General features: G+C 71.6%; 55 protein-coding genes, 3 tRNA genes and 2 pseudogenes. 28 read left to right on the top strand and 32 right to left on the bottom strand.

The annotated features are described in order from the left end of the window. From ACTZWW_RS11970 to ACTZWW_RS11960, 3 genes and pseudogenes are all read right to left on the bottom strand, one after another. A pseudogene (locus ACTZWW_RS11970) lies at positions 1–476 on the bottom strand (hypothetical protein); the annotation flags it as partial. A gap of 225 nt (positions 477–701) precedes the next feature. Then, a complete protein-coding gene (locus ACTZWW_RS11965; protein WP_444781180.1) occupies positions 702–1,760 on the bottom strand; it encodes a LacI family DNA-binding transcriptional regulator in 1,059 nt (352 codons plus the stop codon). Positions 1,761–1,845: 85 nt separating this feature from the next. Next, a complete protein-coding gene (locus ACTZWW_RS11960) occupies positions 1,846–2,784 on the bottom strand; it encodes a DMT family transporter (RefSeq protein WP_444781179.1) in 939 nt (312 codons plus the stop codon). Between the two features lie 160 nt (positions 2,785–2,944). Between ACTZWW_RS11960 and ACTZWW_RS11955 the strand changes: the two genes are divergently transcribed. Next, complete coding sequence (locus tag ACTZWW_RS11955) at positions 2,945–6,574, top strand: class I SAM-dependent DNA methyltransferase (RefSeq protein WP_444781178.1); 3,630 nt, start codon at positions 2,945–2,947, stop codon at positions 6,572–6,574. A gap of 147 nt (positions 6,575–6,721) precedes the next feature. Here the strand turns inward: ACTZWW_RS11955 and ACTZWW_RS11950 are convergent, their stop codons facing one another. The 3 genes from ACTZWW_RS11950 to secB form a co-directional block, all read right to left on the bottom strand. After that, the gene (locus tag ACTZWW_RS11950; protein WP_444781177.1) at positions 6,722–7,870 is read right to left on the bottom strand and encodes a type III PLP-dependent enzyme; all 1,149 of its coding nucleotides are present in this window, start codon (positions 7,868–7,870) and stop codon (positions 6,722–6,724) included. Between the two features lie 468 nt (positions 7,871–8,338). Continuing rightward, positions 8,339–8,809, bottom strand: a complete 471-nt coding sequence (mscL, locus tag ACTZWW_RS11945) for a large conductance mechanosensitive channel protein MscL (RefSeq protein WP_444781181.1) — start codon at positions 8,807–8,809, stop codon at positions 8,339–8,341. Positions 8,810–8,969: 160 nt separating this feature from the next. Next, positions 8,970–9,515, bottom strand: a complete 546-nt coding sequence (gene secB, locus ACTZWW_RS11940) for a protein-export chaperone SecB (protein WP_444781176.1) — start codon at positions 9,513–9,515, stop codon at positions 8,970–8,972. A 367-nt stretch (positions 9,516–9,882) separates the two neighbouring features. On the opposite strand from secB, the gene ACTZWW_RS11935 reads away from it, so the two are divergent. From ACTZWW_RS11935 to ACTZWW_RS11910, 6 genes are all read left to right on the top strand, one after another. Further along, the gene (locus ACTZWW_RS11935; RefSeq protein WP_444781175.1) at positions 9,883–10,584 is read left to right on the top strand and encodes a Tim44/TimA family putative adaptor protein; all 702 of its coding nucleotides are present in this window, start codon (positions 9,883–9,885) and stop codon (positions 10,582–10,584) included. Continuing rightward, complete coding sequence (mltA, locus tag ACTZWW_RS11930; protein WP_444781174.1) at positions 10,581–11,795, top strand: murein transglycosylase A; 1,215 nt, start codon at positions 10,581–10,583, stop codon at positions 11,793–11,795. Before ACTZWW_RS11935 ends, mltA begins: the two co-directional genes overlap by 4 nt. Then, the gene (locus ACTZWW_RS11925; protein ID WP_444781173.1) at positions 11,792–12,424 is read left to right on the top strand and encodes a Smr/MutS family protein; all 633 of its coding nucleotides are present in this window, start codon (positions 11,792–11,794) and stop codon (positions 12,422–12,424) included. The genes mltA and ACTZWW_RS11925 overlap by 4 nt, the downstream gene beginning before the upstream one ends. An 11-nt stretch (positions 12,425–12,435) precedes the next feature. Further along, the gene (locus ACTZWW_RS11920) at positions 12,436–12,996 is read left to right on the top strand and encodes a helix-turn-helix domain-containing protein (protein WP_444781172.1); all 561 of its coding nucleotides are present in this window, start codon (positions 12,436–12,438) and stop codon (positions 12,994–12,996) included. A gap of 8 nt (positions 12,997–13,004) precedes the next feature. Continuing rightward, a complete protein-coding gene (locus tag ACTZWW_RS11915; protein WP_444781171.1) occupies positions 13,005–14,018 on the top strand; it encodes an adenosine kinase in 1,014 nt (337 codons plus the stop codon). A 67-nt stretch (positions 14,019–14,085) separates the two neighbouring features. Next, positions 14,086–14,664: a peroxiredoxin gene (locus tag ACTZWW_RS11910; RefSeq protein ID WP_444781170.1), complete on the top strand. Its 579-nt coding sequence runs from the start codon at positions 14,086–14,088 to the stop codon at positions 14,662–14,664. Positions 14,665–14,771: 107 nt separating this feature from the next. Here ACTZWW_RS11910 and ACTZWW_RS11905 read toward each other — a convergent pair whose 3' ends face one another. The 3 genes from ACTZWW_RS11905 to rpmI all read right to left on the bottom strand — a co-directional run bounded on the left by ACTZWW_RS11905 (position 14,772) and on the right by rpmI (position 15,742). Next, positions 14,772–15,005: a hypothetical protein gene (locus tag ACTZWW_RS11905; protein ID WP_444781169.1), complete on the bottom strand. Its 234-nt coding sequence runs from the start codon at positions 15,003–15,005 to the stop codon at positions 14,772–14,774. A 115-nt stretch (positions 15,006–15,120) separates the two neighbouring features. After that, positions 15,121–15,498: a 50S ribosomal protein L20 gene (gene rplT / locus ACTZWW_RS11900; protein ID WP_444781168.1), complete on the bottom strand. Its 378-nt coding sequence runs from the start codon at positions 15,496–15,498 to the stop codon at positions 15,121–15,123. Between the two features lie 43 nt (positions 15,499–15,541). Continuing rightward, the gene (gene rpmI, locus ACTZWW_RS11895; protein WP_029030311.1) at positions 15,542–15,742 is read right to left on the bottom strand and encodes a 50S ribosomal protein L35; all 201 of its coding nucleotides are present in this window, start codon (positions 15,740–15,742) and stop codon (positions 15,542–15,544) included. A gap of 276 nt (positions 15,743–16,018) precedes the next feature. Between rpmI and ACTZWW_RS11890 the strand changes: the two genes are divergently transcribed. Continuing rightward, entirely contained in the window at positions 16,019–16,231 is a 213-nt protein-coding gene (locus ACTZWW_RS11890) for a hypothetical protein (RefSeq protein ID WP_444781167.1), read from the top strand. 19 nt (positions 16,232–16,250) lie between these two features. On the opposite strand, the gene ACTZWW_RS11885 is transcribed toward ACTZWW_RS11890, so the two are convergent. After that, on the bottom strand, positions 16,251–17,774 hold the full coding sequence (locus tag ACTZWW_RS11885) for an NAD(P)H-hydrate dehydratase (protein WP_444781166.1): 1,524 nt from the start codon (positions 17,772–17,774) through the stop codon (positions 16,251–16,253). A 223-nt stretch (positions 17,775–17,997) separates the two neighbouring features. Here ACTZWW_RS11885 and ACTZWW_RS11880 point away from each other — a divergent pair, with 223 nt between their 5' ends. From ACTZWW_RS11880 to ACTZWW_RS11855, 6 genes are all read left to right on the top strand, one after another. Further along, positions 17,998–18,336: a P-II family nitrogen regulator gene (locus ACTZWW_RS11880; RefSeq protein ID WP_444781165.1), complete on the top strand. Its 339-nt coding sequence runs from the start codon at positions 17,998–18,000 to the stop codon at positions 18,334–18,336. 93 nt (positions 18,337–18,429) lie between these two features. Continuing rightward, positions 18,430–19,839 (top strand): type I glutamate--ammonia ligase, encoded by a 1,410-nt coding sequence (gene glnA, locus ACTZWW_RS11875; protein ID WP_444781164.1) that lies wholly within the window; start codon positions 18,430–18,432, stop codon positions 19,837–19,839. Positions 19,840–20,202: 363 nt separating this feature from the next. Next, positions 20,203–22,626 carry an endopeptidase La gene (gene lon / locus ACTZWW_RS11870; RefSeq protein ID WP_444781163.1) on the top strand — a complete coding sequence of 808 codons (2,424 nt, stop codon included), beginning with the start codon at positions 20,203–20,205 and terminating at the stop codon, positions 22,624–22,626. Between the two features lie 167 nt (positions 22,627–22,793). Then, on the top strand, positions 22,794–23,138 hold the full coding sequence (locus tag ACTZWW_RS11865; protein WP_444781162.1) for an HU family DNA-binding protein: 345 nt from the start codon (positions 22,794–22,796) through the stop codon (positions 23,136–23,138). A gap of 121 nt (positions 23,139–23,259) precedes the next feature. Then, a tRNA-Val gene (locus ACTZWW_RS11860) sits at positions 23,260–23,335 on the top strand. A 160-nt stretch (positions 23,336–23,495) separates the two neighbouring features. After that, a tRNA-Asp gene (locus ACTZWW_RS11855) sits at positions 23,496–23,572 on the top strand. Between the two features lie 110 nt (positions 23,573–23,682). On the opposite strand, the gene ACTZWW_RS11850 is transcribed toward ACTZWW_RS11855, so the two are convergent. Continuing rightward, positions 23,683–24,666, bottom strand: a complete 984-nt coding sequence (locus ACTZWW_RS11850; protein WP_444781161.1) for a bifunctional riboflavin kinase/FAD synthetase — start codon at positions 24,664–24,666, stop codon at positions 23,683–23,685. Positions 24,667–24,736: 70 nt separating this feature from the next. Next, positions 24,737–25,207 (bottom strand): MaoC family dehydratase, encoded by a 471-nt coding sequence (locus ACTZWW_RS11845; protein ID WP_444781160.1) that lies wholly within the window; start codon positions 25,205–25,207, stop codon positions 24,737–24,739. A 242-nt stretch (positions 25,208–25,449) separates the two neighbouring features. Here ACTZWW_RS11845 and ACTZWW_RS11840 point away from each other — a divergent pair, with 242 nt between their 5' ends. After that, on the top strand, positions 25,450–25,833 hold the full coding sequence (locus ACTZWW_RS11840) for a response regulator (RefSeq protein WP_029030313.1): 384 nt from the start codon (positions 25,450–25,452) through the stop codon (positions 25,831–25,833). 82 nt (positions 25,834–25,915) lie between these two features. Further along, positions 25,916–26,491 (top strand): protein phosphatase CheZ, encoded by a 576-nt coding sequence (locus ACTZWW_RS11835; RefSeq protein WP_444781159.1) that lies wholly within the window; start codon positions 25,916–25,918, stop codon positions 26,489–26,491. A gap of 21 nt (positions 26,492–26,512) precedes the next feature. Here ACTZWW_RS11835 and ACTZWW_RS11830 read toward each other — a convergent pair whose 3' ends face one another. After that, complete coding sequence (locus ACTZWW_RS11830) at positions 26,513–27,322, bottom strand: Crp/Fnr family transcriptional regulator (protein ID WP_444781158.1); 810 nt, start codon at positions 27,320–27,322, stop codon at positions 26,513–26,515. A 193-nt stretch (positions 27,323–27,515) separates the two neighbouring features. Between ACTZWW_RS11830 and ACTZWW_RS11825 the strand changes: the two genes are divergently transcribed. Next, on the top strand, positions 27,516–28,550 hold the full coding sequence (locus ACTZWW_RS11825) for a sensor histidine kinase (RefSeq protein WP_444781157.1): 1,035 nt from the start codon (positions 27,516–27,518) through the stop codon (positions 28,548–28,550). Between the two features lie 135 nt (positions 28,551–28,685). On the opposite strand, the gene ACTZWW_RS11820 is transcribed toward ACTZWW_RS11825, so the two are convergent. Continuing rightward, positions 28,686–29,222, bottom strand: a complete 537-nt coding sequence (locus ACTZWW_RS11820; protein ID WP_444781156.1) for an I78 family peptidase inhibitor — start codon at positions 29,220–29,222, stop codon at positions 28,686–28,688. 183 nt (positions 29,223–29,405) lie between these two features. Between ACTZWW_RS11820 and upp the strand changes: the two genes are divergently transcribed. Beyond that, entirely contained in the window at positions 29,406–30,035 is a 630-nt protein-coding gene (gene upp / locus ACTZWW_RS11815) for a uracil phosphoribosyltransferase (RefSeq protein ID WP_444781155.1), read from the top strand. Between the two features lie 30 nt (positions 30,036–30,065). Here the strand turns inward: upp and ACTZWW_RS11810 are convergent, their stop codons facing one another. From ACTZWW_RS11810 to hydA, 11 genes and pseudogenes are all read right to left on the bottom strand, one after another. After that, the gene (locus ACTZWW_RS11810; protein ID WP_444781154.1) at positions 30,066–30,659 is read right to left on the bottom strand and encodes a TadE/TadG family type IV pilus assembly protein; all 594 of its coding nucleotides are present in this window, start codon (positions 30,657–30,659) and stop codon (positions 30,066–30,068) included. 14 nt (positions 30,660–30,673) lie between these two features. After that, positions 30,674–31,258 carry a TadE/TadG family type IV pilus assembly protein gene (locus tag ACTZWW_RS11805; RefSeq protein WP_444781153.1) on the bottom strand — a complete coding sequence of 195 codons (585 nt, stop codon included), beginning with the start codon at positions 31,256–31,258 and terminating at the stop codon, positions 30,674–30,676. Positions 31,259–31,402: 144 nt separating this feature from the next. Next, the gene (locus tag ACTZWW_RS11800) at positions 31,403–32,449 is read right to left on the bottom strand and encodes a MaoC family dehydratase (protein ID WP_444781152.1); all 1,047 of its coding nucleotides are present in this window, start codon (positions 32,447–32,449) and stop codon (positions 31,403–31,405) included. 110 nt (positions 32,450–32,559) lie between these two features. Then, on the bottom strand, positions 32,560–33,717 hold the full coding sequence (gene proB / locus ACTZWW_RS11795) for a glutamate 5-kinase (RefSeq protein WP_444781151.1): 1,158 nt from the start codon (positions 33,715–33,717) through the stop codon (positions 32,560–32,562). After that, the gene (locus tag ACTZWW_RS11790) at positions 33,714–34,139 is read right to left on the bottom strand and encodes a type II toxin-antitoxin system VapC family toxin (RefSeq protein ID WP_444781150.1); all 426 of its coding nucleotides are present in this window, start codon (positions 34,137–34,139) and stop codon (positions 33,714–33,716) included. The genes proB and ACTZWW_RS11790 overlap by 4 nt, the downstream gene beginning before the upstream one ends. After that, positions 34,136–34,429 carry a hypothetical protein gene (locus ACTZWW_RS11785; protein WP_444781149.1) on the bottom strand — a complete coding sequence of 98 codons (294 nt, stop codon included), beginning with the start codon at positions 34,427–34,429 and terminating at the stop codon, positions 34,136–34,138. Before ACTZWW_RS11785 ends, ACTZWW_RS11790 begins: the two co-directional genes overlap by 4 nt. An 83-nt stretch (positions 34,430–34,512) precedes the next feature. Next, positions 34,513–35,550, bottom strand: a complete 1,038-nt coding sequence (gene obgE, locus ACTZWW_RS11780; RefSeq protein ID WP_444781148.1) for a GTPase ObgE — start codon at positions 35,548–35,550, stop codon at positions 34,513–34,515. 38 nt (positions 35,551–35,588) lie between these two features. Next, positions 35,589–36,317 (bottom strand): GNAT family N-acetyltransferase, encoded by a 729-nt coding sequence (locus ACTZWW_RS11775; RefSeq protein ID WP_444781147.1) that lies wholly within the window; start codon positions 36,315–36,317, stop codon positions 35,589–35,591. A 211-nt stretch (positions 36,318–36,528) separates the two neighbouring features. Beyond that, positions 36,529–36,795, bottom strand: a complete 267-nt coding sequence (gene rpmA, locus ACTZWW_RS11770; protein ID WP_372423860.1) for a 50S ribosomal protein L27 — start codon at positions 36,793–36,795, stop codon at positions 36,529–36,531. 87 nt (positions 36,796–36,882) lie between these two features. Continuing rightward, positions 36,883–37,321, bottom strand: a pseudogene (gene rplU / locus ACTZWW_RS11765) (50S ribosomal protein L21); the annotation flags it as partial. 200 nt (positions 37,322–37,521) lie between these two features. Then, positions 37,522–38,952 carry a dihydropyrimidinase gene (gene hydA, locus ACTZWW_RS11760; RefSeq protein ID WP_444781146.1) on the bottom strand — a complete coding sequence of 477 codons (1,431 nt, stop codon included), beginning with the start codon at positions 38,950–38,952 and terminating at the stop codon, positions 37,522–37,524. 123 nt (positions 38,953–39,075) lie between these two features. Here hydA and ACTZWW_RS11755 point away from each other — a divergent pair, with 123 nt between their 5' ends. The 9 genes from ACTZWW_RS11755 to ACTZWW_RS11715 all read left to right on the top strand — a co-directional run bounded on the left by ACTZWW_RS11755 (position 39,076) and on the right by ACTZWW_RS11715 (position 48,914). After that, positions 39,076–39,789, top strand: coding sequence for a GntR family transcriptional regulator (locus ACTZWW_RS11755; RefSeq protein WP_444781145.1), 714 nt, complete (start codon positions 39,076–39,078; stop codon positions 39,787–39,789). A gap of 101 nt (positions 39,790–39,890) precedes the next feature. After that, positions 39,891–40,304, top strand: coding sequence for a VOC family protein (locus ACTZWW_RS11750; protein WP_444781144.1), 414 nt, complete (start codon positions 39,891–39,893; stop codon positions 40,302–40,304). 98 nt (positions 40,305–40,402) lie between these two features. Beyond that, positions 40,403–41,968, top strand: coding sequence for an ABC transporter substrate-binding protein (locus tag ACTZWW_RS11745; protein WP_444781143.1), 1,566 nt, complete (start codon positions 40,403–40,405; stop codon positions 41,966–41,968). Positions 41,969–42,041: 73 nt separating this feature from the next. Next, the gene (locus ACTZWW_RS11740; protein ID WP_444781142.1) at positions 42,042–43,007 is read left to right on the top strand and encodes an ABC transporter permease; all 966 of its coding nucleotides are present in this window, start codon (positions 42,042–42,044) and stop codon (positions 43,005–43,007) included. Positions 43,008–43,020: 13 nt separating this feature from the next. Then, positions 43,021–43,893 (top strand): ABC transporter permease, encoded by an 873-nt coding sequence (locus ACTZWW_RS11735; protein WP_444781141.1) that lies wholly within the window; start codon positions 43,021–43,023, stop codon positions 43,891–43,893. An 8-nt stretch (positions 43,894–43,901) separates the two neighbouring features. After that, positions 43,902–44,918, top strand: coding sequence for an ABC transporter ATP-binding protein (locus ACTZWW_RS11730; RefSeq protein ID WP_444781140.1), 1,017 nt, complete (start codon positions 43,902–43,904; stop codon positions 44,916–44,918). After that, a complete protein-coding gene (locus ACTZWW_RS11725; RefSeq protein ID WP_444781139.1) occupies positions 44,915–45,991 on the top strand; it encodes an ABC transporter ATP-binding protein in 1,077 nt (358 codons plus the stop codon). The genes ACTZWW_RS11730 and ACTZWW_RS11725 overlap by 4 nt, the downstream gene beginning before the upstream one ends. Next, positions 45,988–47,478 (top strand): ABC transporter substrate-binding protein, encoded by a 1,491-nt coding sequence (locus ACTZWW_RS11720; protein ID WP_444781138.1) that lies wholly within the window; start codon positions 45,988–45,990, stop codon positions 47,476–47,478. The genes ACTZWW_RS11725 and ACTZWW_RS11720 overlap by 4 nt, the downstream gene beginning before the upstream one ends. Then, positions 47,475–48,914 carry an amidohydrolase family protein gene (locus ACTZWW_RS11715; RefSeq protein ID WP_444781137.1) on the top strand — a complete coding sequence of 480 codons (1,440 nt, stop codon included), beginning with the start codon at positions 47,475–47,477 and terminating at the stop codon, positions 48,912–48,914. Before ACTZWW_RS11720 ends, ACTZWW_RS11715 begins: the two co-directional genes overlap by 4 nt. A 19-nt stretch (positions 48,915–48,933) precedes the next feature. On the opposite strand, the gene ACTZWW_RS11710 is transcribed toward ACTZWW_RS11715, so the two are convergent. The 7 genes from ACTZWW_RS11710 to ACTZWW_RS11680 all read right to left on the bottom strand — a co-directional run bounded on the left by ACTZWW_RS11710 (position 48,934) and on the right by ACTZWW_RS11680 (position 53,811). Next, entirely contained in the window at positions 48,934–49,677 is a 744-nt protein-coding gene (locus ACTZWW_RS11710) for an ABC transporter permease (protein ID WP_444781136.1), read from the bottom strand. 3 nt (positions 49,678–49,680) lie between these two features. Beyond that, on the bottom strand, positions 49,681–50,664 hold the full coding sequence (locus tag ACTZWW_RS11705) for an ABC transporter substrate-binding protein (protein WP_444781135.1): 984 nt from the start codon (positions 50,662–50,664) through the stop codon (positions 49,681–49,683). Then, positions 50,661–51,440, bottom strand: coding sequence for a nucleoside phosphorylase (locus ACTZWW_RS11700; protein WP_444781134.1), 780 nt, complete (start codon positions 51,438–51,440; stop codon positions 50,661–50,663). Before ACTZWW_RS11700 ends, ACTZWW_RS11705 begins: the two co-directional genes overlap by 4 nt. Further along, positions 51,430–52,194, bottom strand: a complete 765-nt coding sequence (locus ACTZWW_RS11695; RefSeq protein WP_444781133.1) for an ABC transporter permease — start codon at positions 52,192–52,194, stop codon at positions 51,430–51,432. The genes ACTZWW_RS11700 and ACTZWW_RS11695 overlap by 11 nt, the downstream gene beginning before the upstream one ends. Beyond that, on the bottom strand, positions 52,191–52,943 hold the full coding sequence (locus tag ACTZWW_RS11690; protein WP_444781132.1) for an ABC transporter ATP-binding protein: 753 nt from the start codon (positions 52,941–52,943) through the stop codon (positions 52,191–52,193). Before ACTZWW_RS11690 ends, ACTZWW_RS11695 begins: the two co-directional genes overlap by 4 nt. A gap of 290 nt (positions 52,944–53,233) precedes the next feature. Further along, positions 53,234–53,309, bottom strand: a tRNA-Ala gene (locus tag ACTZWW_RS11685). A gap of 118 nt (positions 53,310–53,427) precedes the next feature. Further along, the gene (locus tag ACTZWW_RS11680) at positions 53,428–53,811 is read right to left on the bottom strand and encodes a TIGR02300 family protein (protein ID WP_444781131.1); all 384 of its coding nucleotides are present in this window, start codon (positions 53,809–53,811) and stop codon (positions 53,428–53,430) included. A 191-nt stretch (positions 53,812–54,002) separates the two neighbouring features. Here ACTZWW_RS11680 and ACTZWW_RS11675 point away from each other — a divergent pair. Further along, positions 54,003–55,063, top strand: a 1,061-nt coding sequence (locus ACTZWW_RS11675; RefSeq protein ID WP_444781130.1) for a hypothetical protein, incomplete at its 3' end; no start/stop codon positions are given.

Genomic DNA, 55,063 nt, shown 5'->3' with positions numbered 1-55,063 from the left:
GCGCAGGCCAGGGCGAAGCCGTGCGCCGCACCGAGATCCCCCGCCTCCCCGGCGAGGATCTCGTGGATCGTGCCCCGCGCGAGCCCGCCGCCCAGCGCGACGTCGAGCGCGGTCGCGCCCGCCCCCGCGCCGAACGGCGCGGGGGGGCGTCGCGTCCGGCGGGGGAGGGCGGGCTCCGCCGCAGACGGCTCCGTGCGGAAGGGCTGCTGCGGCAACATCCGCGTCCGCCGCGGCCGAACGGCGCGGCCCGCCGCCCATCCCGCCGAGCCGCCCGCCGAATACCCCGCCTGCGCGGCCTCGCCGAACCCGTCCGGGGCCCCCTTCCGTGCCGTCCCCCGTGCCGTCCCCTCCCCCGCCGTCCCCTCCCCCGCCTGCGCGGCGGCGAGCGCGGCGCGCGCGCGGGCGAGCCGCTCGGCCGGGGCCTCCCCCGTGCCGAACGCGTCTTTCGGCACGCCTGCGAGGATGTCTCCCGGCATCTCGCCGCGCATCCCCCCAGGCACGGCGGCAGCGTCCGCCGACGCCGGGGCGCCGTCGCGAGGCTCGTGACGAGCCATGGTTCGATCCCTGTATGTTCCTAATCCGTTCGCTCATGGATTCCATCGCGACGGATGGGAGTCAAGCGGGGAATCGGGCGGATCGGGATCGGCGCCGGAATCGGACGTCGCGCGCGACGGAGGCGCAGGGGGAACGAGAGGCCGCCCTCAGGCGGCCGCGCGGTCCAGCCGCGCGCAGCTGTCGCGCACCACGAGCTCGGGCGGGATCAGGTGGCGCTCGCGCGGGGCGTCCGGCTCCGCGATCCGGCGCAGCAGCACCTCCGCCGCACGCCGGCCGATCGCCCCGTGATGGGCGCGCACGGTGGACAGACGTGGCTCGGAGACGGCGGCCTCCGGCGCATCTCCGCAGCCGACGATCGAGAGATCGCGTCCGGGCCGCCGCTCGGCACGGGCGAGCCCGGTCATGGCGCCGAGCGCGGTGAGATCGTCGACGCACACCACCGCGGTCGGCGCGTCCGGCAGCGCCACGAGGCGCCCGACACCCTCGATCCCGGTCTCGCGGCTGCCGTAGCCGTCGATCAGCCAGTCGCAGTCGATCGGCACGCCCGCGCGCTGGAGCGCCTCGCAGAAGGCGCGCCGGCGCGCGCGGTGGCTGGAGAGCCCGTTCGCCCCGCCGATCATGCCGATGCGCCGGTGGCCGAGCGCGAGCAGGTGCTCCACCGCGAGGCAGGCGGCCATCGTGTCGTCGCTGCCCACGTAGTCGAAGGCGAGCCCCTCGACCTCCCGCGAGACCTGCACGACGGGGATGCCCGCCACCAGGAGCTGGTAGAGCGCCGCGGCGGTGGTGCCGCCGGCGGGGACGATCAGCAGGCCGTCGGGGCGGAACTCGCCGAGCATGGCCAGCACCCGCTCCTGCCGGCCGAGGTCCTCCGCCGTCGTGCCGAGCAGGATCGTGCGCCCGGCCTCGCGCGCGGTGTCCTCCACCGCACCGAGGATGGCGGCGTGATCGGGCAGCGCCACGTCGGAGAGCGCGACGGCGAGCATGTCCGAGCGCGCGGTGCGCAGCGCGGCGGCACCGCGATTGTAGGTGTAGCCGAGATCGCGCGCCGCCTGCTGCACGCGCAGCCGCGTCGCCTCCGCGACGACGGGGGCGTTGCGCAGCGCGAGCGAGACGGTCGCCGTCGAGACGTCGAGCACGTCCGCGATGATCTGCAGCGTGACGCGGCCGCGCGCTCCCCGAGCCGGCCCCGACGATGACGATTCCATGCAGCCCAGCCCCCGCCTCACCTAACGCACGATAGCCGCACGGAATTTTCGGTCCATCGGGGAACCTACTTAGGCGGAAACCAAATCAGGCCTCGCGCGTTCGCGCGCGCTCTCGCGCGAGCAGGTAGAGCCCCGAGGCGACGACGACCGCCGCGCCGACGAGCGTCCAGGCGTCCGGCAAATCGCCGAAGACGAGCCAGCCGAGCGCCAGCATCCAGACGATCTGCGTGTAGAAGAAGGGCGAGAGCGCCGCCGCCGGGGCGCGGGCGTGGGCGAGGATGAGGAGCCAGTGCCCCACCGCGCCCAAGGCGCCGAGCCCGGCCAGCAGCAGCCAGGACAGCGCCGAGGGCGGCGCCTCCCAGACGAAGGGCGCGATCGGCGCCGTCACCGCGACGCCGACGAGGCCGGAATAGACGAGCGTCGTGCGCGAGCTGTCGTGGCCGGCGAGCATGCGCGTGGTCACGCCGTAGAGGGCGTTGCACACGGCCGCCCCGATCGACAGGAGCGCGGCGGGATGGAAGCCCTCGAGCCCCGGGCGCACCACGACGAGCACGCCGACGAAGCCGACCGCGATGGCCGCGAGCCGGCGCGGCCCGACCCGCTCGCCGAGCAGCGGCCCGGCGACCAGCGCCACGATGAAGGGCGTCGAGAACATGATCGCCATGGTCTCGGCGAGCTGGAGCCAGCGCAGCGCCGTGAAGTTGAGGAGCGTGCCGCCCATCAGGAAGAGCGAGCGCAGCACCTGCAGCCCGGGCCGCGCCGAGCGCGTCACGCCGGGCGTGGTCAGCCCGTTGACGACGAACGAGATCAGCACGATGGAGACGAGATACCGGATGAAGACGACCTGCAGCATCGGCAGGCCCGCCTCGCCGAGCCACTTGGCGCTCGTGTCGAGGCCGGAGAAGCAGATCAGCGCCGCGCACATCAGCCCGATCGCCACGAGCCGCTCGCGGCTGGCGGCGGCGTCGAGCGGGGCGTCGAGATCGGTCTGCGGCGGCTTGCCGGATGGCGCGGGGGAGGTCATGCGCGCGGGAGACTAGCCGCACCGGCGCCCGGTGGGCAGAGGCGCGCGACGCATGCCCGGTGTGCGCGGGTGCGTGCCGGCGGGACCGGCTCTCGGACGGTGCCTCCCCGGGTTCCAGGATCGCATGGACAGCGCGGGAGCGGGGCCATAATGTCCCGCCATGTCGCGTCCGTCCGCCACTCCCGACATCGAACGTTTCATCGCGCGGGTGAAGGCCGCGGGCGGCCCCGAACGCGCGAACCTGCAGATCTTCGTTCAGGACCTGTGCGCCGTCCTCGGCATCGAGGAGAGGCCGCACCTCTCCATGGGCGAGAACCACCTCAACGACTACGTGTTCGAGCGCCGCGTCGACTTCCGCCACCCCGACGGCTCGACCTCTCCCGGCTGGATCGACCTCTACAAGCGCGATTGCTTCGTGCTCGAGGCGAAGCAGTCGAAGAAGCGCGGGCGCGCCGAGGCGGACGCGCCGGACGTCGACCTCCTCGGCCCGCGCAGGTCCGGCTCGGCCGGGCCGGGCCGCGGCTGGGACAAGGTGATGATCGAGGCGCGCAGGCAGGCGGAGAACTACGCCCGCGCGCTGCCCGTCGACCACGGCTATCCGCCCTTCGTCCTCGTCGTCGACATCGGCCACGTCATCGAGGTGTTCGCGGACTTCTCCGGCCAGGGCAAGAACTACGCGCATTTCCCGGATCGCACGTCCTACCGCATCCGCATGGACGACCTGCGTGACGACGACGTCCGCGCGCGGCTGAAAGCGATCTTCGAGGACCCGCGCTCCCTCGATCCGGCGCGCATCTCGGCGGAGGTCACCCGCGACGTCGCCGAGCGGCTCGCGCGCATCGCCAAGAGGCTCGAAGGCAAGCACGACCCCAAGGACGTCGCCGAATTCCTGATGCGCTGCCTCTTCACCATGTTCGCCGAGGACGTGGGGCTCCTGCCGGACGAGGCGTTCTGCACGTTGGTCGGCGAGCTGAAGGACAACGAGGCCGCCTTCGTTCCGGCGCTGGAGAGCCTCTGGCGCTCGATGGACCAGGGGCTCTACGAGCCGCGCGCGATGAAGACGCTGCGCAAGTTCAACGGCTCGCTGTTCAAGGACTGCCGCGCGCTTCCCCTCGCCCGCGAGGACATCCACGAGCTGCACGTCGCCGCGCAGCGGGACTGGCGCGACGTCGAGCCTGCGATCTTCGGCACGCTGCTGGAGCGCGCGCTCGACCCGCGCGAGCGCGCCAAGCTCGGCGCGCACTACACGCCCCGCGCCTATGTCGAGCGGCTCGTCGTGCCCACCATCGTCGAGCCTTTGCGCGAGCAGTGGAACGAGGTCTCCGCCCGCTCGAAGGAGCTGGTCGAGGCGGGGCGCACGGACCAGGCGCTCGCCCTGGTCAAGGCGTTCCACCACGAGCTGTGCACGATCCGCATCCTCGATCCCGCCTGCGGCACCGGCAACTTCCTCTACGTCGCGCTCGAGCTGACGAAGCGGCTCGAGGGCGACGTGCTGGAGGCGCTCGACGCGCTCGGCGAGGACCAGGCGCGCCTCGCGCTCGAGGGCGAGACGGTCTCGCCCAAGCAGTTCTGGGGCCTCGAGATCAACCCGCGCGCCGTGCCGATCGCCGAGCTGGTGCTCTGGATCGGCTACATCAAATGGCAGCTGCGCACCGGCGGCCCGGGTTCCATCACCGATCCGGTGCTGCACGCCTACGGCACGATCGTGCAGCAGGACGCGCTGATCGCCTACGACCGGCAGGAGCTGCTGCGGGGGGAGGACGGCAAGCCGCTCTCGCGCTGGGACGGGGTGACGATGAAGCGTCACCCGATCACGGGCGATGAGATCCCCGACCCGGACGCGCGGGTGGAGCTGCATTCCTACGTCGACCCGCGCCGGGCGCCGTGGCCCGAGGCGGATTTCGTCGTCGGCAACCCGCCCTTCATCGGCGGCAAGGACATGCGCGCCGAATTGGGTGACGGCTACGCCGAGGCCTGCTGGAAGGCCCGCCCGCACATTCCCGGCGGGGCGGATTTCGTGATGCATTTCTGGGACGAGGCGGCGACGCGGCTCCTCGCCGAGCCGGTGAAGGGGAAGAAGGGCGCGAAGGGGGCGGCGGGCGATTCACCGCGGCGGCTGCGCCGCTTCGGCTTCATCACCACGAACTCGATCGTGCAGACCTTCTCGCGCCGCGTCGTCGAGCGCCACCTCGCCGCCAAGACCCCGCTCTCCCTCGTCTTCGCCGTGCCGGACCACCCCTGGCTCAAGGCGTCCGACAAGGCCGCCGTGCGCATCGCGATGACGGTCTGCGAGAAGGGCGAGCGGGAGGGCGTCCTGGCGGAGGTGGTGTCGGAGGCGGGGCTGAATACGGACACGCCGGTGGTGGAGCTGGAGACGCGGGAGGGGAAGGTCAGAGGGAATCTGCGACTGGGGGTGGATCTCGCGGAGCTGACGCCGCTCCTCGCCAACGAGGCGATCGGAGTGAAGGGATACGAACTCGGAACTCAAGGTTTTATTCTCGATCCGCTAGCGCTCCAATCTCTCCTGCGACGCGAACCAGGCGCGAAGCTACATATTCATCCGTACATGAACGGGCGCGACCTGAAAGACGGAAGATATACGAGATATGTGATCGATCTTTTTCCAATGAATTGGGAAGAGCTTGGCGAATTTCCTGTCCTACAGGCTCTTCTGATCGATAGAGTCAAGAATGCGATCAACCCGAATACAGATGCACATGTCCTTCGGAATTGGTGGCACTTCAGACGATCGGGAGAGGTTATCAGGGACGCTACAAAAGACCTGCCTCGCTTCATTGCGACGACGCGCACAGCAAAACACAGGTGTTTCTCATTCCTAAGTGTAGACATACGCGCTGAGAGCAAGATTGTCTCTGTAGCGCACTCTATAGCTGAGATTCTATCCGTCCTTACGTCGAGGATTCATGTTGAGTTTGCGAACGAAGCTGGTGGCTGGCAGGGGGTCGGAAACGACCCCGTCTACCAGCACACCGAGACGTTTGACCCCTACCCCTTCCCCGCCTGCATCACCGACCCCACCCACCCGCTCACCCTCCGCCTCCGAGACCTCGGCGAGCGGCTCGATGCGCATCGCAAGGCGCGGCTCGCGGAGCACGGCGATCTCACCATGACCGGGCTCTACAACGTGCTGGAGCGGGTGCGGGCGCTCGAGGCCGGGGCGGACGTGCCGCCGCTGAGCGAGGCCGAGCGCTCCGTCTACGAGCGCGGGCTCGTCGCGGTGCTCAAGGCGATCCACGACGACATCGATCGCACGACGCTCGAGGCCTACGGCTGGGAGGACCTCGCCCCGGCCCTCGTCGGCAAGCCCGGCGCCACCACGCCCTCGCCGCACAAGTCGAAGGAGCAGGAGGCGGCGGAGGAGGAGCTGATCGCCCGCCTCGTCGCCCTCAACAAGGAGCGCGCGGCGGAGGAGAAGCGCGGCATCGTGCGCTGGCTGCGGCCGGACTACCAGGTCCCGAAGCTGCGCCACAAGCTGCCGGAGGCGGCCGAGCAGCTCGACATCGGCGTCGCCGCGGCCCCGGTCGTCGCCGAGCGGCCGGCCTGGCCGACGGACGGGCTCGAGCAGATCCGCGTCGTGCGCGACGTCCTCTCCCGCGCGCCGGCGCCGGCCCCCCTCGACGCCGTCGTCGCGAGCTTCGCCGGGCGGGCGACACCGGCTCGCCGCGCCCGCGTCGAGGCGGTGCTGTCGACGCTCGTCGAGCACGGCCTCGCCCGCAGGGCCGAGGGAACGGGCGAGAGCGCTCCGACCCGCTGGTTCACCCCGCGCTGACCCTTCTCCTTCCCCTACAGGGAAGGAAAAGGGCGTCCCCCGTCGCCGCCAGCGCCCCCCCGCTCCACGAAAAAGCCCCTCCCGTCGCCGGAAGGGGCTCCCTCGTCTCGTGCGCGGTCCGCGGCAGGCGCCGGGGCGCGCCGCGCCTCAGATCACGTAGCTCTTCAGCGGGGGAAACCCGTTGAAGGCCACGGCCGAGTAGGTCGTGGTGTAGGCGCCCGTCCCCTCGATCAGCACCTTGTCGCCGATGGAGAGCGACACGGGCAGCGGGTAGGGGGTCTTCTCGTACATCACGTCGGCCGAATCGCAGGTCGGGCCGGCGAGCACGCAGGGCGCGACCGTGTCGTCGTCCCGGTCCGTGCGGATCGGGTAGCGGATCGACTCGTCCATCGTCTCGGCGAGGCCGCCGAACTTGCCGATGTCGAGATAGACCCAGCGGATCTCGTCCGCGTCGCGGCTCTTCTTCGAGACGAGCACGACCTCGGCCTCGATCACGCCGGCGTTGCCGACCATGCCGCGGCCCGGCTCGATGATCGTCGACGGAATGCGGTTGCCGAAGTGGCGCGACAGGGCCTGGAAGATGGACTGGCCGTAGGCCTCCACCGCCGGGATGTCCTTGAGGTACTTCGTCGGGAAGCCGCCGCCGAGATTGACCATCGACAGGTGGATGCCCTTGTCCGCGCAGGCGCGGAAGATCGCGGCGGCGGAGCCGAGCGCCTGGTCCCAGGCCTCGGTGTTGCCCTGCTGCGAGCCGACGTGGAAGGACACGCCGTAGGCCTCGAGCCCGACGCGATGGGCGTGCTCCAGCACGTCGACGGCGAGCGAGGGCTCGCAGCCGAACTTGCGCGAGAGCGGCCACTCGGCGCCGGCGCCGTCGCAGAGGATGCGGCAGAACACCTGCACGTCCTCGGCGCCGGTCGCGGCCTTGGCGCGGGCGATCTTCTCGACCTCGTCCTCGCAGTCGACCGCGAACAGGCGCACGCCGAGCTCGAGGGCGCGCACGACGTCGCGCTCCTTCTTGATCGTGTTGCCGAAGGAGATGCGGTCGGGCGTCGCGCCGGCGTCGAGCGCGAGCTCGATCTCGACGACGGAGGCGGTGTCGAAGCACGAGCCGAGATCGGCGAGCAGCGCCAGCAGCGCGGGCTCGGGATTCGCCTTCACGGCGTAGAACACGCGCGTGTCGGGCAGGGCACGAGAGAACTTGGAATAGTTGTCGCGCACGACCTCGAGGTCGACGACGAGGCAGGGCCCGTCCTCGCGGCGGCGGCGCAGGAACTCACGGATGCGCTCGGTCATGGCGCTCTCCCCCATAGGCTCGCGGGCAGCCGAACGGTGCGGCCGCCGATGAATCACGATCGCGACCTCGCCCGAGGTCGCGCAAGCTCGATGGGACGCCTCTTCGACGGGCGAGCGCGCTTTGGAGACGCGAACGCACGATCGACGGAGCGACCCGACGTGCTGCCATGGATTGGAGCGGGATGACCCGTCCGCACGCCCGGCAATGATGAGACAAGCCTCTTCGGTGACCGACCTTTGGAGGGCCGATCGAGACCAAAAAAGCCCGTGTCGTCGTTGCTTTAAGTCGCGTTCCCCGCTGAGGGCGGAGTGCGCCGGTTTCGCCTCCGGCTGCCGGTCAGGGGTGTCGGGGGAAGTCTCCCCCGGGCGGCTGTCCGGTCTCTTGCCCGGATGCCCACCGACCGGCACGCGACCACAGGCACGTGCGAAATTGGGCAAGGACGTAGGTAATCCCGATTCTCCCCGGGATCAATGGGTTTCGGGGCCGGTTCGCGAATTTTTCTCGGCGCCGCCGGCGAGGAGGTCGCGGATCTCGGCGAGCAGCTTCACGTCGGCGGGGATCGCGGGCTCGCTGGCCGCCTCGGACGGGGCGGCGACCTCCGCGTCCTGCTTCGCCCGCAGCCGGTTGATGGCGCGGATGACGAAGAACAGCACCCACGCGACGATGAGGAAGTTGATCGTCGCCGTGACGAAGGACCCGTAGGCGATCACCGCCCCCTGCTCGCGGGCCGCCGCCAGGGTGGTGGCGGTCACCTCGGACGACAGCGGCAGGAAGTAGTTGGTGAAGTCGAGCCCGCCGGTGACGACGCCGATCAGCGGCGTGAACACGTCCTCGACCAGCGAGGAGACGATCCGCGAGAAGGCGGCGCCGATGATGACGCCCACCGCCAGATCCACCACGTTGCCCTTGAGCGCGAAGGTCTTGAACTCGTCGATGATGGCCATGGTCGCCTCCCCGAGGTGCGTCGCCTCTCCGGGCCACAGCAATACGCGGCTCGGCCGCGCTTCGTAAAGCGGCCAGGCGATGCGCGTGCGCGACGTGCGAACGCCCCCGGACGGGGCGCATCCGGGGGCGTTCGCGACCGAGACGACGATGCGATCAGGCCGTCTGCGGGCCCTCGCCGCCGGATGCGCCGCCGGGAGCGGCCGCCTGCGCCTGCTGGGCGGCGGCCACGCGCTGGCGGTAGAGGGCGACGAAGTCGATCGGGTCGATGTAGAGCGGCGGGAAGCCGCCGTTGCGCACGGCGTCAGCCACGATCTGCCGGGCGAAGGGGAAGAGCAGGCGCGGGCACTCGATCATGACGACCGGATGGAGCTGCTCCTTGGGAACGTTCTTCACCCGGAAGACGCCGGCGTAGTTGAGCTCGAACTTGAACATCACCACGTCGTCGGTCTTGGCGTCGCCCTCGAGCTTGAGGTCGACCTCGTAGTCGGTCTCGCTCATCTGCTTGGCGTTGACGTTGACCTGGATGCCGATCTTCGGCTGGGCCTGCTGCGGGGCGAGCGAGCGCGGCGCGGACGGGTTCTCGAAGGAGAAGTCCTTGGTGTACTGAGCGAGCGCGTTCAGCGAGGGGGCGGCGTTCGCGCCGCCGCCGTTCGGGGCGCCGCCGTTCTGGGCGCCGTTGGTCGCCGGGGTGTCGGCCATCGGGAGGTCTCCGAATTCCTGCGTGAGCGCCCGGCCGGGCGCGGGAAGGCCGAGCGGGATCCCCGCCGGCCTCGATGGCAGGCGCGCTAACACGCTTCGCGCGAGGGAACAAGCGCGGGCGGCGTGCGGACGCCGGCACGGCCCGCCACACCCGCGCCATCGCTGACCGCGATGGTCGGCGGGTGGGCCGACCCGTCGCACGAGAAAAAGCCGCGTTCCGCCGCTCCTTGTCGCGACGGTGGGTGGATGTTACGACGCTCGTTGCCCATATGCGGACGAGGGCGCGGCGCGGCGGCGGATGACCATCGCCGCCGCAGGCGCTCTCGGGCAGACGCCCGCTTCCCGGGAACTCCAGGCCGGACCGACGATGCAAGAGTCATTCGACCTCACGACGCTCATCTTCCTCGCGCTCGCCGTCTTCGTGATCTGGCGGCTGCGCTCGGTGCTCGGGACCAAGACCGGGAACGAGAAGCCGCCGCAGGACCCGTTCCGGCGCGAGACGTCGGGCCCGCGCGGCGGGCGCCCCGGCGCCGACAACGTGGTGCGCCTGCCCAACGGCGCGGCCGGCGCCCCCGCCTCGCCCGACCGCTGGAAGAGCATCTCCGCGCCCGGCGCCGACGTGACCCCGGGCCTCGACGAGATCGCCCGCCAGGAGCCCGCCTTCAACGGCCGGGAGTTCCTCGAGGGCGCCAAGATGGCCTACGAGATGATCGTCACGGCCTTCGCGGCGGGCGACCGCAAGACGCTCAAGGATCTCCTCTCGAAGGAGGTCTACGAGGGCTTCGAGGCGGCGATCGCCGACCGCGAGACCCGCGGTGAGAAGGCGGAGACCACGTTCGTCGCCATCGACAAGGCCGAGGTGACCGCGGCCGAGGTGAAGGGCAAGACCGCGCAGATCACCGTGCGGATCGTCTCCGAGCTGATCTCGGTGACGCGCTCTTCCGCGGGCGACGTCGTCGAGGGCTCGGCCGACCAGGTGGTCGACGTCACCGACGTGTGGACGTTCGCCCGCCAGCTCGGCGCGCGCGACCCGAACTGGCAGCTCGTCGCGACCGAAGCGGGGCAATGAGGGGGGCGCCGAGCGCGCTCCTCCTCGCGCTGGGTGCGGCCATGGCGCTCGGCCCTCTCTCCTCCGCCTCCGCCGCGACGATCCCGGACGTCGGCGGCGCCCGGCTCGAGCGGGTGGCCTTCGCCGATCTCCCCGGCTGGGAGGCGGACGACCACGCCGCAGCGCTCGCGGCCTTCCAGGTCTCCTGCGGCCCGATCCTCGAGGGCCGCGCCGCGCTCCGTCCCGCCGCCGCGGCCGGCGTCGATCTGCTCGCGGCCTGCCGTGCGGCGCTTCCCGTCGCGCCCGCCGACGCCCGCGCCTTCTTCGAGCGCGTCTTCGTCCCCCATCGCGTGATCCCGCCATCCGGCCGCGGCTTCCTCACCGGCTACTACGAGCCGGAGCTCGCGGGGGCGCTCGCCCCGACCGCCCGCTTCGCGACGCCGCTTCGGGCGCGGCCCGCCGGTCTCGTCAGCCTCGCCGAGGGCGAGACCCGCCCCGGCGTCGACGCCGCCCTGCGCGCCGCTCTGAGGGACGGCGCCGGCGGCTTCCGGCCGGTGCCGACGCGCGCCGAGATCGAGGAGGGCGCGCTCGGGGACGCCGCACCAGCGATCGTCTGGCTGGAGGAGCCCGGCGAGGCCTTCATCGTCCACGTCCAGGGCTCGGCGCGCATCCGCCTCGACGACGGGCGGGTGTTGCGGGTCGGCTACGCGGGGCGCAATGGCCACCCCTACACCTCGATCGGGCGCCTCCTGGTCGAGCGCGGTGCCATCGACCGCGACGCGATGAGCCTCGAGCGCCTGCTCGGCTGGCTGCGCGAGAACCCAGACGAGGCCCGCGCGCTGATGCGCGAGAACGCCTCCTACATCTTCTTCACGCTCCTCGACTCACACGACGACGCGCTCGGCCCGATCGGCGGCGCCGGGGTGCCGCTGACGCCGGGGCGCTCGCTCGCGGTGGATCGGGGGCTTTGGCCCTACGGCCTGCCGTTCTGGCTCTCCGGCGCGCTGCCGGACGCGGACGGGGTCGTGCATCCGCTGGCGCGGCTGATGGTTGCGCAGGATACCGGCTCGGCCATCCTCGGCCCGGCGAGGGGCGACTGGTTCGTCGGCTCCGGCGCCCGGGCGGGGACGCGCGCGGGGCTGATCCGGCACGCGACCGACTTCGTCGTCCTGCTGCCGCGCTCCGAGACGGAGCGTCACCAAGGGGCGCTCGGAGGGGAGAGCCGCCGATGACCCGGCGGCGCCGGCGCGAGCTGACCGAGGAGGAGCGGCTCCTGTGGCGCCACGTGGTACGCCACGTCGAGCCCCTCCCCGGCAAGGCGATTCCCTCCGACCCTGCTCCAACGCCGGCGGTCCCCGAGACGGCGACGGCGCCTCCCCCGAAGGTGGCGCGCACGAGGCCCGCGCCGGAGCGCGCGCCCGGCGTCCCCCCGAAGCCGCGCGCCCCGACCGCGGCTCCCTACCGCCCGACGCCGCCGGCACCGCCGCCCATCCCCCCGCTCGCGAAGCTCCCACGCAAGGAGCGCACGGCGCTCTCCCGACGCGCGCGCCGTCCCGACGCCACGCTCGACCTGCACGGCATGCGTCAGGGCGAGGCGCATCTCGCGCTGCACGGCTTCCTGCACCGCGCCGCCGCGCAGGGCCATGCGATCGTGCTCGTCATCACGGGCAAGGGAGCGCCGGGCCGCGACGGGGGGATGGCCGCGCTGTTCGAGGAGCGCGGCGTGCTGCGCCGGCTCGTGCCGCACTGGCTCGCCGAGCCCGCCATTCGTGGCCTCGTCGTCGGCTTCGAGCCGGCGGCGCACCATCACGGCGGGGAGGGCGCGCTCTACGTGCGGCTTCGCCGCCGCGACGGTCGCTGAGGGAGGGGGGCGTGGCACGCCGATCCCGCGATCCGCAGGCGCAGGCCCGTGCGCTGACGCCCTTCGGCCGGCGCGTGCGCCGGCTGCGCGCCGCGCGCGGGCTCCAGCTCAAGGACATGGCGGCGCATCTCGGCGTCTCCAGCGCCTATCTCTCGGCGCTCGAGCGCGGCGAGCGCGGGCGCCCGACCTTCACGCTGGTCCAGGGCACGATCCATTACTTCGGCGTGATCTGGGACGAGGCCGACGAGCTCCAGCGCCTCGCCGAGCTCTCCGACCCGGCCCCGCGCATTCCCGCCGCCGGCGCCGGGCCGGACGCGGTGCTGCTCGCCAACCGCCTGGCGCGGGAGATCGGGGCGCTCGACGCGGACCGGATCGAGGCGATGATCGCGATCCTGGATGGCATTCCTGCAACGCCGGATGCGGCGGCGGAGCTTGACGGGACGGACGCGAGGGGGTCTAACCCTGCGCGGTCCCGCTCACCCGCCGGCACCGGCGACGCGTCCCCGAGCGAGCCGGAAAGCCCGCCCCGAAGCCCGTCCGGCGACGCCCCACCCGACCGAGACAGCACCTGAGGATATTCATGCCCGAGCTCGACGTCCTGACCCTCGGCAACGCCATCGTCGACGTGATCGCCCACACGGACGACGCCTTCCTCGTGTCCGAGAAGCTCCACAAGGGCTCGATGAACCTCATCGACGAGGCGCGTGCCGAGGATCTCTATGCCCGCATGGGGCAGGCGGCGATCATCTCCGGGGGCTCGGGCGCGAACACCGCCGTGGGTGCGGCCTCGCTCGGCGCGCGCGCCGGCTTCATCGGCAAGGTGCGCGAGGACGAGCTCGGCCGCATCTACCGCCACGACATGAACGCCACGGGCGTGCGCTTCGAGACCGCTTATGCCGCCCCCGACGGGCCGGCGACCGCGCGCTCGTTCATCCTGGTGACGCCCGACGGCGAGCGCACCATGAACACCTATCTCGGTGCCTGCCAGAACCTGACGCCGGACGACATCGACGCGCCGACCGTGCAGGGCGCGGCCATCACCTATCTCGAGGGCTATCTCTGGGATCCGCCGGCGGCGAAGGAGGCCTTCCGCAAGGCGGTCGACATCGCCCACGGCGCCGGCAACAAGGTGGCGCTGACGCTCTCGGATTCCTTCTGCGTCGACCGCTACCGCGCCGAGTTCCTCGACCTCGCCCGCACCGGCGCCCTCGACATCCTGTTCGCCAACATCCACGAGCTCAAGGCGCTCTACGAGACCGCCGACGAGGACACGGCGGTCGCCGCCCTGCGCCGGGAGGGCCACCCCGACCGCGACTTCCTCGCCGTGGTGACCCGCTCCGAGCGCGGCTCGCTGATCGTGACCCGCGCGGGGACGCGCGCGGTCGACGCCTACCCGCCCGACGCGATCGTCGACCTCACCGGCGCTGGCGACCTCTTCGCCGGCGGCTTCCTCGCGGGCCTGACGCGCGGCCTCGACCACGTCGCCTGCGCCCGCCTCGGTGCCATGGCCGCCGCGGAGGTCATCTCCCACATCGGTGCGCGCCCGCAGCGCAGCCTGAAGGAGATGGCGGAGGCGAACGGGCTGCTGGGCTGAGCGCCGCCGACTTGCGGACGCCGAGCGGGCCGATAGGCTCGCGGAACACCTGCCGAGGAGCGCGCGCATGACCGCCCCCACGCCACCCGCCGTCGACTGGTCCGCCCTTCCCGCGCCGGAGGACGACGGCGCCGCCGCGCATCTCGTCGGGATGCGGCTGCCCGACGTGGCGCTCGTCTCGACCGGCGGCGGGCGTGTGCGGCTCTCCGGGCTGCGGGACGTCTGCGTGCTCTACGTCTACCCGATGACCGCCGAGCCCGGGGTCGCCCTGCCGGAGGGGTGGGACGGGATCCCCGGCGCGAAGGGCTGCACGCCGCAATCCTGCGCCTTCCGCGACCATTTCGCGGAGCTGCGGGAGGCGGGCGCCGACGCCGTCTTCGGGATCTCGACGCAGGCGCCGCAGGCGCAGGCGGAAGCGGCGGCGCGCCTGCACCTGCCCTTCCCGCTGCTCTCGGACGCGGACCTCGCCCTGGCGAACGCGCTGCGGCTGCCGACCTTCGAGGGCATGGGGCGTACGCTGCACAAGCGCGTCACGCTGATCGCGCGCGAGGGCACGATCGTGACGGTGTTCTACCCGGTCTTCCCGCCCGACCGGAACGCGGCCGACGTGCTGGCGCAGCTTCGAGCGAGCGCAGGCGCGGGCTGACACCCGCGCCGGGCGCGTGCGTCAGCACGTCCGGAAGGGGATCCGAATTGGGGCGCGGCCCGGCACGGGCAACGAGGCGGCCCGGCCCCTCGGCAGGCCGCTCGCGCTCACCTCGGCGTCGGCTGGTCGCCTTCCGAGAAGCCGGGCTCCACGATCTCGAGGCGCCGCTCGATGCGATCGAGCCGATCCTCGACGCGGTCCATCTTGGCGAAGGAGGTCGCTCCCTGGTGCTCCAGGTGGGACACGCGGGCGCGAAGCTCCTGCAGCATCTCCCCATGTGCGTGCAGGAGCCCGCGAATCTCGCGAAGCATGGGCAGGATGATGCTCTCCTGGTTGCTCATGCGTCTCTCCGTCGACGTAGCGAGACCGTAGCGGTGCGCCGGCCGCGCGTCAACGAAAAAGAGCGCGTGGGTCGCCCCACGCGCTCCATGACAATTCAGAGGCGAAACGCCCCGATCAGGCGGCCTGTGCCTGCTGGGCCGGCAGGGCGCCCTTGGCCTTCTCGACGAGGGCGGCGAAGGCCGCAGGCTCGTGGATGGCGATGTCGGAGAGGACCTTGCGGTCGACCTCGATGCCGGCCTTGTTGAGGCCGTCGATGAAGCGCGAGTAGGTCAGGCCGTGCTCGCGGACCGCGGCGTTGAGACGCTGGATCCAGAGCGCGCGGAAGGTGCGCTTCTTGTTCTTGCGGTCGCGGTAGGCGTACTGCATCGAGCGATCGACGGCAGCCTTCGCGGTGCGGATGGTGTTCTTGCGGCGGCCGTAGAAGCCCTTTGCGGCCTTCAGGACCTTCTTGTGCTTGGCGTGAGCGGTCACGCCGCGCTTGACGCGGGCCATGGTTCAGTCTCCGGTATTCGATGAGTGCGGCAGGATCTCGGGATCAGGCGTAGGGGAGGAAGTAGCGCTTCACGAACTTCGCATCGCCCTCGAACATCACGGCGGTGCCGCGCTGATCACGGATCTGCTTCTTCGTGCGCTTGATCATCCCGTGCTGCTTGCCCGCCTGGGTGCGGATCACCTTGCCGGTACCGGAAACCTTGAAGCGCTTCTTGGCGCCCGACTTCGTCTTCATCTTGGGCATTTGGCTCGTCTCCTGTCGCGCACGACGTCTTTCGCCTCCCCGAAAGGAGGCCGCGCCGCCCGCCCGTCTCGTGTGAGCGTCTCGACCCGCCACGGCAGCCCTTTCGCCGGGCCGGTCGATGAGACGCGGGACATGGCACGAATCGGAAGCGTGCGCAAGATCCCGTCTCGCGCGCGGGGCCATCCCCTCGCGCGCGCGGCCGTGCCGCGGAACCCCGCCGCCCACCGCGGCCTTGTCCCGTCGAGCCCCGCCACACCACCGAGACGGAGACTTCCCATGGCCGAGAAGACGCCCGACGACGCCCCGCGCGACGACGAGAAGACGCCGACCCACGCGCCCGGCGAGAACGCACCGCCCGGCCGCCGCGGCCCGCAGCCCTACCCGGTGAACGACCCCGAGCTCACCGACCCCGGCAAGACCCGCGGCGCCGAGCCCGACCTCCTGCCCGTCCGCCCCGGCGTCGGCGGCGGCAGGATGCCGACGATGTGAGGCCGGTCGGCCAGGCCTCTCACGCCAGGACCTCCCCGAGCAGCGGCGGCAGCGCCTCGGGGAGGTCCTCCGCGATCAGGCCCGGGCCCACGCGCGCGCCCGCGCGGCCGTGCAGGTTCACCGCCGCGCAGGCGGCCTCGAACGGGGGCATGCCCTGCGCCAGGAGCCCGGCGACGAAGCCGGCGAGCACGTCGCCCGAGCCGGCCGTCGCCAGGTAGGGCGTGCCGGTCGCGTCGATCGCCGCGCGGCCGTCCGGCGCCGCGATCACCGTGTCCGGCCCCTTGTCGACGAGAACGATGCCGAGCGCCTGCGCCCCCGCCCGCGCGGCGGCGAGCTTGCAGGGCGCGTCGCGCGCCTCCGGGCAGGCCGAGAACAGCTTGGCGAACTCGCCGGCGTGCGGCGTCGCCACCGCAGCGCCCACCCGCGCGCACAGCGAACCGAGGGCCTCGTGGTCGCCGGCGAAGGCGGTGAGCGCGTCGGCGTCGAGCACGAGCGCGCGATTCGCCGCATGCGCCGCCCCGGCCGCCGCCTCGACGAGCGCCCGTGCGCGCTCCCTCCCGAGGCCCGGCCCGAGCGCGACGACGTTCAGGCGCGTATCCTCGAGCAGACGCGCGAGGTCGCGCGCGTCGTCGCAGGGGCGCAGCATGATCGCGGTGAGGTGGGCGGCGTTCACGCCGAGCGCCTCGCGCGGCGAACCGATCGTGACGGCGCCCGCCCCGATCCGCAGAGCGCCGCGCGCGACCAGCCGTGCCGCGCCGGTCGCGTCGGCGGGACCGGAGAGCACGAGCGCATGCCCACGCGTGTACTTGTGCGCGTCGAGGGCCGGGCGCGGGAAGGCGGCGTGCCACAGCGCCTCCTCGTTGGCGAAGGTGGTCGGCGCGAGCCCCGCGATCACGGCGTCCGGGATGCCGATGTCGGCGAGGACGAGGCGCCCGCACAGCGCACGCCCGGGCATCAGCAGGTGACCGGGCTTGCGCCGGGCGAAGGTGACCGTGACGGTCGCCGGGCAGGCGGTTCCGCGCACCCGGCCGCTGTCGCCGTCGAGGCCCGACGGCACGTCCACGGCGACGACGGGGACGCCGGTCCGCGCCAGGCGGTCGAGGAATGCGGCGGCCACGCCGTCGACGTCGCGCCCGAGACCGGCGCCGAGGAGGGCGTCGATCGCGAGGTCGAAGGCGTCGGGGTCGATCCCGTCGAGGGAAAGGACGCGGGGATCCGCCTCTCCCGGATCGGTGACGCGCGTCTCCCAGGCGCTCGCCGCCGTTGCGACGTCTCCCGAGAGCCGCGCCCGCTCGCCGAGCAGCGCAACGCTCACGGCGAAGCCCCGTGCCGCGAGGAGGCGGGCCGCGACGAAGCCGTCGCCGCCGTTGTTCCCCGGCCCGCACGCGACGAGCACGCGCGCGCCGTGGCGGGCGAGCCCCGCCGCGGCCTCGGCGACCGCCGCGCCGGCGGCCTCCATCAACGCGATGCCGGGGCGGCCCGCGGCGATGGTGCGCCGGTCGGCCTCGCGCATCGCGGCGGTGTCGAGGAGATGATGCATCATTTTTGGCCGTCCCCTGCCTCGTATCCGCACCGGGTCCGGCGGCCCCCGGCTCGCCCCCCGGCCATTCCGCTCATAGAGCGGGCATCTGCCGCCAATTTGTGCAACGCCAGCCGCAAAAGCGATCAGCGTCCCTTGCTCGGCTTTCCCGCGGCGATGATAAGAGATGAGGCGCGGACGCGCAGCCCGCGCCGGCACGACAGCGACGACCGAAGGCGAAGCCGACATGCGAAAGATCGAGGCGATCATCAAGCCGTTCAAGCTCGACGAGGTGAAGGAAGCGCTCCAGGACGTCGGGCTGCAGGGCATCACCGTCATCGAGGCCAAGGGCTTCGGGCGGCAGAAGGGGCACACGGAGCTCTACCGGGGTGCCGAGTACGTCGTGGACTTCCTCCCCAAGGTGAAGCTGGAGATCGTCCTCGGCGACGACCTGGTGGAGAAGGCCGTCGACGCGATCCGCAAGGCGGCGCAGACCGGGCGCATCGGCGATGGCAAGATTTTTGTATCGACGGTGGACGAGGCGATCCGCATCCGCACCGGCGAGACCGGTTCGGACGCGATCTGACCCGCTCCGCCCGCTTCCCGAGAAACCGCGGCCGTCCAGGACCGCGGATGAAGATCCCGCCCTGAAGACCCCGTACGAGAGGACTATCCGGACATGCAGACCGCCAACGACGTGCTCAAGGCGATCAAGGACAACGACGTCAAGTACGTCGACTTCCGCTTCACCGATCCGAAGGGCAAGTGGCAGCACGTCACCTTCGACGTCACCTTCGTGGACGAGGACACCTTCGCCGACGGCATCATGTTCGACGGCTCCTCGATCGCCGGCTGGAAGGCGATCAACGAGTCCGACATGACGCTGATGCCGGCCCCCGAGACCGCGTGCATCGACCCGTTCTTCTCGGCGACGACGATGTCGATCGTCTGCGACGTGCTCGAGCCGGCCTCCGGCGAGCCCTACGGCCGCGACCCGCGCGGCACCGCCAAGAAGGCCGAGGCGTTCCTCAAGTCGACCGGCATCGGCGACACGATCTACGTCGGCCCGGAGGCCGAGTTCTTCGTCTTCGACGACGTGAAGTTCGCCGCCGACCCCTACAACGTCTCCTTCCAGGTCGACGCGACGGAGCTGCCCACCAACGGCATGCGCTCCTACGAAGGCGGCAACATGGGCCATCGCATCCCGATCAAGGGCGGCTACTTCCCCGTGCCGCCGCTGGATTCGGGGCAGGACATGCGCTCGGAGATGCTCGCGGCCATGGCCGAGATGGGCGTCAAGGTCGAGAAGCACCACCACGAGGTGGCCTCGGCCCAGCACGAGCTCGGCATGAAGTTCGACACGCTGGTGCACATGGCCGACCAGATGCAGGTGTACAAGTACTGCATCCACAACGTCGCGGCCTCGTTCGGCAAGTCGGCCACCTTCATGCCCAAGCCCGTCTACGGCGACAACGGCTCGGGCATGCACGTCCACCAGTCGATCTGGAAGGACGGCAAGCCGCTCTTCGCCGGCGACAAGTACGCCGACCTCAGCCAGGAGTGCCTCTGGTACATCGGCGGCATCATCAAGCACGCCAAGGCGATCAACGCCTTCACCAACCCGTCGACGAACTCCTACAAGCGACTCGTCCCGGGCTTCGAGGCGCCGGTGCTGCTCGCCTATTCCTCGCGCAACCGCTCGGCGTCCTGCCGCATCCCGTGGACGACCTCGCCGAAGGCCAAGCGCGTCGAGGTGCGCTTCCCCGATCCGACGGCGAACCCCTACCTCGCCTTCGCGGCGCTGCTGATGGCCGGGCTGGACGGCATCCTCAACAAGATCGATCCCGGCGCGGCGATGGACAAGGACCTCTACGACCTGCCGCCGCGCGAGCTCAAGAAGATCCCGACCGTCTGCGGCTCGCTGCGCGAGGCGCTCGCCGCCCTCGACAAGGACCGCGCCTTCCTCAAGGCCGGCGGCGTGTTCGACGACGATCAGATCGACTCCTACATCGAGCTGAAGATGCAGGACGTCATCAAGTTCGAGCACACCCCGCACCCGGTCGAGTACGTGATGTACTACTCGGTCTGATCCGAGCGCCGGGCGGTGCCGCGCGAGCGGCGCCACCGCGACGGGAGAACCGGAGCCGGGGCGCGTCGCGTCCCGGCTCCGCGCGTTTCGAGGGGAGCACGACGGCTGCGAGCCCCTTGCACGGACGCAATCGGATGTCCCGTGCAGGCTGTGGGGGATCTGCGGGCCGCGCTTGAAACGAACCGCGCGACGCGCCACCTTACCGAGGCGCGACGCGCTTTCGCTCCCGCCTACGAGGGGAGCGCGCCGCACGCCCCGCGCGTCGATACGCATTCGGCGCGAGCGCGGGGACGTCATCCGCCCGCCGGCGGCCTGCTTCCGCGAGAGGCGCGCCGGGGCGCAAAGGGAAGAGGATCACCCTCCATGACACAGTCCAAGACGCGGCAGCCCGTCGTTCCGGGGTCGGAAGGCACCTATCCGGTGCTCCCGCTCCGCGACATCGTCGTCTTCCCGCACATGATCGTGCCGCTCTTCGTCGGCCGCGAGAAGTCGATCCGGGCGCTCGAGGAGGTGGTGCGGACCGACCGCCACATCCTGCTCGCGACACAGAAGAACGCCGCCGACGACGATCCCGCCGCCGACGCGATCTACGACGTCGGCACGCTCGCCAACGTCCTCCAGCTGCTCAAGCTTCCCGACGGCACGGTGAAGGTGCTGGTCGAGGGTGCCGGCCGTGCGCGCGTGGGCGACTACCTGCGCGTGGAGGACTATTACGAAGCGAACGCGACGGTGCTCGCGGACGACCTCGGCGACAAGATCGAGGCGCAGGCGCTCGCCCGCTCGGTGGTCGGCGAGTTCGAGAACTACGTCAAGCTCAACAAGAAGGTCTCGCCCGAGATCGTCGCCGCGGTGACGCAGATCGAGGACCCGGCGAAGCTCGCCGACACGGTCGCCTCGCATCTCGCCGTCAAGATCTCCGACAAGCAGGAGCTGCTCGAGACGAAGACCGTCGCCGAGCGTCTCGAGCGCGTGCTCGGGCTGATGGAGAGCGAGATCTCCGTGCTCCAGGTGGAGAAGCGCATCCGCACCCGCGTCAAGCGGCAGATGGAGAAGACGCAGCGCGAGTACTACCTCAACGAGCAGATGAAGGCGATCCAGAAGGAGCTCGGCGACGAGGACGGGCGCGACGAGATCGCCGAGATCGAGCAGAAGATCAAGGACGTCAAGCTCTCCAAGGAGGCCCGCGACAAGGCCACCGCCGAGGTCAAGAAGCTGCGCCAGATGTCGCCCATGTCCGCCGAGGCGACGGTGGTGCGCAACTACCTCGACTGGATGCTGTCGATCCCGTGGAACAAGCGCTCGAAGGTCAAGAAGGACCTCGCCGGGGCGCAGGCCATCCTCGACAACGATCACTTCGGCCTCGAGAAGGTAAAGGAGCGCATCGTCGAGTACCTCGCCGTGCAGCAGCGGGCGAACAAGCTCACCGGCCCGATCCTGTGCCTCGTCGGCCCTCCCGGCGTCGGCAAGACCTCGCTCGGCAAGTCGATCGCCCGGGCCACGGGCCGCGAGTTCGTGCGCATGTCGCTCGGCGGCGTGCGCGACGAGGCGGAGATCCGCGGCCACCGGCGCACCTACATCGGCTCGATGCCCGGCAAGATCATCCAGTCGATGCGCAAGGCCAAGACCTCGAACCCGCTCATCCTGCTCGACGAGATCGACAAGATGGGCCAGGACTTCCGCGGCGACCCGTCGGCGGCCCTGCTCGAGGTGCTGGACCCGGAGCAGAACGGCACGTTCAACGACCACTACCTCGAGGTGGACTACGACCTGTCGAGCGTGATGTTCGTCACCACGGCCAACACGCTCAACATCCCGGCGCCGCTCCTCGATCGCATGGAGACGATCCGCATCGCCGGCTACACCGAGGACGAGAAGGCCGAGATCGCGCGCCGGCACCTGATCCCGAACGCGATCAAGAAGCACGGCCTCAAGTCCGAGGAATGGGCCATCGACGACGCGGGGCTGCTGCTGCTCATCCGCCGCTACACCCGCGAGGCGGGCGTGCGCAATCTCGAGCGCGAGATCTCCAACCTCGTCCGCAAGGCGGTCAAGAAGATCCTCATGACGGAGGAGACCGCCGTCGTCGTCACCGAGACGAGCCTCGAGGACTTCCTCGGCGCGCCGCGCTACCGCTACGGCGAGGTCGAGGCGGAGGACATGGTCGGTGTCGTCACGGGCCTGGCCTGGACCGAGGTCGGGGGCGAGCTGCTCACGATCGAGGGCGTCATGATGCCCGGCAAGGGCAAGATGACCGTCACGGGCAACCTGCGCGACGTGATGAAGGAATCGATCTCGGCGGCGGCGTCCTACGTCCGCTCGCGGGCGGTCGATTTCGGCCTCGAGCCGCCGCTCTTCGACCGCAAGGACATCCACGTCCACGTGCCGGAGGGGGCGACGCCCAAGGACGGACCGTCCGCCGGCATCGCCATGGCCACGGCGATCGTCTCGATCATGACGGGCATCCCCGTGCGCCGTGACATCGCCATGACCGGCGAGGTCACCCTGCGCGGACGGGTGCTTCCCATCGGCGGGCTGAAGGAGAAGCTGCTCGCGGCGCTGCGCGGCGGCCTCAAGACCGTTCTCATCCCCGAGGACAACGTCAAGGACCTCGCCGACGTGCCGGCGAACCTGAAGTCCGGCCTCGAGATCGTCCCGGTCTCGCGGATGGAGCAGGTGCTCGAGCACGCCCTCGTGCGCAAGCCCGAGCCGATCGAGTGGGACGAATCGGCCATCCCGGCCCCCGCGCGTGGCGGCGAGGAGAGCGAGCCGGGCTTCGTCGCCCACTGAGGCGGACCTCTGCGAGCCCTCGGCGGGGCCCATCGAGCTCCGCCGGGCGTGGAACCAGTCGAAGGCGGCCTCCGGACTCGGGTCCGGAGGCCGCTTTTTTACGTCCGGGCGCCGATTTCCACAGCCAAATCGCGGTCTCGACGCTTGCGGGGCCGGAGCATTCCGCTATGCAGGAAAGAACCGAACGACGGCGCAGCAAGGGTTTGCGCGCCGCGCACGCTCTGGAGGAGGTAGCAATGAACAAAGGCGAGCTCGTCAGCGCCGTGGCCGAGAAGACCGGCCTCAGCAAGGCTCAGGCCGGCGAGGCGCTCGACGCCGCGCTGGAGTCGATCCAGGAGACCCTGAAGAAGGGCGAGGAAGTGAAGATCGTCGGCTTCGGCACCTTCACCGTCGCCGACCGCCCCGCCGGCGAGGCGCGCAACCCGCGCACCGGCGAGAAGGTCCAGGTCCCGGCCTCGAAGACCCCGAAGTTCAAGGCCGGCGCCGGCCTCAAGGACGCCGTCAACGGCTGAGGCCGCGCGCGGCCGTCCGTCGACACCGACGCCTCGCGGAGCCGCCGGCGCGCTTGCGCCGGCGGCTTCGTGTTTCTATGTACGAGCGAGGCGGGACGCGCGCGCCGCGCGGCCCGGCCGGGGGCGGTTAGCTCAGCTGGTAGAGCATCTCGTTTACACCGAGAGGGTCGGCGGTTCGAGCCCGTCACCGCCCACCACTGCCCTGCTCGGAAGGCCTGCCGGCGACGGTGGGTGTGTCCGCTCCGGCGGCCCCGCGAAAAAGCGCGAAGGCGGCTCGACGATCGCTTGACACCGGTCTCGGGGGGCCGTAAACCCCCGCCACTGCCGCCGCGGATCGCGTGCGGCTCGAAGGGAAATGCGGGCGTAGCTCAGTCGGTTAGAGTGCCGGCCTGTCACGCCGGAGGTCGCGGGTTCGAGCCCCGTCGCCCGCGCCACCCTCCCTCGTGTCTCGTCATCGCCCGGAAATGGCCGCCCACTCTTCCGGGGCTGGCCGGGCCGTGCCGGATCGACGACCGGGCCTGCGCCTCGGTCGATGCCGGCGCGCTCAGAGCATCGACTCGAGCCCGTCCTGCGCCGCCAGCATCTCCTTCGCGTGCGCGCTGTCGCGGTCCATCTGCGCGATGAGGGCCTGCGCGCTCCCGAAGCGCGCCTCGCCGCGGATGAAGCCGACGAGCTCGACGCCCACGGTCTTCCCGTAGAGGTCGCCGACGAAATCGAACACGAAGGTCTCGAGCAGGGGCGCCCCGTCGTCGAAGGTCGGGCGGCGGCCGAAGCTGGCGACGCCGTCGCGGACCACGCCGTCGGCGGACAGCCGCACGGCGTAGATGCCGTGGGCGAGGCCGCAGCCCTCGGCAAGCGCCATGTTGGCCGTGGGGTAGCCGAGCGTGCGCCCGCGCTTGTCGCCGTGGCGGACCTCCCCCAGCACGAACCAGCGATAGCCCAGCAGCGCATTGGCTCTGGCGATCTCACCGGCACCCAGCGCCGTGCGGATGGCGGAGGAGGAGACCGGCGCGCCCGCCTCCTCGACCACGGGCACGACGTCGCAGCCGATGCCCCGCTCGGCGCACAGCCGCGTCAGCACCGCCGGCGTGCCGGCCCGGCCCTTGCCGAAATGGAAGTCGTAGCCGACGACCACGCCGGAGGCGTCGATCGCCCCGGCGACGAGCTCGTCGACGAAGGCCTCCGGGCTCATGCCCGCGAGGTCGGCATCGAAGGCGCGCACGTGCACCGCGTCGACCCCGGCGCGGGTGAGCACCCGCTCCTTCTCCGCCCGCGGCGTGATCCGGAAGAACGGCTTGCCCGGGGAGAAGAAGGCGCGCGGATGCGGCTCGAAGGTCAGCACGGCGGTTCCGACGCCCCGCGCGGCGGCCTTCTCGCGCGCGTTGGCGAGCAGCGTGCGGTGCCCGCGGTGGACGCCGTCGAAATTGCCGATGGCGACGACGGGGCCGCGGCGCCCCTGCGCGGGCTCGACATGGGTCGCGGAGGCGGAGACGCGCGACGGTGGGACGAAGGGAGGCGATCCGGTCATGGGCGCACGAAGTGCGTCAGCCGCGCGCACAAATCAAGCGCGAACCGGCCCGCCGGTCGGCGCTCGCCGATCAACGCCGCTCGCGGCTCGGGACGGCGACCCAGGCCTCGCCCTCCAGCACGGGGCGATTGTCGACCCGCGCCTCGCAGAACAGGCGCGCCCGGCGCCGCTCCGGCACGAGCTCGACGATCTCGACGGTGGCGCAGACCACGTCGCCGATGCGCACGGGCGCGAGGAACTGGAGCGATTGCGACAGGTACACCGCGCCCGGCCCCGGCAGGCGGGTGCCGAGGATCGCCGAGATCAGGCTCGCCGTGAACATGCCGTGGGCGATGCGCTGGCCGAAGCGGGTCGCCTGCGCGTAGCGCTCGCACAGGTGGATCGGGTTCGTGTCTCCCGAGATCTCGGCGAAGCGCGCGAGATCGGCCTCCATGACCGTGCGCATCAGGGTCGCGTGGGATCCGAGCGAAAGGTCCTCGAAATAGAGGACCGGAAACGTCTGCGTGTCCTCGCGCGCCCTGGCGAGTGCGGTGGCGGCCATCGTTCTGTCCTCCTCGCGATGCCCTGAAGAATAGAGCGCATCGGCAACGCGCATCCATGAGACTTTGGTCCCGTTGAACCGAAGTCGCATGCCGTCGCGCGGGACGGCGCCGGCGATTAACCGCTTCGCAACACGGCCCGGGTTAGAAGGCGAGCATCGGCGTCCCCCGCGGAAGCCGCCTCGATCACCGTCTTCTCGCCGCCCGGAAAGAGGCGGCGGCTCGCGAAACCGGAGCTTGGGACATGGCCCTCGACCTCAAGATGCCGATCCTCGTCGTCGACGATTACCAGACGATGGTCCGCATCATCCGTAACCTCCTCAAGCAGCTCGGGTTCGAGGACGTCGACGACGCGTCCGACGGCACCGCCGCGCTCGCCAAGCTCAAGGAGAAGAAGTACGGCCTCGTCATCTCCGACTGGAACATGGAGCCGATGACGGGCTACGAGCTGCTGCGCCACGTGCGCTCGGACGAGGCGCTGCGCGTCACGCCGTTCATCATGGTCACCGCCGAATCGAAGACGGAGAACGTCATCGCGGCGAAGAAGGCCGGCGTGAACAACTACATCGTGAAGCCCTTCAACGCGCAGACGCTCAAGGCCAAGATCGAGGCCGTTTGCGGCTCCTGATCCCGGCGCGCTCCGCGGTCCCGCGACGTCCGTCGCGGGGTCCGCCGTCCACGAACGACGAGAACAGGCGAAAGGTGGCGGCATGGCGACGGCATCCGCGCAGCGCATGCGCACGAGCACGAGGCCCCGCGGCGCGATGATCGACCCAGACGGCATCGACCTGAAGATGGTCGCGCGCGAGCTCGAGGCGGTGGCGGACTACGTCACCAACATCAAGCGTGAGATCGGCGCCCTGCGCGCCAACGAGCTCTACCGGGCGCGCCTGCCCGTCGCTCACGACGAGCTGGGGAACGTGGTCGACGCGACGCAGTCGGCCACGAACACCATCATGGCCGCCGCCGAGGAGATCCTCGGCTCGCGGGAGCAGGATTTCGAGACCTACCGGACCTTCGTCCAGGACAAGGTGACGCAGATCTTCGAGGCGTGCTCCTTCCAGGACATCACAGGCCAGCGCATCAACAAGGTCGTCGACGAGCTCGCCCAGGTCGAGAAGCGCCTCTCGCGCTTCGCGGCGGCGGTGAACATGCGCGACCAGGCGGCGCAGGTCGACCCGGAGGACGCCGCCAAGCAGGCCCGCAAGGACGCGCTGCTGCTCAACGGCCCGCAGACCGCAGACCTCGCGGTGAGCCAGGACGACATCGACGCCCTCTTCGGCTGATCGACGCCGCGGTGGAGCCCGTCAGGCGACCGCCTCGGCGGGGCGCGGACGGGCCTGCCCGAGCTCCTCGGGGTAGACCCCCGCGAGCACCTCCTGGAAGTGCCCGCGCACCAGCGCGTTGCAACGGCACGCACCCGTCGCCAGCCGGCCCCGGTCGACGATCTCGATACGCCCTCGCGAGACACGGATGGCGCCCCGCTCGCGCAGCACGCGGATGACCCGGCTGAGATAGCTGCGCCCCACGCCGAGCATGGCGGCCAGCTGCTCCTGCGTCATCGGGATCGAGGCCGCGCCGGTGCGCTCCTCGGCCGCGAGCAGCCACTTGGCGGCACGTTGCTCCAGCGTGTGGGCCGCATTGCAGGCCACCGACTGGAACACCTGCGCGATCAGGCAGTCCGCGTAGCGAGCGAACAGGTCCGCCACGCCCGGAGAATCGCGCTTGGCCGCGTCGAGGGCGGGGACCGGCATGCGCAGGAAGCGGCCGGGATGCTGCACGATCGCCCGCGCGTAGGCCGGCAACCGCCCGCGGCTGACGATGCCGCCGACCGCCCCCTCCCGCCCGATCAGCACCGTCTCCACCGCCCGGCCGTCGGCGAGCGGCACCAGGAACGAGGCGAGGCTCGCCCCGCAGGGAAAGTAGACCCAGGCGACGTCGTCGCCGGGCTCGTAGAGAATCTCGTCGCGCCGGCCCTCCCGGATCTCGAGATGCGGCGTGATCCGGGCGAGATCCTCGTGGCGGAGCGCGCGCAGGAGGTTGTTGCCTTCCACGTGAGCGGGAAGGGTGTTGGTCCGGCCCGTGACGAGCATGGCGTGCGCCTCGGCTTCGTTCATCGTGCAGCCTCAACGCCGAAGCTCGGCCGTGGTTCGATCGGGGGTCCACGGCGTCGACGCCCGGACTGTGCACTTGTGCGCTGACAGCATCCTCTGCCCGACCTAGGCAGGAAGTCTCACGCACGTCCGGCGGCGCGCGCCGCGACGCGTGAACCGGAAGAGCGCGTCTCCGGGCGCGCGGAGATCGTCCGCGATGCGCATCGCCGCCGCCGCCCCCGCACCGCCGCTCCTGCGCCTGTTCGACGCGACAGCCGGGCTGCGGGCGCGCCCCGCGATCGGCTATGCCGTCGCGACGCTCGGCTTCCTCGCGGCGCTCGGCGTGCGGATCGCGATCGGGGACGCGCTCGTCGGCTACCCCTACGTGACGTTCTTCCCAGTCGTGGTCGTCGCCACCTTCCTCGGCGGCGTGCGGCCGGGGATCTTCGCGGCGGTGCTCAGCGGCCTCGCGGCGTGGTGGCTGTTCATACCCCCGACGGGCTCCTTCGCGCTCCTGTGGCCTGAGACGCCGATCGCGCTCGCCTTCTACGTGCTCGTGGTGGGCGTCGAGATCGTGCTCATCCACATGATGGACGTCTCGCTGCGCCGGCTCGCCGCCGAGGAGGCCCGCGCCCGTGCGCTGCTCGACGCGCAGCGGACGCTGTTCCACGAGCTCCAGCACCGCGTCTCGAACAACATGGCCTTCGTCGCGGCGCTCTTGACCCTCCAGCGCCGCCACGTCGGCGGCCATCCCGCAGCGCTCGCGGCGCTCGACGCCGCGCGCGCGCGTCTCGACGTGATGGGCCGCATCCACCGCCGGCTCTACGACCCGGAGGTGGCGCAGGGCGGGCTCGACCGGATCCTGTCGGACCTGTGCGGCGATGTCGTCGCGGCCGTGGGCGCGCCGCGCGTCGCCTGCACGGTGCGTACCGAGCCGGTCGCGATCGCGCATCATCGCCTGGTGACGCTCTCCCTCGTGGTCACGGAGCTGCTCACCAACGCGCTCAAGCACGGCTACGCGCCCGACGAAGCCGGCGCCATCGACCTCTCCCTGGCGGTCGAGGCGGACGGCCGCGCCCGCCTCGTCATCGTCGACGACGGGCGTGGCCTGCCGGACGGGTTCGAGCAGGAGGCGCGCACGGGGCTCGGCATGCGCATCGTCGGCGAGCTCGCCCGGCAGCTCGATGCGTCCATCGCCTGGGAGCGCCGCCCCCGCGGCACGGCGGTGGTGGTGCGCTTCCCGGAAGGGTAGGCGCCGTGCGTCCCTCCCGGCCCCCGATCGCGCCGCGAGACGCGCGATCGTCGCGCTCCGACGCGGGGTGGCGAACGCGGGCGCGTCCGCGGTCCCGGCCGCCCCCCCGGCGGCCGGCCAGCCTGCCGGAGGGGCTCAGCGGCAGGCGACGTCGGTGACGACGCCGGCGTGGTCGACGCGGACGCTGAGCCTGTCGTCGCGGAACTCCTGCGTATAGGCGTAGCCCGGCTCCTCGACCCGCAGCCGCCGGGCGCCCGACGCATCGAGCGCCGCCTCGAGCCGCCGCTCGGTCGCCCGCTCGCCGATCAGCCGGCGGACCGCGCGCGCGTCGCACGACGCGCGGTCCGGCCCGACGGGGGCCGGCCGGATCGGTCCGGGAGCGGCGCCCAGGCGCAGGTGGCGGCGGATCGCCCAGCCGACTCGGCCGCGGTGGCCGACCTCGCACCAGGCGCGCACGCAGCTCCGCACGTCGACGAGGCTGCCGCGCGGCATCGACGCGACGACCGTGTAGCCTGTACCCGGACCCTCCCGCAGGTTCAGGTCCGCCATCGTGCGCGCGGGCTCCGCCAGTGCCGGCGCGGCGAGGAGGAGCGCGGTGGCGAGCAGGCCCGCCAGCCCGCCGCCGCGGCAGCGCGTGTCGTTCGGGCGGGTTCGCTCGATCTCGTTCGCCATCGGTGTCCTCCGTCCGCCCCGTCATCGTCGCCCACCGGAACGCCGCGCCTCGGAACGGGTTGCGACCGCGCTTCGGTCCCGTCCTCCGTCTCCATCTTGCGTTCCCTCGCCGCCCGCCTTGAGCTAGGAGGGACCGGAGGCCCGGGAGACCGGGCGCCGAGCCGTCGAGAGAGGAGCGCGCACATGCAGGGCGTCACGGTCGTCGATCATCCCCTGGTCCAGCACAAGCTGACCCTGATGCGCGCCAAGGAGCGCTCCACCAAGGGCTTCCGCCAGCTCCTCAACGAGATCGGCATGCTGCTCTGCTACGAGGTCACCCGCGATCTGCCGCTCGAGCACGTCACCGTGGAGACGCCTCTCGCCTCGATGCAGGCGCCGCAGATCGCCGGCAAGAAGCTCGTCTTCGCGCCGATCCTGCGCGCGGGCGTCGGCTTCCTCGACGGGATGCTCGACCTCGTGCCCTCCGCCCGCGTCGCCCATATCGGCCTCTACCGCGACCCGGAGACCCTGCAGGCGGTGGAATACTATTTCAAGGCCCCGTCCGACCTCGCGGACCGGCTCGTCATGGTCCTCGACCCGATGCTGGCGACCGCGAACTCGGCGGTCGCGGCGATCGATCGGCTGAAGCGACGCGGCGCGCGGGAGCTGCGCTTCGTGTGCCTTCTCGCCGCGCCCGAGGGCGTCGCGCGCATGCAGGAGGCGCATCCCGACGTGCGCATCTGGACGGCGGCGATCGACGAGCGGCTCAACGAGCACGGCTACATCGTGCCGGGCCTGGGCGACGCCGGCGATCGCATGTTCGGCACCCGCTGAGCGTCCACCCGCCATTCGCCGGCCCCGCCCTCAGCAGGGCGCGACGCCGGCGAGCTCGACCTGGTCGGTGTTGCGCACGGGCCAGACGGTGTCGTCCCACAGGTTGATGGTGGTGAACAGGTTGTCCATGCTGAAGATCGGCCGGTAGGGCATCCGCACCTCCGCCAGGATGAAGGACGAGCCGTCCTGGTCGAATCCGGCGGGGATCGGCACCTCGCTGTTGGCCGCGCGCGCCGTGCCGTTGGCGTTGGCGCGGCTCCAGCAGACCCGCGCCGCCATCGGGGCCGGGCCGCTCGGATCGCGCACCACCACGCTCGAGAGCACGATCGAGACCTCCGAATCGTCGTAGGGCTCGAGCACGACGGAGGCGGCGCGCATGATGCCCTGGACGTCGTCGTTCGTGACGGTGCCGACGCGCCCGATCAGGTCCGCGGCGGTGCGCCCGAGCAGGGTGACCTTGCGGTCCATGCTCAGCGCCACGGTCACCTGCGACATGCCGATGAAGAGCACCAGCATGACCGGGAGCACGAAGGCGAACTCGATCGCGGCGACGCCGGCGCGCGCCTGCGCGAAGCGGCCGGCGAGGGCGCGAAGGGCGCGCGCGACGCGGAGGGGAGGGATCATCGTCGTCGTCTCCCTCAATTGCCGAACGGCTCGTTGCGGAAGGCGGCCGACGCCATGATCAGGCGGCGCCCGTCGGGGAGGTTCGCGCCCGAGCCGTCGAGAACCGTCGTGAAGACCGGGTAGTCGATCGCCGCACGCACCACGACGACCTGCCCGGCGCCGGAGCTCTGGAAGCCGAAGGCGTCGTCGTCGAGGGCGCCGTCGTCGTCGAGCACCGAGCCGAAGGTGACGCCGTCGAAGTCGCCGAAGCTGCGGACGTCGACGCGCAGGGTCGATTCGCAATCGAACAGGGCGACGACGCGTGCGCAGATCTCGTCCTTGAAGGCGGTCTGCAGGTCGGCCGCGTCGGTGATCGTCCGGTTCTCGGCCTGGAACTGGCCGGTGTAGATGCGGCGCGAGGCGTCGGAGACGGCGGTCTCGAGCACCTGCTGCGTCCAGAAGACGAGCGCCGCCTCGATGATGGCAAAGAGGAGCGCGAAGAATGGGATCGCGACGAAGGCGAACTCGATCGCCGTCACGCCCTCCTCGTCCTTGCGGAAGCGCTTGACGAAGCCGAGCCGCGAACGGTGTGCGACGGGAGGATCGTGACCTGGCGCCATGGCTCTACCCCGAGAGTTCCGGGCGGCGCACGCCGGCGCGCCGCGCCGGTCTCACGGATAGGCGCGAAAGCTTTCCGTTCGGTTGCGCGACGACCACGAATCTCTGCGGGTCTCGCGAATTCTCGACGTATTCGACCGACCCGCTCAGCGCGGGATCAGCACCCAATAGTCGAGATCGAGGATCGCGCCCTGCGCATAGCCGTCGCCCTCGCGCCCCGCGAAGTCGCCGCTCGGGCGGTTCTTCACGGCGATCGTGCGCAGGCGCAGCGCGCCGACGTCCTCGCGGCCCTCGAGCGGGCAGGTTGCGAGGACCTCGCTCCAGGCGCTCACGGTGTCGCCGGCGAAGAGCGGTGCGACGTGGCGCCCGGCGTTGATCGCGGCGACCGTGAAGGCGTTCGCTAGCCCGTTGAAGGAGAGCGCGCGGGCGAGCGAGATCACGTGCCCGCCGTAGATCAACCGCTTGCCGAACCGGCCCTGCTCGGCGGCCATCTGGTCGAAATGGACGCGTGCCGTGTTCTGGTAGAGCCTCGTGGCGAGCTGGTGCTCGGCCTCCTCCACCGTCATCGCGTCGACATGGTCGATCCGCTCGCCCTCGGCGTAGTCGCCGAAGCGATCGGCGGAGCCGGCGAGGTCGAAGTCCCAGCTGTCGATGGTCAGCGCCGGCGCGTGGCGCGCGATCTCGTCGGCGGCGACGACGGGTGCCAGCGTCGGCACCCGCGGCTCCGGCGCGGGCGAGGCGGGGTCGCGCTTGCGCACCAGCACCCAGCGGCAATAGGAGAGCACCCGCGCGCCGTCCTGGTTGAAGCCGGTGGTGCGCACCCAGACGATCCCGGTCTCGCCGTTCGAGCTCTGCTTGAGCCCGATCACTTCCGACACCGCCCAGAGCGTATCGCCGGGATAGACCGGCGCCAGGAACCGCCCTTCCGCGTAGCCGAGATTGGCGACCGCGTTGAGCGACACGTCCGGGACGGACTTACCGAAGACGGTGTGGAAGACGAGCAGGTCGTCGAGCGGCGCACGGTCGTAGCCGATCGAGCGCGCGAAGTGATCCGAGGACGAGACCGCGAAGCGCGAGCCGTAGAGCGCCGTGTAGAGCGCCTGGTCGCCCACGGTGAGCGTGCGGGGCGTCGCGTGGCGGATCGTCTCGCCGAGCGTGAAGTCCTCGAAGAAGCGACCGGCATTCGTCTTCATGGGAGCCCTCCGCTCGGGATGCGCGTCCGTGGCGCCACGCGCACGATCTGGCGCGCCGGGGGCCCTCGGGTCAAGCGTGGCGCGGGGTGGCAAATGGGCGAAAGCGCCGATCAGCCCTCCCCGACGAGGGCGAGGTCGTCCCGGTGGATCATCGCGTCGCGGCCGCGGAAGCCCAGGATCGCCTCGATCTCGCCGGTGCGGCGCCCGGCGATGCGCCCGGCGTCGTCGCGGTCGTAGGCGACGAGGCCGCGCGCGATCTCCCGCCCCGCCTCGTCGCGCACGCACACCGCGTCGCCGCGCGCGAAGCCGCCCTCGACGCGCTTCACGCCCGCCGGGAGGAGGCTCGCCCCGGCGCGGAGCGCCTTTGCCGCGCCGGCGTCGACCACGAGCGTGCCGCGCGGCTCGAGCGCGCCGGCGATCCAGGTCTTGCGCGCCCGCTCGGGGGAGGATTGCGGCGAGAACCAGGTGCAGCGCGCGCCCGCGGCGACCGCCCGCAACGGGTTCTTCGGCCCGCCGTGTGCGATCAGCATGGCGGCGCCCGACGCGGTGGCGATCTTCGCCGCCTCGATCTTGGTGCGCATGCCCCCGCGCGAGAGCTCGGAGGCCGCCCCGCCGGCCATCGCCTCGATCTCCGGCGTGATCCGGGCGACGACGGGGATGTGCGCCGCGCTCGGGTCGCTCGCCGGGGGCGCGGTGTAGAGGCCGTCGACGTCCGAGAACAGCACCAGAAGGTCCGCGCCGATCATGGACGCGACGCGGGCGGCGAGGCGGTCGTTGTCGCCGTAGCGGATCTCGGTGGTCGCCACCGTGTCGTTCTCGTTGACGACGGGGACGGCGCGCATCTCGAGGAGCTTCTTCAAGGTGGCGCGCGCGTTGAGGTAGCGCCGGCGCTCCTCGGTGTCGCCGAGCGTCACCAGGATCTGCCCGGCGGTAATGCCGTGGTGCGCGAGCACCTCGGCCCAGACGCGGGCGAGCGCGATCTGCCCGACGGCGGCCGCGGCCTGGCTCTCCTCGAGCCGCAGCGGCCCGGCGGGCAGCGCCAGCACGGAGCGGCCCATGGCGATGGCGCCAGAGGACACGACGAGCACGTCCGCTCCCCGCGCGTGCAGCTCCGCGATGTCCTCCGCCAGTGCCGCGAGCCAGGCGGCGTTCAGCCGCCCGCGGGCGCGGTCGACGAGGAGAGCCGAGCCGACCTTGACCACGATGCGGCGGAAGGAGGCGAGGGCGGGGGGCTGCGTGGGAGCGTGGCTTGCGGCGGCGGCGGTCACGGGGCGGATCCTGGCGCGAAGGCCAGGTCGGTGTGCCCGAAATCGCCGCCCTTGTACAGGAGCGGCGCGGCGGCGCGTCGCGCGATCGCGTAGGCGAGGCAGTCGCCGAAGTTCAGCCGCGCCGGGTGGTCCCGCCCCTTGCCGAAGCGGCGGAAGGCGTCGGCGGCGAGGTCGGCGTGCTCCTCGTCGAAGGCGACGACCTCGATGTCGAGCACGGCGCGAAGCGTCTCCAGCGCCGCGACGCCTTGCGCCTCCCCGAGCTTTCCGACCAGGACGTTGTGAGCCTCGACGAGGCTCGGCGCCCCGATGCGGCAGCCCGCCGCCGAGATGAGTGCCTCGAAGGTGGCGCTGTCCTCCTCCCCGAATGCGACGGCGACGAGAACGGATGTGTCCACGATCACCCGCGAGGACGCCTCGCTCACCGCGGCAGCCCGCTCTCGTCGTACATGTCCGAGTGGTCCGACGTCGTGCCGGGGGGCTTCATGCGCGCGATCTCCGCCTGCAGCGCGCGAAGCGCTGCGCGCCGAGCCGCGATCGCCTCGGGCGTGGGCATCCGTGCGTCTCGCCGCGGTGGTTCCTCCGCTGCGCGCCGATCGGGCACGACCCTGCGGAGCGCGTCGGCGAGGACCGCGTCGACGGACCGATCGGCGCCCTCGGCGATCCGCCGCGCCAGCTCGAACGTCTCGTCGCTGACGTGCAGCTCCTTGCCCATCGCCCCCTCCGTTCACGGTGCCGAGACACGCACCTGCAACCTGGGCGTCAAGACGTGACGGTACTGCCCGCGTCATCGACGGATCACGGCCGCCATTCCGTCGCGGGCGCCGCCTGCTCCCGCTCCTCCTGCGCCAGCTCCGCCACCTCGGCGAGGATCAGCCGCAGCGCCGTCTCGACGCCCGTGCCGGAGACCGCCGAGAGCACCAGCGGCGTGCGTCCGCAGGCGCGGCGCAGGCGCTCCTTCTGCGTCTTCAGCGTTTCCGGGTCGAGGGCGTCGGCCTTGGACAGCGCCACGATCTCGGGCTTCTCCGCGAGCCCGTGGCCGTAGGCCTCGAGCTCGCCGCGCACGGTCCTGTAGGCCCGGCCGGCGTGCTCGCTCGTGCCCTCGACGAGGTGGAGCAGCACGCGGCAGCGCTCGACGTGGCCGAGGAAGCGGTCGCCGATGCCCGCGCCCTCGTGGGCGCCCTCGATCAGGCCGGGAATGTCGGCGAGCACGAACTCGCGCTCGTCGACGCGCACGACGCCGAGCCCCGGATGCAGCGTGGTGAACGGGTAGTCCGCGATCTTCGGCTTCGCCGCGGTCGTGGCGGCGAGGAAGGTCGACTTGCCGGCGTTGGGCAGGCCGACGAGGCCGGCGTCGGCGATGAGCTTGAGGCGCAGCCAGATCCAGCGCTCCTCGCCCTCGAGCCCGGGATTGGCCCGGCGCGGGGCGCGGTTCGTGGAGGTGGTGAAGTGCGCGTTGCCGAAGCCGCCGTTGCCGCCGCGGCAGAGCAGCACGCGCTGGCCGACCTCGACGAGGTCCGCGAGCACGGTCTCGCCGTCCTCGTCGAGGATCTGCGTGCCGACGGGCACCTTCAGGATCACGTCCTCGCCCGAGGCGCCGGTGCGGTTGCGGCCCATGCCGTGCACGCCCTTCTGCGCCTTGAAGTGCTGCTGGTAGCGGTAGTCGATGAGCGTGTTGAGCCCCTCGACGCAGTGCGCCCAGACGTCGCCGCCGCGCCCGCCGTCGCCGCCGTCGGGCCCGCCGAACTCGATGAACTTCTCGCGTCGGAAGGAGACGGCGCCGGCGCCGCCGTCGCCCGCCTTCACGTAGATCTTGGCCTGGTCGAGGAACTTCATCGGGCGTGCGTCCTGGTGATGGTGACCCTCGCGGCGGATCACTCCGCCGCGAGGAAGAGGGGGCGGCCCGCCGCCGTGGAGGCGGCGGAGCCGGAGGCCTGCCGTCGAGCCCCGTCCGTCGCCTCGGCATCCCCCTCGCCCTCGACGAGGAGGAGCTCGGGCGTGCGCGGACGCGGCGGGGCCCAGCCGTCGCGGCTCCAGGCCTTCAGGCTCGCCCAGTCCCGCCGCGTGAGGCGGAACGTGTCGACGGGGAAGCTCCCACGCAAGGCCGAGGTCCGGAAGCCCGGCCCCTCGAAGACGAAGCCGGACTTCTCCAGCACGCGCCGCGACGCCGGGTTCCCGACGCGCACGGAGGCGGCGAGCGCCGCGCCCTCGGTGAAGGCGAAGAAGGCGTCGATCATCGCCCGCGCCGCCTCGGTGGCGAAGCCCTGGCCCCAGGCCGGGCGGCCGAGCCAGTAGCCGATCTCGGCCTCGCCGGCGGCGTTCGGCTCGATGCCGATCATGCCGACGAGCCGCGTCGGCTGCGCCTTGGGCGCGATGGCGAGGCGCAGGCTCTCGCCCTCCATCGCGGCGCGGCGCGCCGCCAGGACGAAGGCGGCGGCCTCGTCCGGAGGATAGGGGTGGGGGATGCGCGCCGTCATCTCGGCGACCTCCCGCGCACCGGCGAGGGTCGCGATGGCCTGGGCGTCGGCGTGGCGCGGCCAGCGCAGCCACAGCCGCCGGGTCTCCAGCCGGAAGACGTCGTCGCGGGTCAGCTCGGGGAACATGTCTCGGCTCCGGATCCTGGCGCCGGCCCCCGCTCGGAAGGGCGTCCGCGCCGTGAGAGAAACGACGAAGGGGAGGTGGCGCCCCACCTCCCCTCGTCGGTCTCCCCGAGAGCCGTTCCCGCGTGTTGCGGGTATGGCGTGTCTCTCGAAGCTCTCGCTGGGGTCTGGTGGGACCGGCGGGAGCTTCGGGGTCAACGCTCGCTCTCGCCGCTTACTCGGCCGCCTCTTGGGCGGGAATCACGGATACGAAGGACTTGCCGGCTCGCTTGCCGAACTGCACGCGCCCATCCGTGAGGGCGAAGAGCGTATGGTCCTTGCCGCAGCCGACGTTCACGCCGGGATTCACCCGCGTGCCGCGCTGGCGCACGATGATGTTGCCGGCGACGACGGCCTCGTTGCCGAATTTCTTGACGCCGAGGCGCCGACCTTCGGAGTCGCGACCGTTGCGCGACGAACCGCCAGCCTTCTTGTGAGCCATGGGTCTACTCCCGTCTCGTCTCTCGCTCTGCGACCCGGGGCGAAGCGCCGCGCGGACCGCGAAGAATTCCGTTCTCTCGCGCGACCGGTCTCCCGATCGCGCTCGGCTCGCGCCGCGCTCAGGCCTCGGCGGCCGCGTCGCCCTCGGCCGCCTCGGTCTTCTCGACCTTCGGCTTCGCCGCCTTCTTCGGCGCGGCGTCCGCCTTGGCGGACTTGCCGTTGGCCGAGATCTCGACGATGCGCACCGACATCAGGTCCTGGCGGTGGCCGCGCTTGCGCTTCGAGTTCTGGCGGCGACGCTTCTTGAAGGCGATGACCTTGCGTCCGCGCGTGAGCGCGACCACCTCGGCCTTCACCGATGCGCCCGCCACGGTCGGCGCGCCGACCTCGACGTTTTCGCCCTCGCCCACCATCAGCACGTCGAGCTCGACGGTCTGGCCCGGCTCGGCGGAGAGCCTCTCGATCGTAATCACGTCCGACGCGGCAACGCGGTACTGCTTGCCGCCGGTCTTGATCACTGCGAACATCGTTGTCTCCTCGTGTTCGATCCGGTTCTCCGCGCGGTCGCGCGAGGCGACCGACGGGACCGGCTTCTTTGCAGCATCCGGCATACCCGCGCGCGAACGCGCCGCGGGAAGCGAGCGAGGTAGTCGCAAACGGCGCGGTTGTCAACGAAAGAAGCGCCGGAAGAGGCCCCGGCGGGCGCCTTTCTCGCGCTTCGCCGTCGTCACGGGTCGAGGCGCCCAGCGGGCGGATCCGCCTGCGGGCGCATGGCGGGGGAGACCGCCATGGGGATGCGCCGGCCGCTTCCCGGCACGGCGCAGAGCGCGCCGTCCTCGACGACGACCTCGCCCCGGCGCAGCACGGTCACCGGCCAGCCGGTCACCGTGCGCCCGGCATACGGGTCGTAGCCCGTGCCGTCGTGGAGGTCGTCCGCCCCGAAGGTGCGGGTCGCGGACGGATCCCAGATCGCCACGTCGGCGTCGCAGCCCGGCAGCAGCCGGCCCTTGGCCGTCAGCCCGAAGACGTCGGCGGGCGCGGTGGCCGTGAGCGTCACGAACCGGTCGAGGCCGAGCCGCCCCTTCGTCACCATGGCGTCGAAGAGGAGCGGCAGGCGCGTCTCGAGGCCGGGCATCCCGTTCGCCACGCGGGTGAAGGGGGCGTCGCGGCCGTGCGCGTACTTGCCGCTCGCGTCGAGCCGGTAGGGCGCGTGGTCGGACGAGACGAGGTCGAGGTCGCCCCGCGCGAGCCCGGCCCAGAGCGCGTCCTGGTCCGCGCTCTCGCGCTGGGGCGGCGAGCACATCAGGCCGGCGGGCTCGACGGGCGGGTTCGAGAAGTCGGCGGCGGTCATGAAGAGGTAGTGCGGGCAGGTCTCCGCCACGACCGGCGCGCCGCGCCCGCGCGCCTCGCGCACGACCGCCACGCCCTCGGCGCAGGAGACGTGGAAGAGCATCACCGGCTGGCCGGTGAACTCCGCGAAGCGGCACATGCGCGAGAGCGCCTCGATCTCGGCCGCGCGCGGGTGCGAGATCGGGTGGTGGTGCGGCGCGACGCGCCCGCTCTCGACGAGGCGGCGCACCATCCAGCGGATGAGCCCGTCGTTCTCCGCGTGCACGCAGACGATCCCGCCGCTCTCCCGCGCCGTCCAGAGCACGTCGAGGATCTCGGCGTCGCCGACGCGCACCTTGTCGTAGACGGTGAAGAGCTTGATCGAGCGGTGCCCCGCCGCCATCAACGCCGGCAGGTCGATCGAGAGGTTCTGGCCCGAGACGTCCGAGACGATCATGTGGAAGGCGTGGTCCGTCATGGCACCGCGCGCGGCGAGCGCCTCGTAGTCGGCGACGACGGTCGCGAGGCGCATGCCCGGGTGCTGGGCGGCGAACGAGATCGTCGTCGTCGTGCCGCCCATCAGCGCGGAGCGGGTCGCGGTCTCGAACGTGTCGGCGTTCATGAGGCCGGCGCCGGAGAGCTGCTCGATGTGGCAGTGGGAATCGACGCCGCCCGGCAGCACGAGCCTGCCCGTGGCGTCGATCTCGCGCCGGGCCGGGCCGAGATGGGCGCCGAGCGCGGCGACCCTGCCGTCGCGGATCGCGAGATCGGCCCGGACGCTGCCCCCGCCGGTGGCGACGAGGCCCCCCCTGATCACGACGTCGTGCATCCCGTGCTCCCCTTAGCCGGCCTCGTCTCGCTTGCATCAGGATACGGCGTGTATACACTGGTGACAAGCGGGCGCGAACCACGACGCTCGCGGCGTGCGGAACGCGCGGGGAGGACCGGCGTCATGCGCCAAGATCAGACGACCGGGCGGAGTGGCGGGCGAGGTCCCGCGCAGGGGATCGGGCAAGGCGTCGGGGAGCCGAGCCCGAAGCTCGGCGACGCGACCCACGAGCGGCTGCGGGCCATGATCCTTTCGGGCGAGCTGCCGGCCGGCACGCGCCTGCAGGAGAAGCCGCTGGCCGAGCGGCTCGGCGTCTCGCGCACGCCGGTGCGCGAGGCGATCGCCCGGCTCTCGTCCGAGGGGCTGGTCTCGCGGGTCGCCGGCAACGCGCCCACCGTGAGCACGGTCTCGATCACCGAGATCATGGAGATCCTGCACGTGCGCCGGCTGCTCGAATGCGAGGCGGCGCGCCAGGTGGCGACCGTGGTGATCTCGCCCGAGCCCTTCCTGGAGATGCGCGCGCGGGTCGAGCGCTTCCTCGGCCCGACGCGCCCCGACCCCGCGACCCACATGCGCCTCGACGAGGACCTGCACGGCGGCATCGCCCGCGCGTCGGGCTCGACGCTGCTGCACGACATGATCCTCGGGCTCAAGCTCAAGACCCGGATGTACGACAAGGGCTCGATCCCCGAACGCTTCGAGCCCGGGTGCCACGAGCACATCGCCATCCTCGACGCCATCCTCGCCCGCGATCCGGAGCGGGCCGAGGCGGCCATGCGGACCCATCTGGAGAACGTGCGCGCCGGCATCCTCGGCCACCTGTCGCGCCTGTTCTGAGAGCTGCCCGAAAAAGCGCCAGCGTGCCCGAAGCGGATCGTTGACAGCGCACACACCGTGTATACCATCCCCATACGTCAGATCATCGGAGAGCGCGACGCATGACGGACGAAGCGACCAGAGACGGTTCCGCGCCGGCGCGCCCGCCCGCACCGGCCGAGCTGGCGATCACCTTCCTCTATTATCGCGACCTGCCGCGCGCGATCGCCTTCTACGAGGACGTGATGGGCTTCACCCTGGCCATCGATCAGGGCTGGTCGAAGATCTACCGCATGGCGGGGTCGGCCCATGTCGGCCTCGTCGACGAGACCCGGGGAATGCACCGCGCGGCGGACACGAAGCCGGTGCAGGTGTGCATTCGCGTGCCCGACGTCGACGCCTGGCACGCGTGGGCCGCGGCGAAGGGCGTCGCCGGCCTGACCGCCGCGAAGGACTCGGCGTCGCTCGGCATCCGCGCCTTCGTCTTCGACGACCCGGAAGGCTACCAGATCGAGGTGCAGAGCGCGCTCGCCTGAGCCTCGAGCCCGGCTCCTTCGCCGAGGGGCCGCTCGCAATTTCACATGGAGAGGGTGGGAAACACCCCTCGGCAAGACCCAGAGAGGACCTCATCACCATGCATGCCCGCACGCCCCTCCGGCATCTCCTCGCCGGCGCCGCCCTCGCCGCCGTCCTCGCCGTGCCCGCGCTGGCGCAGGACGAGACGAAGACCCTCACCGTCGGCCTCACGGCGGACGCCGTGCACCTCGACCCGCAGGCGGGCGAGGAGCTGTCGTCGAACATCATGTTCTACCACATCTACGACCCGCTGATCCGGCGCGACGCGAACCTCGAGTTCGGCCCGGGCCTCGCCGAGTCGTGGGAACTCGTCGACGATACGACCTGGCGCTTCCGGCTTCGCGACGACGTCGCCTTCCACAACGGCGAGCCCTTCACCGCCGACGACGTCGTCTTCACGCTCGAGCGCCTCAAGGCCTCGCTGATGGCGAACCTCGCCAAGAACATCGAGAGCTTCTCGGCGATCGACGACCACACGGTCGAGATCAAGACCTTCCAGCCCTACGCGGCGCTGCCGAACGACCTCGCTGCGATCCTCATCCTCAACCGCGAGCACGTCGCCAGCGTCGGCGAGGAGCAGGTCGACCTCCAGCCCGTCGGCACCGGCCCCTACCAGCTCGCCGAGTGGGTGAAGGAGGATCGGCTCGTCCTCGAGGCGAACGAGGACTACTGGGCCGGCGCCCCGGAGATCGACCGCGTCGTGTTCCGCCCGATCACGAATCCCGCGACGCGCACCGCCGCGCTCCTGACCGGCGAGCTCGACATCGTGCAGGATCTCTCGGTGCGCGACGTCGAGCGCGTGCGCCGCGAGGACGGCTTCGAGGTCATCACCCGCCCGAGCCTGCTCAACCTCGTGCTGGCGCTCGACATGCGCGAGACGTCCCCCACGATCCCGCTCGACACGAACCCGATGCAGGACCGGCGCGTGCGCGAGGCGATCGCCCGGGCGATCGACGTCGACACGCTCTCCAAGGTCGTCATGAACGGCCTCTCGACGCCCTCCGAACAGTACGTGCCTTCCACCCACGTGGGCTACGTCGACGGCGCGAGCTTCCGCGAGATGTATCCTTTCGACGTCGCGCGAGCCCGTGAGCTGATGGCCGAGGCCGGCTGGGCCGACGGCTTCGAGATGACGCTCGACGCCACCAACAATCGCTACGTCAACGACGCGCAGATCGCCCAGGCGCTCGCCTCCATGCTCTCCCAGATCGGCATCGATCTCGAGCTCAACCTGATGCCGCGGGCGAACTTCTTCGGCTACATCCGCGTCCCGTCCGAGCAGTCGAGCTTCATCATGTCCGGCTGGGACGTGCCCTCGGGCGACGCCGGCTCGATGTACGCGGTGATGTTCTACACCCGCGGCGTCAAGGAGGGCTACGGCCAGGTCAACCGCGGCTCCTACTCGAACCCCGAGGTGGACCGGCTCGTCGATCTCGCCGATTCGACGCCCCGCATGGAGGAGCGTGACGCGCACCTGCAGGAGGCGACGAAGATCCTGCTCGAGGACATCCCGATGATCCCCGTCCACTACGAGCAGGACATCTACGCGGCGCGCGACGGCGTCGTCTTCGAGCCGCGCACGGACAAGTTCCTGTGGGCCTACGAGATGGACGTGCAGGACTGATCCTCCCGTTCGTCACCGCGCGGCGCCGGGTCGACCCGGCGCCGCGCGCCGTTCCAGGCGCCGAGGAACCGCGATGCTGGCCTATGCGATCAAGCGGCTCGTCCAGATGGGCATCGTCCTGTGGGCGGTGTCCGTCATCGTCTTCCTGATGATGAGCTTCACCGGCGATCCCGTCTTCATGGTGATCCCGATCGATTCGACCGACGCCGAGATCGAGCAGGCGCGGCGCATCCTCGGCCTCGACCGGTCGATGCCGGAGCAGTACCTCGTCTTCCTGCAGAACCTCGTGCAGGGCGATTTCGGCCGCTCCTACGTCTTCCGCCAGCCGGCGATGGACCTGATCCTCGAGCGCCTGCCGGCGACGCTGGAGCTGGTTCTCGTGGCCATGCTGATCGCCGCCGTCGTCGCGATCCCGCTCGGCGTCTATGCCGGCGCGAACCCGGGCAAGCCGCTGAGCCGTCTCATCATGTCGGGCTCGCTCGTGGGCATCTCGCTGCCGGGCTTCTGGGTCGGCATGATGCTGATCTTCCTGTTCGCCGTGGAATGGCGCCTTCTCCCCTCGTCCGGACGTGGGGACACGGTGGAGGTGCTGGGCATCGAGACCTCGCTGCTGACCTGGGACGGATGGACCCACGTGATCCTGCCCTCGGTGACGCTCTCGCTCGGCACGCTCGCCATCATCCTGCGCATGACGAGGGCGGGCATGATGGAGGTGATGCGCCAGGACTACATCAAGTTCGCCCGCGCCAAGGGTGCCTCGCGCAAGGACGTGCTCTACGGCCACGGGCTGCGCAACGCGCTGATCCCGGTCGTGACCATCTTCGGCCTGCAGATCGGCGACCTCATCGCCTTCGCGACCATCACCGAGACGATCTTCGCCTGGCCGGGCATGGGCAAGCTCCTCGTCGACTCGATCTACCGTGCCGACCGGCCGGTGATCGTCGTCTACCTGATGCTGGTGGCACTGATCTTCGTCGTCATCAATCTCGTCGTCGATCTCGTCTACACCGCGATCGACCCGCGCATCACCGTGAAGTGAGCGGAGCGCGACGATGAACCAGCTCCTCGCCTCGCAATTCTTCTACAACTGGCGCCGCAACGTCTCGGCCATCGTCGGCAGCGCGATCATCCTCGTATGCGTCCTGATCGTGCTCTTCGGCCCGCTCGTGTCGCCGCAGAACCCCTACGACCTGACCCAGCTCAACCTGCTCGACAGCTACAAGCCGCCGGCCTGGATCGAGGGCGGGGACCCGCGCTTCCTGCTCGGCACCGACGGGCAGGGCCGCGACGTGCTCTCCTCGATCCTCTACGGCACCCGCGTCTCGGCGCTGATCGGCATCGCGGCGATGCTGATGGCCTGCACGATCGGAACGACGCTGGGGCTGCTCGCGGGCTTCTACGGCGGGCGGCTCGACGCGTTCATCATGCGCATCGCCGACATCCAGCTGTCGTTTCCCTCGATGCTGATCGCGCTGTTTCTGATGAGCGCCTTCGGCACGGGCATCGACAAGGTGCTGATCGCGCTGACCCTGGTGGGCTGGGTCGTCTACGCGCGCACCGTGCGCGGCTCGACGCTGGGCGAGATCCAGAAGGAATACGTGCAGGCGGCCCGCGTCGCGGGGCTTCGCGACGGCAAGATCATCCGCCGCCACGTGCTGCCCAACGTGCTCACGCCTCTCATCGTCATCGCCACGGTGCAGGTGGGCACCTTCATCCTCATCGAGGCCTCGCTCTCCTTCCTCGGCGTCGGCGTGCCGATCACGCAGCCCTCGCTGGGGCTGCTCATCAAGAACGGCTTCGACGTCCTGTTCTCGGGCCTTTGGTGGACCTCCGTGTTCCCCGGCCTGATGATCATGGCGATGGTCTTCGGCATCAACCTGTTCGGCGACTTCCTGCGGGACGAGCTGAACCCCCGCCTGAAATGAGCCGCGAGATGGACCATCAGACGGCCACCGCGCCGCTCCTCGACGTCCGCGACCTGCGCACGTATTTCCACACCTTCTCCGGCACGGTGAAGGCCGTCGACGGGGTCAGCTTCACGCTGGCGCCCGGCGAGGTGATGGGGCTCGTCGGCGAATCGGGCGGCGGCAAGTCCGTCGTCGGCTTCTCGCTGCTCGGCCTCATCGACCCACCGGGGCGGATCGAGGGCGGCGAGATCCGCCTCGACGGCGAGGACATCGCGACGGCCTCCGAGGAGCGGCTGCGCCGCATCCGGGGCCGGGAGATCGCGTTGATCTTCCAGGACCCGATGACCTCGCTCAACCCGGTCATGACGGTCGGCGCGCAGATGGACGAGATGCTGCGCCTCCACACCGATCTCGACGAGGCCGCGCGCAAGGCGCGCTGCGTCGCCATGCTGGAGAGCGTCGGCATCTCGCGCGCCGCCGAGCGGCTCGAGGCCTATCCGCACCAGTTCTCCGGCGGCATGCGCCAGCGCGTCGTCATCGCCATCGCGCTCCTGGCTTCGCCGCGCCTGATCGTGGCGGACGAGCCGACGACGGCGCTCGACGTCACGATCCAGTCGCAGATCCTCAAGCTGATGCGAAAGCGCATAGCCGAGACCGGGGCGGCGATGATCCTCGTCACCCACGACCTCGCGGTGGTCTCCGAGATGGTCGACAAGATCGTGGTGCTCTATTGCGGGCGCGTGGTCGAGACCGGCCCGGCGCGGGAGGTGATCGCCAACCCCTCGCACCCCTACACCCGCGGCCTCGTCGACTCGATCCCCAACCCGAAGGACCGCAAGCCGCGGCTCGCGCAGATCCCCGGCGCGGTGCCCGACATCCGCAACCTCCCCTCCGGCTGCAGCTTTCGCCCGCGCTGCCCGCGCGCGCAGGCGCGCTGCGCCGAGGTCTCGCCGGAACTCGCCGCGACCCGCGGTGCGCTCCAGGCCGCCTGCCACTTCCCCATCGTCGAGGAGATCGCCATGACCGGTGGAGAGCGCGCATGACGGCCTCCCCCGTGACCGCGTCTCCCATGCCGGCCGCTTCCGCCGCCCCCATGCTCGAGGTGGAGAACCTCGAGCAGCGCTTCACCCTGCGCTCCGGGATCATCGACCGGCTCACCTTCGAGGGCGGGCGCCCGCGCCTCGTCGACAGCGTCGTCCACGCGGTCAACGGCGTGAGCTTCTCCATCGCCAAGGGCGAGGTGCTGGCACTCGTCGGCGAGTCCGGCTGCGGAAAGTCCACCGTGGCGAAGTCGATCGCGCGCATCTACACGCCGAGCGGCGGGCGCATCCGCATCGACGGCGAGGAGATCGGCGCCTACGGGCATCGTGAGATGCTGCCGGTGCGCGCGAAGATGCAGATGATCTTCCAGGACCCCTTCGCCTCGCTCAACCCGCGCCAGAAGGTCCGCGACATCGTCGCCGAGCCGCTGCGCGAGCAGCTCGAGCGGCGCGGCGAGCCACAGGCGAAGGCGAGGGCGCGGGAGGCGGCGATCGCGCTGCTCGCGCGCGTCGGGCTGAACGCGGAGCACGCCGGGCGCTACCCGCACCAGTTCTCCGGCGGCCAGCGCCAGCGCATCGGCATCGCCCGGGCGCTGTCGGTCAACCCTGGGCTGATCATCGCGGACGAGCCGGTCTCGGCGCTCGACGTCTCGATCCAGGCGCAGATCCTCAACCTGATGATGGACCTGCGCGACGAGTACGGCCTCGCCTACCTGTTCATCAGCCACGACCTCTCGGTGGTGAACCACATCGCCGACCGCATCGGCGTGATGTATCTCGGCTTCCTCGTCGAGACCGCCCCGCGCGATCGGCTGTTCTCGGCGCCGCGCCATCCCTACACGCGCGCGCTGCTGTCGGCGGCGCCGACCATCGACCCCGCCGACCGGGCGGTCGAGATGGAGCTCGAGGGAGAGGTGCCGAGCGCGCTCGCGCTGCCGTCGGGCTGCTGCTTCCGCACGCGCTGCCCCTTCGCCTTCGACCGCTGCGCCGCCGAGCGCCCGCGTCTCCAGGACGTCGGCGGCGGCCAGAGCGCCGCCTGCCACCTCATCGACGAGCCGGAAAGGGACCGCCCGTGAACCAGGACGCGAGGAACGCGGACGTCGTCGTCGTGCAGGCCCGCCTGCCGCTCGCCGACCCGCACGATTGCACGGACGCCGCCGACGAGCTCTCGCTCTACGAGGCGCTCTACGACACGCTGGTGCGGCGCGACGGCAAGGGGTACGCCCCGCGCCTCGCCGTCTCGTGGGCGGTGTCGGACGACGCCCGCACCTGGACCTTCCGCCTGCGCGAGGGCGTCGCCTTCCACGACGGCACGCCCTGCGACGCCGGGGCGGTGCGGCTCTCGCTCGAGCGCATGGCGCGCGAGGACAAGGGCTATACGCTCGGCGCGCCTGCCGTCTGGCGGCAGTACCTGGGCGACGCGCGCGTCGAGGCGCCGGACGCCGGGACCCTGGTGATCCGCCTCGGCGCGCCGATGGCGGACCTGCTCGACGTGCTCGTCCAGGGCTACGTCGTCGCGCCCTCCGCGCTGCCGGCCTACGATGCGGGCGACACGCGCCGGCCCTGCGGCACCGGTCCCTATCGCCTGGTCGAAGTCTCGGACGATCACGCGTCGATGGCGCGCGTGCCGGGTCACTTCGCCGGCGAGCCGGCGAACGCCCGCATTCGCTTCGTGCGCGAGCCGGACCGGTCGAAGCGCCTCGCCATGGTGCGCGACGGCGCGGCGCGGGTCGCGACCAATCTCGACGTCGCCGCGAGCGCGGACCTCGCCGAGCACGGCGCGACGCGGGTCGTCTCGCTCGCCCCCGTCGCCATCATCTACCTGCTCAACGCCGCTCGCGGTCCCCTCGCCGACGCCCGCGTGCGGCGCGCGCTCGCGCTCGCGCTGGATCGCGACGCGCTCATCGCCGAGGTGGTGCCCGGCGCCGCGCGCCCGCTCCACGGCTTCGTCAGCCCGCTCCATTTCGGCGCCGGCGATGCCCCCGCCCGCGAGCGGGATCCGCAGGCGGCCCGCGCGCTCCTCGCCGAGGCCGGCTTCGCCGGCGGGCTGACGCTCGGCCTCGATTGCCCGACCCGGCTTCCCGACGAGGCGGAGCGGCTGACGGCGGCGCTCGGCCGCCAGCTGGCTTCGATCGGCGTGAGCCTCGACGTCCACCTCCATCCGGACCGCGAGGCCTACGCCCACATGGTGCGGCGCAAGGAGATCCGCGACCTGTGCGTCTTCGACTCGAGCCCGATGTCGACCTACCGCGTCCTCGTCGAGAAGCTCGACGCGCGGGTGCGCGGCTCGTGGTGGCAGGGCTACCGAAACGCCGAGGTGGAGGCGCTGATCGATCGCGGGCGCGTCACCGTCGACGCCGACGCGAGGTCTGCGCTCTACGCGGGGGCCTATGCCCTGCTGCAGGACGACCCCGCCTGGCTGTGCCTCTACAATCCACTCAAGGCGACCGGGATTTCGGGCGATCACCCCGACTTCGCCCTGCCCGTCGACACCGTGCTCGACGTGGCGCGCCTGCCGCCGCTGCGCCGAGGCACGGAATGGAGCCCTGGGAGAGCGCAATGATGGAAGACATCCTCGTCACCGGCGCCACCATCGTCACCATGGACGCCGCTCGGCGCGTGATCGTCGACGGCGCCATGGCGGTGAGCGGTGGGCGCATCGTCGCGGTCGGCCCGCGCGAGGAGGTCGAGGCGGCCCATTCCGTCGCGCGCATCGTCGACGGTCGCGGCAAGATCCTGATGCCGGGCCTGATCGACGTCCACGCCCATGCGGGCCACGGGCTGATCAAGTCCATGGGCATGACCGACGGCGACCGCTGGGAGGCGATCTGCGGGGAGGTCTACACGACGGGCTCGACGCCGGAGTTCTGGCACGCGGAGGCGCGGCTCGCGGCGCTGGAGCGGCTGCGCTTCGGCGTCACCTGCGGGGTCTCGCTGCTCGGCGGCGGCGACACGGTGATGCGCACGGACGACCCCGTCTACGGCGAGGCGCACGCCCGCGGCGTCGCCGAGGTCGGCACCCGCGCGATCGTCGCGGTGGGGCCGACCCGTGCGCCCCATCCCTGGACCTACGCCACGCTCGGCGAGGAGGGCGAGAGCACGCGCTATCCGGTCGACTTCGACCGGCAGATGCGCACCTGCGATACCTTGATCGCGCGCCTGCACGGCTCGGCAGGTGGACGCATACGGATCGCGCTCGTCTACCCGGTGCTGCGCGACGAGCACGAGGCGGGCATGGCGCCCGGCGACTACGCCGAGGCCGTGCGCCAGGCGCGCGCCGTGCGGGCGCTCTCGCGCGCGACCGGCGTGCTGTTCACCCAGGACGGTCATTGGCGCGGCTCCGTGCGCCGGGCCCACGCGCTCGGCCTGCTCGGGCCGGACGCGCTGCTGTCCCATGCGATCGACCTCCACGAGGACGAGATCGCGCTCTGTGCCGAGACCGGCACGCGCATCGCCCACAACCCGTCGGCGGTCGCCTCGATCAAGGGCCGCTGCCCGGCCATCGAGCTGATGGAGGCCGGCGTCGTCGTGGCGCTCGGCTCGGACGCCACCGCGCCGGACCGGTCGGGGGACATGTTCCGGCACATGCAGCAGGCGATGCACTACCATCGCCGGCACTACCGCGACGCCTCCGTGCTGCCGGTCGGCAAGGCGCTGGAGATGGCGACCATCGATGCGGCGACCACGCTCGGCCTCGCCGACGAGATCGGCTCGCTCGAGCCCGGCAAGCGCGCGGACGCGATCCTCGTGGACGGCCGGCGCGCGCATCTGGCGCCGGCCAACATGCCCGTCCACCGCGTCGTCGCCTTCGCCAACGGCAACGACGTCGAAACGGTGATGGTCGACGGCGAGATCCTGCTGGAGGCCGGGCGCCCGACCCGGGTCGACCCGCTCGCCATCGCGCTCGAGGCGGAGCGGCAGGCGGAGCTGATGATCGCGCGCATCGGCGCCGCCGACGCGCTCGACGTCCCGCCGGGATGGGGCCGCACGCGGGGGTGAACGGCCGAGCGCGCGGCGCTCAGACCCGGCCGAAGCGCTCCTCGGTGCGCCGCCGCACCAGCTCGAAGAGCTCGTAGAGCGCCCAGCCGATGAAGGACAGGAGCAGCACCATGCCGATCACGGTGGCCGTGTCGGCGCTCTCCTGGCCCGCGGCGAGGAGGTAGCCGATCCCCCGGTTCGCCCCCATCAGCTCCCCGATGACGACGGCGGTGACGGCCAGCGTGCTCGCCACCGTCATGCCCGCCAGCAGCGTCGGCAGAGTCGCCGGCAGCTCGATGTGGACGAAGCGCTGCCACGGCGAGAGCCGCAGCACGCGCGCCAGGTCCCGGTAGGAGCCCGGCAGGAACCGCAGGCCCGAGAGCACGCCCGTCATGATGGGAAAGAACGTGACGATCGCCACGAGCACGATCTTCGGCGCCGGCCCCAGCCCGAGCCAGAGCAGCAGGAGCGGCGCGATCGCGATCTTCGGCGCGGTCTGCAGCAGCAGCACGAGCGGCATCGACAGCCGCTCCACGATCGGCGCGCGCGCGAAGGCGATCGCGGCCGCGATCCCCAGGACGAGCCCGAGCAGGTAGCCCCAGGCGAGCTGGCCCAGCGTCACGGCAACGTGGTCGAGGAGGCGGGCGTTCTCGTGGAGGAACACCATGCGCCGCGCGACGGCGAGGGGTGCCGGAAGCAGGTAGTCCGGCACCCCGAAGAGATGCACCGCGGCCAGCCAGGCCAGCAGGATGGCGGCGAGGCCCGCCAGGCCGCGGATCAGCACGGCTCAGTTCCCGATCGCGGCGGGGTCCTCGACGACGAACGTGCTCGCGTCGGGGGCCTCGTCGATGACGTCGTACTGGGCGAGGATGTCGGCGTTGGCCTGCCAGGCGGCGATGTCGGCGACGCCGAGCCCGCGCTCGTCGGTGAGCGCGCTGCGCCACACCGAGGCGGCGAACGTGTTCTCGAACGCCGTGACCAGGGAGGGCTTCTGCTCGGCCCAGGTCGGCGTGTACTTCTCCATGGCGATGTCGAGGGCGGCCTCGATGTTGCCGTCCATGGTCCACTCGTAGGACCGGGTGACCGCATTGGTGAAGCGGCGCACGAGGTCCGGGTTCTCCTCCAGCAGGCTCGCGCTCGTCACGACCACGTTGCCGAAGGACGGCAGGAAGTCGTTCGACAGGATCATGTCGACCTCGACGCCCGCGCCCTCGAGCACGTACTTGCGCAGCTCGGAGAAGACGATCGCGTCGACCTGGCCGGACTGCAGGGCCTGGACGATGGCGCCGGTGTCGATCAGCTCGACCTGGACGTCGTCGAGCCCGAGCCCGGCCTCGGCGAGGCCCACCTGGAGCTGGAGGTAGTTCGGGCTGCCGTAGCTCGTCACCGCGATGGTCTTGCCGGCGAGGTCGGCGTAGCTGTCGATGCCGGTCTCCGCCTTGGCCAGGAGAGCCCCGATGCCGCGCTGGTAGGTGGTGTGGACGACGCGCACGGGCAGGCCGTTCGCCGCCGCCGCGATCACCGCGTCGCCGTTCGGGAAGCCGAACTGGACATTGCCGGCTGCGATGTTCGTCAGGATATCGGAGGCGCCGGCGTAGATGAACTCCACGTCGATGCCCTCGTCGGCGAAGAAGCCGTTCTCGACCCCCGCGTAGAGCGGAGCGTAGAAGGGCACCGCGGCGCCGTCGATCTGGAGCAGGACCTCGTCCTGCGCCAGCGCCGGCGTCGCCAGCAGCAGCCCGAGGCCCAGGATTGCGGACATATGCTTCATGGTTGTTCCCCTCTCGGTGTCGTCGCCAGGGCGCGCCCGGCGATGTGCAGCAGGTTCTCCTGCGTGCTTCGGTAGTCGTCGAGCCAGGCGTCGGTGGCGCGGTTGCCGTGGACGCCGAGCAGCACGCCGGCGGCGACGCCGAGCCGGGCGCAGACCGTGAGCACGGTGTGCGCCTCCATCTCCACGCCGAGCGCGCCGGCGGCGCGCAGTGCATCCAGCCGTTCGGGCTCGGGCGGCGCCTCGCCGCGGCGGATCGGCCGGCCTTGGCCCAGGTAGTAGCTGTCCGTCGAGGCGACCGGCCCCCGGTGGGCGACGAGGCCGAGCTCCCCCGCCGCCGCGGCGAGCGCCTCCGGCAGCCCCGGCGTGGCCGAGCCCGCGCCGCCGTAGAGCGTCGGCACGCCGCCGTCCCCCATGGCACGGGTCACGCACAGGTAGTCGCCCGGCGCGATCTCCGGCACGAGCGCGGACATGCCGCCGATCCGCACGATCCGCCGCGCCCCGAGCATGGCGAGCTCGACGAGGGCGATCTCGGTGGACGGCCCGCCGATGCCCGACGAGCAGATGGTCAGGCGCCGGCCGCGATAGGTCCCCGTCGCCACCGCGAACTCGCGTCGCCGGCCGAGATCGACGACGTCCTCCATGAGCGCGGCCAGCATCGGCACGCGATCGGGGTCGCCGGGCACGAGCACGTCCGGCGCGACGTCGCCGGCACGGGCCGGCAGGTGCGGCGGCATCTCCCCGCGCCAGGGCATGAGGGCGGAGGTGCTAGCGCGCATCGGCGTCGTTCCAGGCGAGCAGGCGGCGCTCGGCCAGCCCCAGCGCGAGATGCAGCGCGACGCCGAGCAGCGCCGTCAGCAGCACCGCGCCGAACAGCAGCGGCGCCTTGTAGGTCGCCGCGGCGAAGGTCATCAGGAAGCCGAGGCCCTGGTTGCCGGAGATCCACTCGGCCAGGATCGCACCCACCAGCGCCTGCACGCCGCCGACCTTGAGCCCGACGAAGATCCCCGGCAGCGCCGCCGGGAGGTCGATCGCCGCGAAGCGCCGGGCGGCGCCGAGCCGCAGCAGGCCGGCGAGGTCGTGCAGGCGTGGGTCGATGGCGCGGAAGCCGGCCAGCGCGCCGATCAGCACGGGAAAGAAGACGAGCGAGAAGACGAGCGCGAGCTTCGCCTCGAGCCCCAGGCCGAACCAGACGACGAAGAGCGGCGCGAGCGCGATCTTCGGCGCGCTCTGGAGGACGACGAGCGGCCCGTCCAGCAGCGTCGAGAGGAGCGGCACGCGATAGAGCGCATAGGCGAGGGCGACGCCCGCCAGGGCGCCGAGGGCGAGCCCCAGCGCGATGCTGCGCAGCGTGAAGGCGAGGTGCCCGGCGAGGCCGCCGTCGGTCGCCTCCCGCACGAGCGCGAGGGCGGTCGCCTGCGGCGAGGGCAGCAGGTAGGGCGGCATCCCCATGGGGCCGCTGGCGTACCACCAGGCGACGAGCAGCACCGCGAAGGCCGCACCGTATTCCAGCACCGGCCGCGCGCGGGTCATCGGGCCGCCTCCCCGCCGCGCAGGTCCCGGCGCAGCGCCGCGACGAGCTCGTGATACGCCCGGTCGAGCTTCGTCTCCTCGCTGCGCGGGCGCGGCAGGTCGACCGTGTAGGTCCGCTGAAGGCGTCCGGGGCGGGCCGACATCACCATGACCTCGTCTGCGAGGTAGGCGGCCTCCTCGACGGAGTGGGTGACGAGCATCACGGTCTTGCCGGTGCGCTGCCAGATCCGCAGGAGCTCGTCGTTCAGGGTCTCGCGGGTGAGGAGGTCGACCGCGGAGAACGGCTCGTCCATGAGCAGGATCGGCGGGTCGTCGGCGAGCGCGCGCGCGATCGCCGCGCGCTGGCGCATGCCGCCGGAGAGCTGTCGCGGCAGCGCCTGCTCGAAGCCGCGCAGGCCCACGAGCTCGACGAGCTCACGCACGATCGGCTCGGAGCGCGCGCGCTCCATGCCCGCCGTGTCGAGGGGGAAGCGAATGTTGGCCTCGACCGACTTCCACGGCAGCAGCACCGCATCCTGGAAGACGAAGCCGACGGGGCGCTTCACCGGGCCCGCGGCGAGGCGGATCGTGCCCGACGTCGGCGTCTCCAGGCCGGCGATCAGGCGCAGCAGCGTGGACTTGCCGCATCCGGAGGGGCCGACGACGGCGACGAAGCGACCGTCCGGCACCGCGTGCGTCAGCGGCTCGAGGGCGGCTACCGACTTGCCCCGCAGGCGGAAGACCTTGCTGATGCCTTCGATCTCGATCACGTCGCCGTCCGCTCCATGCCGTACCGACGGCTCGCCGGCGCCGCGGGTGCGGCCCTTCGAGCGCGTCTCAATTTTGATACTCGGCTGGACGTTCCGTTAGGTCAAGCTCGTTTCGACGGCAGAGCGCGATGCGAGTTCGGGCAATGTCGGTGTCCGGCGGGCAGCGTCGGCGATGGACGCGGGGTGCGGCGGGACGCATGCGAAGAGGCCCGGCGGAGCAGCGCTCCGGGGCCTTGGCCACGCGCGAGGGCGCGCAGCGGATCAACGATGACGGGAGGAACTCAGAAGACTGGTGGAGCCAGGCGGAATCGAACCGCCGACCTCTTGAATGCCATTCAAGCGCTCTCCCAACTGAGCTATGGCCCCACTGTCGTCCCGCGGGCTCGGGTCCCGGAATACGGGTCCCGCGGGGTGGTCGATTGCGGGGAGGGCGATGCCGACCTCCCCGCAACGGAGCGCCTGTTTAGACGGTCCGGAGGGGATGTCAACCCTCTTCTTCGTCCTCGATATCGCTGTCGATGAGGTCGGAAACGTCGTCGTCTCCTTCCTCTTCCTCGGCGAGGAAGGTGTCGTCGGCTTCGTCGTCGCCGAGGTCGATGTCCTCGTCGCCCTCGGCCTTCTTCTCGTCGCCTTCGGCCTCCTCGAGCGAGACGAGCTCGACGTCCGCCTTCTCGACGACCTCCTCCTCTTCCTCCTCGGCCTCGACCACGGGCGCGACGCGCCCGCCCTTCGTGCCGACGGCCTCGAAGGCCGAGCGCGGGTAGGCGATGCCGGTGTAGGGGGAGACGACGGGGTCGCGGTCGAGGTCGTAGAACTTGCGCCCGGTCTCGGGGCAGGTCCGCTTGGTGCCGAGTTCCGGTCTGGCCACGGGTGGTTCCTTCGTGTGCATGGAATTCTGGAACAGGCGCGGCTAGCGCCTCGCGGGGCGCTTGTCAACGCGCGAATGCGCGAGCGGCTCCCGCCGGGGGCGGCGTCGCGCGCGGGGCGGGTCGTGACGCGGCCGGCCCCGCGTGCTAGGCGTCCGCCCATTCTCGACGTTCCTCGTGAGCGAGCCCCTTCGTGCCCTCCGGATCCGATTCAGATCGCCCGCCTCGCTCCGGGATCTGCGGCCCCCTCGCCGTTCGAGCGCCCGGCGCGCTGCGCGGGCGCGCGCGCCCGCCCGGATCGCCGCAGGACGCGCACGCGGCGCTGGTGCTCGGCGCGCTCGCCATCGGCGAGACGACGATCGCAGGCATGCCGTCGGGCGAGGCGTTCGGGCAGACGGCCGAGGCATGCCGCGCCCTCGGCGCGCGCGTGATCGCGGGCGAGGGCGGCTGGACGGTCGCTGGACCCGGCGTCGGCGGGCTCGTCCAGCCGACGCGGCCTCTCGCGCTCGAGGCCGCCGCGCTCGCCCCGCTCCTCGGCGCCTGCGCCTCCCCTCCGATCGACGTGACGATCGGCCCGCGCCCCGGCGCGCCGGACGATCCCTCAGGTGCGGGCCTGCGCGGCGCGCTCGCCGCCATGGGCGCGCGCCTCACCCTCGGCGAGGACGGCGGGAGCCTCCGCGTGCACGGCGCGCGCGAGGCGATCCCGCTCGTGCACGAGAGCCCCGCGGGCGATACCGCCGCCGCGCGGGCCGTGCTCCTCGCCGGCCTGAACGCGCCGGGGCGCGTCACCGTGATCGCCTCCGCCGCCGAGCTCGGCTCGGTCCCCGACCTCATGACGCGCCTCGGCGCGTGCATTCGCAGCGCGCCGCACGGAGCGTACGGGCGCAGCCTCGCGCTCGAGGGCCAGCCGGAGCTCGTCGGTGCGTCGCTCGCCCTGCCGGCCGACCCCGCCTGCGCGGCGGCGCTCGTGCTCGCCGCGCTCGTCGTCCCCGGCTCCGACGTCGTGCTGGAGGGCCTCGCCTCCGACGGCCCGACGGCCGCGTTCCTCGCGGCGTTGCGGGCCCTGGGGGCGGACATCGCCGAGGAGGCGGACGATCCGGCCGGCCTTCGTGCGGTGCGCGTTCGTGCGGGCGCGCCGGGCGCGGGAGGCGCGCTCGCGGCGGACGTGGTCGCCGCGCTCGGCCCGACCCTCCCCGCCCTCGCCCTCGCGGCGGCGTCCTCCGCCGGCGAGAGCCGCCTCGCAGGGGCCTGCGC

Source organism: Salinarimonas sp. NSM (assembly GCF_052380005.1).
GTDB lineage: Bacteria > Pseudomonadota > Alphaproteobacteria > Rhizobiales > Beijerinckiaceae > Salinarimonas.
Note: the sequence above shows the minus strand (reverse complement) of the source record. Positions and strands in the feature narration are given on the sequence as shown.

Coding starts and splice junctions, on each gene's coding strand:
- ACTZWW_RS11850 (WP_444781161.1), bottom strand. CDS start 24,666: ATGACCGGATCGCCTCCCTTCGTCCCACCGTCGCGCGTCTCCGCCTCC.
- ACTZWW_RS11910 (WP_444781170.1), top strand. CDS start 14,086: ATGACCGCCCCCACGCCACCCGCCGTCGACTGGTCCGCCCTTCCCGCG.
- rpmI (WP_029030311.1), bottom strand. CDS start 15,742: ATGCCCAAGATGAAGACGAAGTCGGGCGCCAAGAAGCGCTTCAAGGTT.
- ACTZWW_RS11740 (WP_444781142.1), top strand. CDS start 42,042: ATGCTGGCCTATGCGATCAAGCGGCTCGTCCAGATGGGCATCGTCCTG.
- ACTZWW_RS11865 (WP_444781162.1), top strand. CDS start 22,794: ATGCAGGAAAGAACCGAACGACGGCGCAGCAAGGGTTTGCGCGCCGCG.
- ACTZWW_RS11880 (WP_444781165.1), top strand. CDS start 17,998: ATGCGAAAGATCGAGGCGATCATCAAGCCGTTCAAGCTCGACGAGGTG.
- mltA (WP_444781174.1), top strand. CDS start 10,581: ATGAGGGGGGCGCCGAGCGCGCTCCTCCTCGCGCTGGGTGCGGCCATG.
- ACTZWW_RS11785 (WP_444781149.1), bottom strand. CDS start 34,429: ATGGGCAAGGAGCTGCACGTCAGCGACGAGACGTTCGAGCTGGCGCGG.
- ACTZWW_RS11950 (WP_444781177.1), bottom strand. CDS start 7,870: ATGACCGAGCGCATCCGTGAGTTCCTGCGCCGCCGCCGCGAGGACGGG.
- ACTZWW_RS11890 (WP_444781167.1), top strand. CDS start 16,019: ATGGCCGAGAAGACGCCCGACGACGCCCCGCGCGACGACGAGAAGACG.
- ACTZWW_RS11965 (WP_444781180.1), bottom strand. CDS start 1,760: ATGGAATCGTCATCGTCGGGGCCGGCTCGGGGAGCGCGCGGCCGCGTC.
- ACTZWW_RS11825 (WP_444781157.1), top strand. CDS start 27,516: ATGCGCATCGCCGCCGCCGCCCCCGCACCGCCGCTCCTGCGCCTGTTC.
- ACTZWW_RS11955 (WP_444781178.1), top strand. CDS start 2,945: ATGTCGCGTCCGTCCGCCACTCCCGACATCGAACGTTTCATCGCGCGG.
- ACTZWW_RS11705 (WP_444781135.1), bottom strand. CDS start 50,664: ATGAAGCATATGTCCGCAATCCTGGGCCTCGGGCTGCTGCTGGCGACG.
- rplT (WP_444781168.1), bottom strand. CDS start 15,498: ATGGCCCGCGTCAAGCGCGGCGTGACCGCTCACGCCAAGCACAAGAAG.
- ACTZWW_RS11800 (WP_444781152.1), bottom strand. CDS start 32,449: ATGAAGACGAATGCCGGTCGCTTCTTCGAGGACTTCACGCTCGGCGAG.
- ACTZWW_RS11835 (WP_444781159.1), top strand. CDS start 25,916: ATGGCGACGGCATCCGCGCAGCGCATGCGCACGAGCACGAGGCCCCGC.
- ACTZWW_RS11735 (WP_444781141.1), top strand. CDS start 43,021: ATGAACCAGCTCCTCGCCTCGCAATTCTTCTACAACTGGCGCCGCAAC.
- ACTZWW_RS11730 (WP_444781140.1), top strand. CDS start 43,902: ATGGACCATCAGACGGCCACCGCGCCGCTCCTCGACGTCCGCGACCTG.
- secB (WP_444781176.1), bottom strand. CDS start 9,515: ATGGCCGACACCCCGGCGACCAACGGCGCCCAGAACGGCGGCGCCCCG.
- ACTZWW_RS11840 (WP_029030313.1), top strand. CDS start 25,450: ATGGCCCTCGACCTCAAGATGCCGATCCTCGTCGTCGACGATTACCAG.
- ACTZWW_RS11805 (WP_444781153.1), bottom strand. CDS start 31,258: ATGGCGCCAGGTCACGATCCTCCCGTCGCACACCGTTCGCGGCTCGGC.
- ACTZWW_RS11960 (WP_444781179.1), bottom strand. CDS start 2,784: ATGACCTCCCCCGCGCCATCCGGCAAGCCGCCGCAGACCGATCTCGAC.
- ACTZWW_RS11830 (WP_444781158.1), bottom strand. CDS start 27,322: ATGAACGAAGCCGAGGCGCACGCCATGCTCGTCACGGGCCGGACCAAC.
- ACTZWW_RS11810 (WP_444781154.1), bottom strand. CDS start 30,659: ATGATCCCTCCCCTCCGCGTCGCGCGCGCCCTTCGCGCCCTCGCCGGC.
- ACTZWW_RS11915 (WP_444781171.1), top strand. CDS start 13,005: ATGCCCGAGCTCGACGTCCTGACCCTCGGCAACGCCATCGTCGACGTG.
- obgE (WP_444781148.1), bottom strand. CDS start 35,550: ATGAAGTTCCTCGACCAGGCCAAGATCTACGTGAAGGCGGGCGACGGC.
- ACTZWW_RS11715 (WP_444781137.1), top strand. CDS start 47,475: ATGATGGAAGACATCCTCGTCACCGGCGCCACCATCGTCACCATGGAC.
- ACTZWW_RS11695 (WP_444781133.1), bottom strand. CDS start 52,194: ATGACCCGCGCGCGGCCGGTGCTGGAATACGGTGCGGCCTTCGCGGTG.
- ACTZWW_RS11885 (WP_444781166.1), bottom strand. CDS start 17,774: ATGATGCATCATCTCCTCGACACCGCCGCGATGCGCGAGGCCGACCGG.
- ACTZWW_RS11935 (WP_444781175.1), top strand. CDS start 9,883: ATGCAAGAGTCATTCGACCTCACGACGCTCATCTTCCTCGCGCTCGCC.
- hydA (WP_444781146.1), bottom strand. CDS start 38,952: ATGCACGACGTCGTGATCAGGGGGGGCCTCGTCGCCACCGGCGGGGGC.
- ACTZWW_RS11905 (WP_444781169.1), bottom strand. CDS start 15,005: ATGAGCAACCAGGAGAGCATCATCCTGCCCATGCTTCGCGAGATTCGC.
- ACTZWW_RS11845 (WP_444781160.1), bottom strand. CDS start 25,207: ATGGCCGCCACCGCACTCGCCAGGGCGCGCGAGGACACGCAGACGTTT.
- ACTZWW_RS11755 (WP_444781145.1), top strand. CDS start 39,076: ATGCGCCAAGATCAGACGACCGGGCGGAGTGGCGGGCGAGGTCCCGCG.
- ACTZWW_RS11750 (WP_444781144.1), top strand. CDS start 39,891: ATGACGGACGAAGCGACCAGAGACGGTTCCGCGCCGGCGCGCCCGCCC.
- ACTZWW_RS11725 (WP_444781139.1), top strand. CDS start 44,915: ATGACGGCCTCCCCCGTGACCGCGTCTCCCATGCCGGCCGCTTCCGCC.
- ACTZWW_RS11925 (WP_444781173.1), top strand. CDS start 11,792: ATGACCCGGCGGCGCCGGCGCGAGCTGACCGAGGAGGAGCGGCTCCTG.
- upp (WP_444781155.1), top strand. CDS start 29,406: ATGCAGGGCGTCACGGTCGTCGATCATCCCCTGGTCCAGCACAAGCTG.
- rpmA (WP_372423860.1), bottom strand. CDS start 36,795: ATGGCTCACAAGAAGGCTGGCGGTTCGTCGCGCAACGGTCGCGACTCC.
- lon (WP_444781163.1), top strand. CDS start 20,203: ATGACACAGTCCAAGACGCGGCAGCCCGTCGTTCCGGGGTCGGAAGGC.
- glnA (WP_444781164.1), top strand. CDS start 18,430: ATGCAGACCGCCAACGACGTGCTCAAGGCGATCAAGGACAACGACGTC.
- ACTZWW_RS11820 (WP_444781156.1), bottom strand. CDS start 29,222: ATGGCGAACGAGATCGAGCGAACCCGCCCGAACGACACGCGCTGCCGC.
- ACTZWW_RS11700 (WP_444781134.1), bottom strand. CDS start 51,440: ATGCGCGCTAGCACCTCCGCCCTCATGCCCTGGCGCGGGGAGATGCCG.
- ACTZWW_RS11775 (WP_444781147.1), bottom strand. CDS start 36,317: ATGTTCCCCGAGCTGACCCGCGACGACGTCTTCCGGCTGGAGACCCGG.
- ACTZWW_RS11745 (WP_444781143.1), top strand. CDS start 40,403: ATGCATGCCCGCACGCCCCTCCGGCATCTCCTCGCCGGCGCCGCCCTC.